Origin of the sequence: Sphingomonas sp. LR60, from assembly GCF_036855935.1 — a bacterium.
Classification (GTDB): domain Bacteria; phylum Pseudomonadota; class Alphaproteobacteria; order Sphingomonadales; family Sphingomonadaceae; genus Sphingomonas.
Map to the genome: position 1 here is coordinate 2,292,799 of NZ_JASPFK010000001.1, position 52,907 is coordinate 2,345,705.

General features: G+C 66.9%; 62 protein-coding genes, 2 tRNA genes and 4 pseudogenes (2 of these 68 only partly in view). 22 read left to right on the forward strand and 46 right to left on the reverse strand.

Features of this window, described 5'->3' with window-relative positions:
* The 3 genes in view from QP166_RS10620 to QP166_RS10630 are tightly spaced (at most 50 nt apart) and all read right to left on the reverse strand, a layout consistent with a single transcriptional unit that may run on beyond the window.
* On the reverse strand, positions 1-675 hold the 5' portion of the coding sequence (locus QP166_RS10620; protein ID WP_333915882.1) for an acyl-CoA dehydrogenase family protein. 471 nt of this gene lie to the left of the window's left edge; the window shows 675 of its 1,146 coding nt (coding positions 1-675); its start codon is at positions 673-675; the stop codon falls past the left edge of the window.
* Between the two features lie 11 nt (positions 676-686).
* Positions 687-1,160, reverse strand: a complete 474-nt coding sequence (locus QP166_RS10625) for a hypothetical protein (protein WP_333915883.1) — start codon at positions 1,158-1,160, stop codon at positions 687-689.
* 50 nt (positions 1,161-1,210) lie between these two features.
* Entirely contained in the window at positions 1,211-2,722 is a 1,512-nt protein-coding gene (locus QP166_RS10630; protein WP_333915884.1) for a CoA-acylating methylmalonate-semialdehyde dehydrogenase, read from the reverse strand.
* 82 nt (positions 2,723-2,804) lie between these two features.
* On the opposite strand from QP166_RS10630, the gene QP166_RS10635 reads away from it, so the two are divergent.
* From QP166_RS10635 to QP166_RS10650, 4 genes are all read left to right on the forward strand, one after another.
* Positions 2,805-3,704: a LysR family transcriptional regulator gene (locus QP166_RS10635; RefSeq protein ID WP_333915885.1), complete on the forward strand. Its 900-nt coding sequence runs from the start codon at positions 2,805-2,807 to the stop codon at positions 3,702-3,704.
* Positions 3,705-3,917: 213 nt separating this feature from the next.
* Positions 3,918-4,577, forward strand: a complete 660-nt coding sequence (locus QP166_RS10640) for a PEPxxWA-CTERM sorting domain-containing protein (RefSeq protein ID WP_333915886.1) — start codon at positions 3,918-3,920, stop codon at positions 4,575-4,577.
* Positions 4,574-5,167 (forward strand): L,D-transpeptidase family protein, encoded by a 594-nt coding sequence (locus QP166_RS10645; RefSeq protein ID WP_333915887.1) that lies wholly within the window; start codon positions 4,574-4,576, stop codon positions 5,165-5,167. Before QP166_RS10640 ends, QP166_RS10645 begins: the two co-directional genes overlap by 4 nt.
* Before the next feature lie 141 nt (positions 5,168-5,308).
* Positions 5,309-5,839: a CAP domain-containing protein gene (locus tag QP166_RS10650; RefSeq protein ID WP_333915888.1), complete on the forward strand. Its 531-nt coding sequence runs from the start codon at positions 5,309-5,311 to the stop codon at positions 5,837-5,839.
* Positions 5,840-6,267: 428 nt separating this feature from the next.
* Here the strand turns inward: QP166_RS10650 and QP166_RS10655 are convergent, their stop codons facing one another.
* Positions 6,268-6,519: a DUF2171 domain-containing protein gene (locus tag QP166_RS10655; protein ID WP_333915889.1), complete on the reverse strand. Its 252-nt coding sequence runs from the start codon at positions 6,517-6,519 to the stop codon at positions 6,268-6,270.
* A gap of 56 nt (positions 6,520-6,575) precedes the next feature.
* Between QP166_RS10655 and QP166_RS10660 the strand changes: the two genes are divergently transcribed.
* The gene (locus QP166_RS10660; RefSeq protein ID WP_333915890.1) at positions 6,576-6,788 is read left to right on the forward strand and encodes a hypothetical protein; all 213 of its coding nucleotides are present in this window, start codon (positions 6,576-6,578) and stop codon (positions 6,786-6,788) included.
* A gap of 53 nt (positions 6,789-6,841) precedes the next feature.
* Positions 6,842-7,900 carry a ribonucleotide-diphosphate reductase subunit beta gene (locus QP166_RS10665; RefSeq protein WP_333915891.1) on the forward strand — a complete coding sequence of 353 codons (1,059 nt, stop codon included), beginning with the start codon at positions 6,842-6,844 and terminating at the stop codon, positions 7,898-7,900.
* 242 nt (positions 7,901-8,142) lie between these two features.
* Here the strand turns inward: QP166_RS10665 and QP166_RS10670 are convergent.
* Positions 8,143-8,219, reverse strand: a tRNA-Arg gene (locus tag QP166_RS10670).
* 81 nt (positions 8,220-8,300) lie between these two features.
* On the opposite strand from QP166_RS10670, the gene QP166_RS10675 reads away from it, so the two are divergent.
* Positions 8,301-8,801 (forward strand): hypothetical protein, encoded by a 501-nt coding sequence (locus tag QP166_RS10675; protein ID WP_333915892.1) that lies wholly within the window; start codon positions 8,301-8,303, stop codon positions 8,799-8,801.
* Here QP166_RS10675 and QP166_RS10680 read toward each other — a convergent pair.
* From QP166_RS10680 to hemB, 5 genes are all read right to left on the reverse strand, one after another.
* On the reverse strand, positions 8,798-10,990 hold the full coding sequence (locus QP166_RS10680) for a fused MFS/spermidine synthase (protein ID WP_333915893.1): 2,193 nt from the start codon (positions 10,988-10,990) through the stop codon (positions 8,798-8,800). The genes QP166_RS10675 and QP166_RS10680 overlap by 4 nt on opposite strands.
* Positions 10,983-11,519 carry a GNAT family N-acetyltransferase gene (locus tag QP166_RS10685; protein ID WP_333915894.1) on the reverse strand — a complete coding sequence of 179 codons (537 nt, stop codon included), beginning with the start codon at positions 11,517-11,519 and terminating at the stop codon, positions 10,983-10,985. The genes QP166_RS10680 and QP166_RS10685 overlap by 8 nt, the downstream gene beginning before the upstream one ends.
* Before the next feature lie 63 nt (positions 11,520-11,582).
* Positions 11,583-11,765, reverse strand: a complete 183-nt coding sequence (locus tag QP166_RS10690; RefSeq protein WP_333915895.1) for a hypothetical protein — start codon at positions 11,763-11,765, stop codon at positions 11,583-11,585.
* Positions 11,766-12,123: 358 nt separating this feature from the next.
* Positions 12,124-12,645 (reverse strand): GNAT family N-acetyltransferase, encoded by a 522-nt coding sequence (locus QP166_RS10695; RefSeq protein ID WP_333915896.1) that lies wholly within the window; start codon positions 12,643-12,645, stop codon positions 12,124-12,126.
* Positions 12,642-13,634 (reverse strand): porphobilinogen synthase, encoded by a 993-nt coding sequence (gene hemB, locus QP166_RS10700; RefSeq protein WP_333915897.1) that lies wholly within the window; start codon positions 13,632-13,634, stop codon positions 12,642-12,644. The genes QP166_RS10695 and hemB overlap by 4 nt, the downstream gene beginning before the upstream one ends.
* A 77-nt stretch (positions 13,635-13,711) precedes the next feature.
* Here hemB and QP166_RS10705 point away from each other — a divergent pair.
* Positions 13,712-14,594, forward strand: a pseudogene (locus QP166_RS10705) (diacylglycerol/lipid kinase family protein).
* 97 nt (positions 14,595-14,691) lie between these two features.
* Here QP166_RS10705 and QP166_RS10710 read toward each other — a convergent pair.
* The 3 genes from QP166_RS10710 to xseA are packed head-to-tail and all read right to left on the reverse strand — an operon-like array spanning position 14,692 to position 17,141.
* A complete protein-coding gene (locus tag QP166_RS10710; protein ID WP_333915898.1) occupies positions 14,692-15,525 on the reverse strand; it encodes a M23 family metallopeptidase in 834 nt (277 codons plus the stop codon).
* On the reverse strand, positions 15,525-15,725 hold the full coding sequence (locus QP166_RS10715; RefSeq protein WP_333915899.1) for a DUF2093 domain-containing protein: 201 nt from the start codon (positions 15,723-15,725) through the stop codon (positions 15,525-15,527). Before QP166_RS10715 ends, QP166_RS10710 begins: the two co-directional genes overlap by 1 nt.
* A 12-nt stretch (positions 15,726-15,737) precedes the next feature.
* Entirely contained in the window at positions 15,738-17,141 is a 1,404-nt protein-coding gene (gene xseA, locus QP166_RS10720) for an exodeoxyribonuclease VII large subunit (RefSeq protein WP_333915900.1), read from the reverse strand.
* Between xseA and purD the strand changes: the two genes are divergently transcribed.
* The 3 genes from purD to QP166_RS10735 are packed head-to-tail and all read left to right on the forward strand — an operon-like array spanning position 17,140 to position 19,572.
* Positions 17,140-18,399 (forward strand): phosphoribosylamine--glycine ligase, encoded by a 1,260-nt coding sequence (purD, locus tag QP166_RS10725; RefSeq protein WP_333915901.1) that lies wholly within the window; start codon positions 17,140-17,142, stop codon positions 18,397-18,399. The two genes, xseA and purD, sit on opposite strands and share 2 nt — an antisense overlap.
* A 31-nt stretch (positions 18,400-18,430) precedes the next feature.
* Complete coding sequence (locus QP166_RS10730; protein WP_333915902.1) at positions 18,431-19,111, forward strand: hypothetical protein; 681 nt, start codon at positions 18,431-18,433, stop codon at positions 19,109-19,111.
* Positions 19,108-19,572, forward strand: coding sequence for a GreA/GreB family elongation factor (locus tag QP166_RS10735; protein WP_333915903.1), 465 nt, complete (start codon positions 19,108-19,110; stop codon positions 19,570-19,572). Before QP166_RS10730 ends, QP166_RS10735 begins: the two co-directional genes overlap by 4 nt.
* 330 nt (positions 19,573-19,902) lie before the next feature.
* On the opposite strand, the gene QP166_RS10740 is transcribed toward QP166_RS10735, so the two are convergent.
* Positions 19,903-21,198, reverse strand: a complete 1,296-nt coding sequence (locus tag QP166_RS10740) for a hemolysin family protein (RefSeq protein WP_333915904.1) — start codon at positions 21,196-21,198, stop codon at positions 19,903-19,905.
* Positions 21,199-21,341: 143 nt separating this feature from the next.
* Between QP166_RS10740 and QP166_RS10745 the strand changes: the two genes are divergently transcribed.
* Positions 21,342-22,025, forward strand: a complete 684-nt coding sequence (locus QP166_RS10745; protein WP_333915905.1) for an OmpA family protein — start codon at positions 21,342-21,344, stop codon at positions 22,023-22,025.
* Between the two features lie 9 nt (positions 22,026-22,034).
* Here QP166_RS10745 and QP166_RS10750 read toward each other — a convergent pair whose 3' ends face one another.
* Both QP166_RS10750 and QP166_RS10755 read right to left on the reverse strand, forming a co-directional pair.
* Positions 22,035-22,484, reverse strand: a complete 450-nt coding sequence (locus tag QP166_RS10750; protein ID WP_333915906.1) for a nucleoside deaminase — start codon at positions 22,482-22,484, stop codon at positions 22,035-22,037.
* 102 nt (positions 22,485-22,586) lie between these two features.
* Positions 22,587-22,814, reverse strand: a complete 228-nt coding sequence (locus QP166_RS10755; RefSeq protein WP_028966566.1) for a hypothetical protein — start codon at positions 22,812-22,814, stop codon at positions 22,587-22,589.
* A 142-nt stretch (positions 22,815-22,956) separates the two neighbouring features.
* On the opposite strand from QP166_RS10755, the gene rpmB reads away from it, so the two are divergent.
* Positions 22,957-23,253 carry a 50S ribosomal protein L28 gene (rpmB, locus tag QP166_RS10760; RefSeq protein ID WP_333915907.1) on the forward strand — a complete coding sequence of 99 codons (297 nt, stop codon included), beginning with the start codon at positions 22,957-22,959 and terminating at the stop codon, positions 23,251-23,253.
* A gap of 71 nt (positions 23,254-23,324) precedes the next feature.
* Here the strand turns inward: rpmB and QP166_RS10765 are convergent, their stop codons facing one another.
* Together QP166_RS10765 and QP166_RS10770 are read right to left on the reverse strand one after the other, a co-directional pair.
* Positions 23,325-23,495, reverse strand: coding sequence for a hypothetical protein (locus QP166_RS10765; protein ID WP_333915908.1), 171 nt, complete (start codon positions 23,493-23,495; stop codon positions 23,325-23,327).
* A gap of 42 nt (positions 23,496-23,537) precedes the next feature.
* Positions 23,538-24,305, reverse strand: a complete 768-nt coding sequence (locus tag QP166_RS10770; protein ID WP_333915909.1) for an esterase-like activity of phytase family protein — start codon at positions 24,303-24,305, stop codon at positions 23,538-23,540.
* Positions 24,306-24,434: 129 nt separating this feature from the next.
* On the opposite strand from QP166_RS10770, the gene QP166_RS10775 reads away from it, so the two are divergent.
* Entirely contained in the window at positions 24,435-24,800 is a 366-nt protein-coding gene (locus QP166_RS10775) for a glycine zipper 2TM domain-containing protein (RefSeq protein WP_333915910.1), read from the forward strand.
* Between the two features lie 416 nt (positions 24,801-25,216).
* Here QP166_RS10775 and phbB read toward each other — a convergent pair whose 3' ends face one another.
* The 5 genes and pseudogenes from phbB to QP166_RS10800 form a co-directional block, all read right to left on the reverse strand.
* A complete protein-coding gene (phbB, locus tag QP166_RS10780) occupies positions 25,217-25,939 on the reverse strand; it encodes an acetoacetyl-CoA reductase (RefSeq protein ID WP_333915911.1) in 723 nt (240 codons plus the stop codon).
* Positions 25,940-25,995: 56 nt separating this feature from the next.
* On the reverse strand, positions 25,996-27,057 hold the full coding sequence (hemH, locus tag QP166_RS10785) for a ferrochelatase (protein ID WP_443027209.1): 1,062 nt from the start codon (positions 27,055-27,057) through the stop codon (positions 25,996-25,998).
* A complete protein-coding gene (locus QP166_RS10790; protein ID WP_333915912.1) occupies positions 26,999-28,228 on the reverse strand; it encodes a molybdopterin cofactor-binding domain-containing protein in 1,230 nt (409 codons plus the stop codon). The genes hemH and QP166_RS10790 overlap by 59 nt, the downstream gene beginning before the upstream one ends.
* 785 nt (positions 28,229-29,013) lie before the next feature.
* Positions 29,014-29,223: pseudogene (locus tag QP166_RS10795) on the reverse strand (hypothetical protein); the annotation flags it as partial.
* Between the two features lie 45 nt (positions 29,224-29,268).
* Positions 29,269-30,948 (reverse strand): class I adenylate-forming enzyme family protein, encoded by a 1,680-nt coding sequence (locus tag QP166_RS10800; RefSeq protein WP_333915913.1) that lies wholly within the window; start codon positions 30,946-30,948, stop codon positions 29,269-29,271.
* Positions 30,949-31,013: 65 nt separating this feature from the next.
* Between QP166_RS10800 and lgt the strand changes: the two genes are divergently transcribed.
* The 5 genes and pseudogenes from lgt (at position 31,014) to QP166_RS10825 (ending at position 34,414) form a co-directional block, all read left to right on the forward strand.
* The gene (lgt, locus tag QP166_RS10805) at positions 31,014-31,901 is read left to right on the forward strand and encodes a prolipoprotein diacylglyceryl transferase (protein WP_333915914.1); all 888 of its coding nucleotides are present in this window, start codon (positions 31,014-31,016) and stop codon (positions 31,899-31,901) included.
* Complete coding sequence (locus QP166_RS10810; RefSeq protein WP_333915915.1) at positions 31,901-32,935, forward strand: class I SAM-dependent methyltransferase; 1,035 nt, start codon at positions 31,901-31,903, stop codon at positions 32,933-32,935. Before lgt ends, QP166_RS10810 begins: the two co-directional genes overlap by 1 nt.
* Positions 32,932-33,447 carry a GNAT family N-acetyltransferase gene (locus QP166_RS10815; RefSeq protein WP_333915916.1) on the forward strand — a complete coding sequence of 172 codons (516 nt, stop codon included), beginning with the start codon at positions 32,932-32,934 and terminating at the stop codon, positions 33,445-33,447. The genes QP166_RS10810 and QP166_RS10815 overlap by 4 nt, the downstream gene beginning before the upstream one ends.
* Positions 33,444-34,204, forward strand: a pseudogene (gene pgeF / locus QP166_RS10820) (peptidoglycan editing factor PgeF). The gene QP166_RS10815 and the pseudogene pgeF overlap by 4 nt, the downstream one beginning before the upstream one ends.
* A 60-nt stretch (positions 34,205-34,264) precedes the next feature.
* A complete protein-coding gene (locus QP166_RS10825) occupies positions 34,265-34,414 on the forward strand; it encodes a hypothetical protein (RefSeq protein ID WP_333915917.1) in 150 nt (49 codons plus the stop codon).
* 77 nt (positions 34,415-34,491) lie between these two features.
* On the opposite strand, the gene hslU is transcribed toward QP166_RS10825, so the two are convergent.
* The gene (gene hslU, locus QP166_RS10830) at positions 34,492-35,793 is read right to left on the reverse strand and encodes an ATP-dependent protease ATPase subunit HslU (protein ID WP_333915918.1); all 1,302 of its coding nucleotides are present in this window, start codon (positions 35,791-35,793) and stop codon (positions 34,492-34,494) included.
* A gap of 115 nt (positions 35,794-35,908) precedes the next feature.
* Positions 35,909-36,451, reverse strand: coding sequence for an ATP-dependent protease subunit HslV (gene hslV, locus QP166_RS10835; RefSeq protein ID WP_333915919.1), 543 nt, complete (start codon positions 36,449-36,451; stop codon positions 35,909-35,911).
* Between the two features lie 140 nt (positions 36,452-36,591).
* Between hslV and QP166_RS10840 the strand changes: the two genes are divergently transcribed.
* On the forward strand, positions 36,592-36,780 hold the full coding sequence (locus tag QP166_RS10840) for a hypothetical protein (RefSeq protein WP_333915920.1): 189 nt from the start codon (positions 36,592-36,594) through the stop codon (positions 36,778-36,780).
* A 48-nt stretch (positions 36,781-36,828) separates the two neighbouring features.
* On the opposite strand, the gene QP166_RS10845 is transcribed toward QP166_RS10840, so the two are convergent.
* The 5 genes from QP166_RS10845 to folE all read right to left on the reverse strand — a co-directional run bounded on the left by QP166_RS10845 (position 36,829) and on the right by folE (position 39,694).
* Positions 36,829-37,236: a holin family protein gene (locus QP166_RS10845; protein WP_333915921.1), complete on the reverse strand. Its 408-nt coding sequence runs from the start codon at positions 37,234-37,236 to the stop codon at positions 36,829-36,831.
* A 2-nt stretch (positions 37,237-37,238) separates the two neighbouring features.
* The gene (locus QP166_RS10850; RefSeq protein ID WP_333915922.1) at positions 37,239-37,787 is read right to left on the reverse strand and encodes a glycoside hydrolase family 108 protein; all 549 of its coding nucleotides are present in this window, start codon (positions 37,785-37,787) and stop codon (positions 37,239-37,241) included.
* Positions 37,788-37,990: 203 nt separating this feature from the next.
* Entirely contained in the window at positions 37,991-38,341 is a 351-nt protein-coding gene (locus QP166_RS10855; RefSeq protein ID WP_333915923.1) for a dihydroneopterin aldolase, read from the reverse strand.
* A complete protein-coding gene (locus QP166_RS10860) occupies positions 38,334-39,062 on the reverse strand; it encodes an SDR family oxidoreductase (RefSeq protein ID WP_333915924.1) in 729 nt (242 codons plus the stop codon). The genes QP166_RS10855 and QP166_RS10860 overlap by 8 nt, the downstream gene beginning before the upstream one ends.
* A 5-nt stretch (positions 39,063-39,067) precedes the next feature.
* Positions 39,068-39,694 carry a GTP cyclohydrolase I FolE gene (folE, locus tag QP166_RS10865; RefSeq protein ID WP_443027210.1) on the reverse strand — a complete coding sequence of 209 codons (627 nt, stop codon included), beginning with the start codon at positions 39,692-39,694 and terminating at the stop codon, positions 39,068-39,070.
* A gap of 102 nt (positions 39,695-39,796) precedes the next feature.
* Between folE and QP166_RS10870 the strand changes: the two genes are divergently transcribed.
* Positions 39,797-40,003, forward strand: coding sequence for a DUF2945 domain-containing protein (locus QP166_RS10870; protein WP_333915926.1), 207 nt, complete (start codon positions 39,797-39,799; stop codon positions 40,001-40,003).
* A gap of 46 nt (positions 40,004-40,049) precedes the next feature.
* Positions 40,050-40,310, forward strand: coding sequence for an SWIB/MDM2 domain-containing protein (locus QP166_RS10875; RefSeq protein ID WP_333915927.1), 261 nt, complete (start codon positions 40,050-40,052; stop codon positions 40,308-40,310).
* 152 nt (positions 40,311-40,462) lie between these two features.
* Here the strand turns inward: QP166_RS10875 and pncB are convergent, their stop codons facing one another.
* The 16 genes and pseudogenes from pncB to secY all read right to left on the reverse strand — a co-directional run.
* Complete coding sequence (gene pncB, locus QP166_RS10880; RefSeq protein WP_333915928.1) at positions 40,463-41,767, reverse strand: nicotinate phosphoribosyltransferase; 1,305 nt, start codon at positions 41,765-41,767, stop codon at positions 40,463-40,465.
* Between the two features lie 2 nt (positions 41,768-41,769).
* Positions 41,770-43,053 carry an Hsp70 family protein gene (locus QP166_RS10885; RefSeq protein ID WP_333915929.1) on the reverse strand — a complete coding sequence of 428 codons (1,284 nt, stop codon included), beginning with the start codon at positions 43,051-43,053 and terminating at the stop codon, positions 41,770-41,772.
* Positions 43,054-43,073: 20 nt separating this feature from the next.
* Positions 43,074-43,150 (reverse strand) — tRNA-Arg (locus QP166_RS10890).
* Positions 43,151-43,201: 51 nt separating this feature from the next.
* Entirely contained in the window at positions 43,202-43,549 is a 348-nt protein-coding gene (locus tag QP166_RS10895) for an ArsC family reductase (RefSeq protein ID WP_333915930.1), read from the reverse strand.
* 66 nt (positions 43,550-43,615) lie between these two features.
* Positions 43,616-44,116: pseudogene (locus QP166_RS10900) on the reverse strand (AAA family ATPase).
* Positions 44,117-44,686, reverse strand: a complete 570-nt coding sequence (locus QP166_RS10905) for an NMCC_0638 family (lipo)protein (protein WP_333915931.1) — start codon at positions 44,684-44,686, stop codon at positions 44,117-44,119.
* Between the two features lie 260 nt (positions 44,687-44,946).
* Entirely contained in the window at positions 44,947-46,500 is a 1,554-nt protein-coding gene (gene guaA, locus QP166_RS10910; RefSeq protein ID WP_333915932.1) for a glutamine-hydrolyzing GMP synthase, read from the reverse strand.
* 195 nt (positions 46,501-46,695) lie between these two features.
* Positions 46,696-47,475, reverse strand: a complete 780-nt coding sequence (gene map / locus QP166_RS10915) for a type I methionyl aminopeptidase (protein ID WP_333917322.1) — start codon at positions 47,473-47,475, stop codon at positions 46,696-46,698.
* A 5-nt stretch (positions 47,476-47,480) separates the two neighbouring features.
* A complete protein-coding gene (locus QP166_RS10920; protein ID WP_333915933.1) occupies positions 47,481-47,675 on the reverse strand; it encodes a ParD-like family protein in 195 nt (64 codons plus the stop codon).
* A gap of 250 nt (positions 47,676-47,925) precedes the next feature.
* A complete protein-coding gene (gene rplQ, locus QP166_RS10925; RefSeq protein WP_333915934.1) occupies positions 47,926-48,351 on the reverse strand; it encodes a 50S ribosomal protein L17 in 426 nt (141 codons plus the stop codon).
* A 263-nt stretch (positions 48,352-48,614) separates the two neighbouring features.
* Entirely contained in the window at positions 48,615-49,679 is a 1,065-nt protein-coding gene (locus QP166_RS10930; RefSeq protein WP_022687041.1) for a DNA-directed RNA polymerase subunit alpha, read from the reverse strand.
* Positions 49,680-49,772: 93 nt separating this feature from the next.
* Positions 49,773-50,162 carry a 30S ribosomal protein S11 gene (gene rpsK, locus QP166_RS10935; protein WP_333915935.1) on the reverse strand — a complete coding sequence of 130 codons (390 nt, stop codon included), beginning with the start codon at positions 50,160-50,162 and terminating at the stop codon, positions 49,773-49,775.
* Between the two features lie 82 nt (positions 50,163-50,244).
* The gene (rpsM, locus tag QP166_RS10940; RefSeq protein ID WP_022687043.1) at positions 50,245-50,613 is read right to left on the reverse strand and encodes a 30S ribosomal protein S13; all 369 of its coding nucleotides are present in this window, start codon (positions 50,611-50,613) and stop codon (positions 50,245-50,247) included.
* Positions 50,614-50,778: 165 nt separating this feature from the next.
* A complete protein-coding gene (locus tag QP166_RS10945; RefSeq protein ID WP_333915936.1) occupies positions 50,779-51,045 on the reverse strand; it encodes a hypothetical protein in 267 nt (88 codons plus the stop codon).
* Between the two features lie 243 nt (positions 51,046-51,288).
* Entirely contained in the window at positions 51,289-51,945 is a 657-nt protein-coding gene (locus tag QP166_RS10950; protein ID WP_333915937.1) for an adenylate kinase, read from the reverse strand.
* A 43-nt stretch (positions 51,946-51,988) separates the two neighbouring features.
* A protein-coding gene (secY, locus tag QP166_RS10955) for a preprotein translocase subunit SecY (protein ID WP_333915938.1) crosses the window boundary here: on the reverse strand, positions 51,989-52,907 show its 3' portion. It continues 428 nt past the right edge of the window; the window shows 919 of its 1,347 coding nt (coding positions 429-1,347); its start codon lies off the right edge, out of view; its stop codon occupies positions 51,989-51,991.

Below are 52,907 nucleotides of genomic sequence, written 5' to 3' on the forward strand. Positions count from 1 at the left end.
GACGCGATTTGCGACCGGCACGCGGACATTGTCGAACGTCACCGCGCGTGTCGGCTGCGCATGCCAGCCCAGCTTGCGCTCGTTCGCGCCGAACGAAACGCCGGGCATGTCCTTCTCGATGACCAGGCAGGAGATGCCTTTCGGACCTTCGGCACCGGTGCGCACCATCGTGACGTAAAGCTCGTTTTCTCCGGCACCGGAGATGAACTGTTTTGTCCCGTTGACGATATATTCGTCGCCGTCGCGGTACGCGCTGGTCTTTAGGGCTGCCGCATCCGATCCCGAGCCGGGCTCGGTCAGGCAATAGCTGGCGATGCGGTCCATCGTCACCAGATCGGGCAAATACCGGCCCTTCAACTCTGCCGAACCGTGGCGGTCGATGATCCAGCTCGCCATATTGTGGATGGAAATGAACGCACTGGTGGTCGGACAGCCATAGGCCATCGCCTCCATGATCAGCGCCGCCTCCAGCCGCCCCAGGTTGATCCCCCCGCTCTCCTCGCTGACGTAGATCGCGGCGAAGCCAAGCTCCGCCGCCGCCTTGATCGTATCACGCGGAAAGATATGCTTTTCGTCCCATTCCGCCGCGAACGGCGTGATGCGATCGGCGGTAAAGCGCTGGGCAAGCGCCTGAATTTCGCGCTGCTCGTCGGTCAGATCAAACTGGTCGGTCATGCTCAATATCCTCAGCAGCGGCGATAGCGTTGCGTGGCGGTCGGGCTGGTGCGCACCAGGGCAGTGCCGCCAGCGTCGAGTCGATAGACTTCCCGGGCGTAAACCCCTGGACCTTGGCCAGAAAAGCGCAGGTCGACCGCCAGCTCCTGCGGGCTGCGGCGGTCGATGCGCTGCACCCGTGCGCGCGATTCGTAGAAGCGGATCGTGTCGGCGTCGATGTTGATGCGACCGGTCGCGGCGGTGTTGGCCAGCTCGCAGTCATTGTCACCGGCACCCCAATATCCAAGGAATTCCGTGGGAAAGGCACGATCGCGGGCGGCGTTGGGCGTGCTCTTGGCGACAGGAACGCCGGTGCGCGCGATGGTAGCGGCGCCGTTCTGCGCCGCCGCCTGCTCGATCGCCGCCTGCGCCGCCGCTTCACGCTCGGGCACGTCGACACGGTTGTAGTCGGCGTCGTGGCTCGAGCAGCCCGCGAGCAACGTCATGAAAACAATCCCGTTCGCCCTAATCTTGCCCAGCCGTCGCATCGCGTGCATCACCCCATGGTCGGAATCACGAACGCATCCTGTACCCCCGCGGGTCCGCCGCCGGCTCCATCGGGCCAGCGCTGCGTGACGGTCTTGACCTTGGTCCAGAACTTCACGCCTTCGATGCCATGCTGGTTGGTGTCGCCGAACCCGCTGCGCTTCCAGCCGCCGAACGTGTGATAGGCGACCGGCACCGGGATCGGCACGTTGATCCCGACCATCCCGACGTTGACCCGCGCCGCAAACTCGCGCGCGGCATGGCCGTTGCGCGTGAAAATTGCGACGCCGTTGCCGTATTGATGCTCGCTGGGCAGCCGCACCGCCGTCTCGAAATCCGGCGCACGGACGATCTGGAGCACCGGGCCGAAGATTTCTTCCTTGTACGCCTGCATGTCGGGCGTGACGTGATCGAAGAGGCTGGGTCCGATGAAGAAGCCATGCTCATGCCCCTGCAGCTGGAAGTCTCGACCGTCGACGACCAGCTCCGCGCCCTCGTCGACCCCGGTCTGGATCCAGTTCGCGACCCGTTCGCGGTGGGCGGCAGTCACCACCGGACCGTAATGCGCCGCAGCGTCCGTCGACACGCCGACCCGCAAGCTCGCGATGGCGGGGAGCAATTTCTCGCGCAACGCCGTGGCGGTCTTCTCGCCGACCGGCACGACGACCGGCAACGCCATGCACCGCTCGCCCGCCGAGCCGAACGCCGCACCGGACAGATCCGCGACCACCTGGTCGAGATCGGCGTCGGGCATGACGATGCCGTGGTTCTTGGCACCGCCCATCGCCTGCACGCGCTTGCCCGCGGCGACACCGCGTCGGTAAACGTGATGCGCGATATCGCTCGATCCGACGAAGCTCACCGCGCCGATCGCGGGATGGTCGAGGATCGCGTCGACCATTTCCTTGTCGCCGTGGACGACCTGCAACACGCCGTCGGGCAGGCCGGCTTCATGCATCAGCTCGGCAAGCCGCACCGGCACGCTCGGATCACGCTCGCTCGGCTTGAGAATGAAGGCGTTGCCGCACGCGATCGCCACGCCGAACATCCACATCGGGATCATTGCCGGGAAGTTGAACGGGGTGATGCCCGCGCCGATCCCGATCGGTTGCCGCATTGAATAGACGTCGATCCCCGGCCCGGCGCCCTGCGTATATTCGCCCTTGAGCACATGCGGGATACCGCAGGCGAACTCGATCACTTCGAGCCCCTCTGGATATCGCCTTTCGAGATCGGCGATCACCTTGCCGTGCTCGGACGACAGCAAGCGCGCCAGCTCGTCCATATGCGCTTCGACCAGTTCCTTGAACCGGAACATGACCCGCGCACGACGCTGCGGGTTGGTGGCTGCCCATGCCGGCTGAGCGGCTTGCGCCGCCGCAACAGCACGATCGAGGTCTGCGGCGGTGCCGAACACGACCTGCGCTTGCACCTGTCCGGTATTGGGGTCGAAAATGTCGGCGGTTCGCGTGCGCGCGCTGCCACCGCCGCTGCCTGCGATATGATGATCGAGCTGGCGCATCGCATCTCTCTCCTATGTTGCGCATCGGTGTGCGCCGCGCATGGTTTGCCGGCAAGCGACAAATCTGCAACGTTCACCTGCAATGACGCAGCCCTTGCCTTGGAACGACCTGCAGGACTTTCTCGCGATTGCCCGCGCCGGCCAGATCGCGCGCGCTGCGGCGTTGATCGGCGTCGATGCCACCACGATCGGGCGCCGCCTGCGCCGGCTGGAGGCGCGGCTCGGCCGCACGCTCTTCGAGCAGACGCGCGAGGGACAGGTTCTGACCGAGGCCGGCGAAGCGCTGCTGGCGCAGGTCGAGGAAATGCAGAACGCCGCCGAGCGGATCGTCGAGACGCGCGGCTCCGCGCAGGCGCTGTCGGGCGTGCTGCGCGTCAGCGTCTCCGAGGGATTCGGGACGTGGCTGGTCGCCGAGCATCTTCATGAATTCGCTGCCTTGCATCCGGCATTGACGATCGACCTCGTCGCCAGTTCAGGGTTCCTCAGCCCGTCGCGGCGCGAAGCGGATGTCGCGGTACTGCTCGCGCGCCCCCGCCATGGACCGGTCGTGGCCGGCAAACTGGCCGACTATGCGCTGCACCTCTACGCCGCCCGCGCGTTGATCGATCAGCGCGGACCTGTGGTGCGCGAGTCGCTTGGTCAGCGTCACGCGGTGGTCGGCTATATCCCAGACCTACTGTACGCGCCCGAACTTCGCTTCGTCGACGATCTCGGTCCGCTGCCCGCACCGACGTTGCGCAGTTCCAGCATCAATGCGCAGGCCCGGCTGATCGCGACCGGCGCAGGGGTCGGCGTGCTGCCGCATTTCATCGGCGACGCGATGCCCGGTCTGGTGAGGGTTCTGCCCGAGGTGACGATTCAGCGGACCTTCTGGTTGGTCACACATCGCGATACGCGACAATTACGGCGCGTTCGGGCCTTTTCCACATGGCTGGGCGGGCTGGTGACAAAGCACCAGAAGCGTCTCGACCCGGCTCGTTAACTTTTGGCCCGACCATCAACTCATCAATTATTTATTAACGAAGCGTCCGACAGCTTACGACTGTCGCATTCGTCGGTGGCTTATCGGCAACAGCGCATGGCCGTTGTACCATATGTATCGGAGCGGGATGAGATTTAACTGGACTTGCGGACCGAGCACGGGTCAGAAGCGTTTCATCCCCATTGCACTATTTGACGGGATTCGGCGGAACCGATGAAGAACTGGCGCCCACTTATCACCTCGCTTTCCCGCGCCGCGATGGTTCGTGCGGCGATGGCGGCGGGCGTCGGCGCGTCGGCGATCGGGGGCTATGCAGCGCTCGGCGTCATCGGCGGGACGGTGCCTTTTGCCGAGGCGATGAACCTGTCGACCGCGCTGGCGGTATTGCCCGACCCGCTCTCGATCCTGACCGCACGCTCGCCTGGCGAACGCGGCCATGGTGCGATGTTCAATACAAAGCAGACGAAGCGCCCGCGCCAGCTGGCCAGCACGCCGCCACGCGGGCCGCGTGGTCCGAGCGAGCGGGTGTTGAGCAACGTGCGTGAGCGTGAGCCAGCCGGGATCGTTCCCGCCGGCGATTTGCCGATCGCGCCTGACAATTTCGTGCCCGATCTCGCCTCGACAACGCCCAACACCTTGGGTCCGCTCGGGCCGGGCGGCAGCAATCCGTTCGGTCCGACACCCGTCGTGCCGGGTGGTCCCGGCGGCGGCATCCCAGGCGTGCCCGGTCCGACCCCGACACCGACGCCAACCCCGATAAATCCTGGGCCCGTCGTTCCAGAACCTGCGACCTGGGCATTGATGACGTTGGGCTTCGCGGTTACGGGCTTTGCGGTGCGCCGTAGCAAGCGGACTCGCGCCCGCGCGGCATGATCGCTCGTCTGATTGGCGCGGCGATCGTATCGCTGGCGTCCGCGGCAGCGGCCGCGCCGCCAGCGACTGCCACGACCACCGCCACCACGATCGGTAGCTATGGCGCGCGCTTCCGCTATCCGGCGGGGCGTGAAGGCGCGTTGCCGATGACCGGTGACCAGCGCTTGCGGGTGCGAAGCCTGCTCGTGATCCGCAAGCCGATGCGGTTTGGCGATTACGTCTGGAACGACATCGGCGTGCCCGCGACCGGTCCGATCCGCGTACGGGTCGATCTATCACGCCAGACCATCTCGGTGTTCCGCAACGGGCATGAGATCGGCACCGCGGTGATCCTCTACGGCACCGATCACAAGCCGACCCCAACCGGCACGTTCCCGATCCTGATGCGCGCGCGACAGCATCAATCCTCGCTGTACGATGCGGAGATGCCGTACATGCTGCGGCTCACCAACGACGGGGTCGCGATCCACGCAAGCTCGGTACGCCGCGGCTCGGCGACCCACGGCTGCATCGGCGTGCCGCTGTCGTTCGCGCAATTGCTGTTCGATCAGGTGGCGCGCGGCGATCTGGTCACGATCGTCGGCGCGTAAGATTCTGAAGTTGGGCACGGTCGGCAAAGTTAACGATTGGCGCCGGTCAGACATGAAGACGCGCTAACCAGATTCCCTAACCGACGGTAAGGACCGCCCGCCGTAATTTCTCCTGGTCATCAGGAAGAGGTTACCCGGCCGATGCCGCGTTCCACCCCACGTCGCCGTCCATTGCTCGTGTCCCTCGCTGCGTTGCTGTGCGCACCGTTCGTCACTGGCGCGACGACCTATTCGAACACCTTCGACGCCCGCGTGCTGGCCACCCATAATGCGGAGCGCGCGGCGCTCGGCATCCCGCCGCTGCGCTGGAATCCGGAACTGGTCGAGTCGGCACATGCATGGGGGCGGTATCTGGCAACGACCGGTCGCTTCGAACATGCGCCCGAACGCCACATGGACCCGGAAGGCGAGAATCTGTGGGCGGGCACGCGCGGCTATTACTCGCCCGAAGCGATGATCGACGGCTGGGTGCGCGAAAAGCGCTACTTCAAGCCTGGCGCGTTCCCGAACAACAGCACCACCGGGCGTGTCGGTGACGTCGGCCATTATACGCAATTGATGTGGCGCGATACGGTCGAGGTCGGCTGCGCGCTGTCGCGCGGCCGGGATGAGGATGTGCTGGTCTGCCGCTACAAGAACGCAGGCAATTATCGCGGCGAGCGACCGTTCTAGATCGGGGACGCGCTCGCATCCACGTAGACGAGGCGCGAGGGTGTCCGGCGCCGCAGCGCACAGCTTTCCGTCCCTAAGCCGATCATGGTCGGTCAAGTCGCCCGCTTTCAGCGACCATATCGTTACATCGCCGATCTGGTATCGGCCCGAAGATCGACCACAATAGATTGCGGTCCACCGGGGCCTCATGTACGCTTGGCACACAGCGTGACTCGCTGCCGATAAGGCGCGATCGCGATGGCGATCAGCTCCGTTAACGGGCTGGTCGCGCGATAGCGGCGCGACTCGCGGGCCGCTGCGGGCGGCAGAGCGACGGGGTGTGGATGCGCGGCGAACGGCCTCTACGACACGCAACGACCCCGGCGCGCCCTTCGGCGGCCGGGGCCATCGTACACTGCCGGGCGATCGTCGCCGCCGCGGCGCGGTATTTACTCGTCTTCTTCGAACAGGTCCTGCACGTTCTGGCCGGTCGCCGACAGATGCACCGTGTCACCCTCGACCGAAGCGACAAGCCCGATCGGCAGGTAATGGTGCTTCGCGCCCTGCCCGTCCTGCGTGGACGGCGAGTCGTTCTTGGTCAGCTTGATACGATCACCGTCGACGTGATCGACCGTTCCGACATGCACACCGTCTGCGCCAAGCACTTCGGCATGTTCCTTGATCTGGCTGACATCGACCATCGCGCTTCTCCTTGGTTGGGTTCGGGCGGCAAACGCGCCGCATCGGCTTTGGTCGCATGATCGAAACGCTGCCGCTGCAATCCACGATCATGTTCGTGGTCGCCGCCGTCTTCCTGCTGGCCGGCGCGTGGCTGTTGATCCAGTTGCGCCACCCGCAGGGGCCGGCGCGCGTCTATGTCTATCGCATGGCCGGGATCATGGCCTTGGCGGGAGGCAGCGTGCTGGCGATATCGGCCTGGTCGATGTGGCAGTGGAGCCTCAACGCCTGATCCTGTTCGTTCGTGAATTTGTCTTTCGTGAATATCTCTAATCGGAGCAAACCATGCCGCTTCTTCAGGCATCCAAGCAGTACAAGCCCTTCGAATACCCGTGGGCATTCGAATATTGGAAGCGGCAGCAGCAGTTGCACTGGCTGCCGGAGGAAGTTCCGCTCGGCGAGGACTGCCGCGACTGGGCGCAGAAACTCACCGATCACGAGCGCAACCTGCTGACGCAGATCTTCCGCTTCTTTACGCAGGCCGACGTCGAGGTGCAGGACTGCTACCACGAGAAGTATGGCCGCGTCTTCAAGCCAACCGAAGTCAAGATGATGCTGACCGCGTTCAGCAACATGGAGACCGTGCACATCGCGGCCTATTCGCATCTGCTCGACACCATCGGGATGCCGGAGAGCGAATATGGCGCATTCCTCGAATATGCCGAGCTGAAGGAGAAGCATGATTACATGCAGAACTTCGGCGTCGACAGCGACGAGGACATCGCGCGGACGCTGGCGATGTTCGGCGGCTTCACCGAGGGCGTGCAGCTGTTCGCCAGCTTCGCGATGTTGATGAACTTCCCGCGCTTCAACAAGATGAAGGGCATGGGGCAGATCGTGACCTGGTCGGTGCGCGACGAGAGCCTGCATTGCGAGGGTATCATCAAGATGTTCCACACCTTCTGCGCGGAACGGCAGTGCCTGACCAAGGCAGTGAAGGACGATATCGCCGACGTTTGCCAGACGACGATCCGGCTGGAGGACAATTTCATCGACCTCGCCTTCGAGATGGGGCCGGTGAACGGGATGACCGCCAAGGACATCAAGAAGTATATCCGCTACATCGCCGACTGGCGGATGGGGCAATTGGGGCTGAAGCCGATCTACATGATCGACGAGCACCCGATCCCGTGGCTGATCCCGCTGCTGAACGGCGTCGAGCATGCGAACTTCTTCGAGGCGCGCGCGACCGAATATTCCAAGGCCGCGACGCGCGGGCAGTGGAACGACGTGTGGGACAGCTTCGACAAGCGCCAGAAGGCGAAGGTCGTCACCGCAGCGGCGAATGAAGATCCGACCGAGATGGGCGACATGTTCTCGCGCGCCGGGGTGGCCGCGGAGTAATCGCGAGAGCATCTGCGATCAGTGGAAGGGCCGTGACGTGGTGACACGTCGCGGCCCTTTCTTTGCGTGGTGAAAGCGTTTTCGCACACGCCCACAAGATCAGCGGCGCTGGGCACGCAGTCGTGACGCGCCTCGATTGACGTTAGAAGGCGCAGTGGGGAATGCACACAAACAACGCGCACGAAAAAGGGGCAGCTTTCGCTGCCCCTTTGTTTCCACTCCCTTTCCTCCTTCGAGGAAAGTGGTGCGCCCGGAACGATTCGAACGTCCGACCCTCAGATTCGTAGTCTGATGCTCTATCCAGCTGAGCTACGGGCGCCCTGTGGAGCGGCGCTGTTACGCGGCGAATCGGATGCGCGCAAGGGCATTGCGCCACTTTTTTACGCCTCTAGGCAAAAATATGCTCCGCGCTCTCGCCCCGCTCGCCTTGCTCGCACTCCTCGCCGGCTGTGCGAGCGATCCGACCGTATATCCGTCACTCGCCCCCCGCCCGGTCGAGAAGTTCGGCTTCGCGGAGCCGGCGTCTCCGCCACCCGCCCCCGCCAAGCAAGACCCTGCGCTGGATAGGGAATTGGCGGCGCTCACCGCGAAGGGCAGCACCGCCGCGCAGGATTTCGATCGGGCCGCGACGCGGGCGGAGACGCTCGCGCGGGCGGCGCGAGGGGCGAAGGTCGGGAGCGACGCGTGGATCGCGGCGCAGACGGCGATCGCGGATCTGGATGCGCTCCGGTCGAGCTACGGCGATACGGTCGGGGCGCTCGACGACCTCGCCAGCAAGCGAGCGGCGGCACTGCAACCGGCGTATCCGGCGCTGGAACAGGCACTTACCACCGCCCGCGCGACCGCGAAGGCGCAGACCGCACGGATCGACGCGCTCGCAGGTTCGCTGCCGGGCGCTTAGAAGGTCAGGAGCGGCAGGATGCTGGCATATTCGTCGGTCCAGGGCGCAAACCCCGGACGACGAGCCAGATTTTTCCAGTCACCCTCGTCGCCCGTCACCAGCGCGAGCGTCCACGGGTCCCGGGTCATAACCACCCAGGAAGACGGCGTCTCTTCCTCCTGAAGCAGCGAAGGGCGGTGGTCGAGGATCAGCGCCTGCCATCCGCCGGCGCGCGCGGCGGCGGCGACGACCGGGCGAAGATTGACGAAACGGTTCGAGATATGGACCGCCAAAACGCCGTGCCGTGACAAAACGCGGGAATATACGGCAAAAGCTTCGCGGGTCAGGAGATGCATGGGAACGGCATCTGACGAGAAAGCGTCGAGCGCCAGCACGTCAAGGCTCGCAGGGGACTCGCGCTCGAGCGATAATCGCGCGTCACCAAGCACCATCGTCGCCTCCGGTGCGCAATCCGCGACGAAGGTGAAGCGTCGGGTGCGCGTCAGTGCCACCATTGCCGGATCGATCTCGTAGAAGCGCCACCGCTGGCCCGGCTGCGCATAGCAGGCGAGCGTCCCGGTCCCGAGCCCGACCACCCCGATCCGCGCCTCCGGCCCGAACAGGGCCGGCGCGGCGCGCATCACACGACCGACGCCCGAGTCGGGGGTGTAATAGGTCGTCGGCATACGCGCACGCGCCGGCGTCCCGGTCAGTTGCACGCCGTGCAGGGTCGTTCCGTGGATCAAGGTGCGGCGGCGCGACTCGTCGGCGACGGTGTAGACGCCGAAATAGCTGCGCACCCGTGCGCCGGGCTCAAGCGAGAGCGACAGCGAACGGACGCCGCCGAACAGCAGCAGCCCGCTGGTCAGCACCAGCAGATACGGGATGCGGGCGCCGAGCGACACCAGCCCGCCGAGCGCCACCAACGTGAAGATCACACCCGGGTGCCGCACCTCGCGAAAGCCGGTCGGATCGCGCGACAGCACCAGCAGCGCGAGACAGAGCGCGCCGACGATCAGCGTCGCCCCCGCGACCGTCATGCCGCGGCGATGCCAGAACGCCCGCAAGGCGGGAGTCAGATAGGTCTGCGGCACCAAGGCGCCCGCGGCGACGATCAGTAGCGGATATTCCCACGTCCAATCGAACAGCGTCGGCGCGATCAGCCCGGCGAACACCCCGCCCAGCGCGCCGCCGAACGACATGGCGAGATAGAAGCCGGTCAGCCGCGCCGGCTCAGGCCGCAGGCGATAGAGCTGCGTGTGGAGCGCGACCGAGATCATGAACAGCAGGATCAACGCGGTGATCGCGCTGAACGTCGCGCGCTCCGCAAAGCCGCCCATCAACACACCGCCGAACAGCACGATCGTCACCGGCGCGCTGCTCGTCAGCAGATCGGCGATTCCGCGCCGCGCGGCGAAGGCGATCGAGAAGCTGAGCAGATACAGCGACAGCGGGATGACCCAGAGCAGCGGCATCGCGACCAGATCGGTACTGACGAACGTGCTGGTCGCCAGCATCATTCCCGACGGCACGAATCCGAGCGCGATCCAGCGTGCCACGCGGCGACGGCCGGGCGCGGGCTGCAACGCCTGTGCTCGCGCCGGCTCCCGCCCCGCGGGCAGCAATCGTGCGCAGGCGGCAACGAGCAGGATCAGCAGCAGATAGCCCGCGCTCCACAGCCAGCGCTGCCGCGAGACGCTGAGCAAGGGCTCGACGAGCAGCGGGAAGGCGAGCAGCCCGGCGAAGCTGCCGAAGTTCGAGGCGGCATAGAGCGCATAGGGATCAGTGTCGGGGCGGGCGCTGGCGAACCAGCGCTGCATCAGCGGCGCCTGCGCCGACACCGCGAAGAACAATGGCCCGATCGAGACGACGAACAGATACGGCACCCACAAGGCCGGCTCGGCCCCGGCAGGGAGCACGCGGTCGCTGAGCCCGATCGGCAGGAACGCGCAGGCGGCGAGCAGCACCAGCAGGTGGACGATGCCCTGCCGTCGCGGCGCGATCCGCCCGAGCAGGTGCGCATAGCCATAGCCGCCCAGCAGCAGCGCCTGGTAGACGAGCATCGCCGAGTTCCAGACGGCGGGCGCGCCGCCGAGCCGCGGCAAGGCGATCCGCGCGATCATCGGCTGGACGAGGAACAGCAGGAACGATCCGGTCAGGATCGTGACGACGAACAGCCACCGTCCGCGCGCCATAGCGGCGTCACCCATTAAGCGGGCGGTCGATGCGGTAGAGAATATGGCGGCGCAAGGGACTGTCCGGAGCAAGATCGGGATGGTCGAAGTCGCCACCCTCAACGCGCGTCATACCCAGCCGCTCCATCAATCCCCAACCTCGCCGGTTGGCGGGAACGGTGGTCGCGAAGACCGCGTCGGTTTGGCGTTCCCATTCCGCAGCAAGTACCGCGCGCGCCGCTTCGCTCGCCAGCCCCTGCCCCCATGCAGCGCGCGCCAGCCGCCAGCCGATCTCGGGCAGGCCAGCGATCGGGCTGCCTATCGGGCCGGGCTCGACGCCGCAGAAGCCGATGAATGCGCCATCCTTTTGTCGCTCCACTGCCCACAGGCAGCGCCCGAAGGTTCGTGCGGTCTCGTTCTCTTCGCGCATCATGGCCCGCGCACTGGCTCTGGTCGTCGGCGGTCCGAGGTAGCGCATCACCTCGGCGTCCTGCCCCATGGCGTGGAACGGCGCGACATCCTCCTCGCGCCACGCGCGCAGGATCAGGCGTTCGGTGACGATCATGGATGGTCGATCCGATGCTTCACGGTGTTTAGACCAAGATGACATAGAGCCGACCCGTGTTCGTCATTGCGAGCACGGCGAAGCAATCCAGAGCCGTACCAGGACGCCTTGGATTGCTTCGCTGCGCTCGCAATGACGGCTTCGGTTCGACATGATGCCATCGCGCCCCAGCAGCGTCGGATCGAGCAAGGGCGCCGGGTGGAGATAGTCCATGTCAGGCTCATGCTGCATCCACAGTCGGTTCATCAATGCCCGGTTGGCGGCGTTGCGGTGCTCGATAATGACCTGCCCTCGCTTGTTAGACCGGACCCTCCGAAAAGCTCAGGATAGCCTTGATCACGGATCCCGCTTCTAGAGTTTGATCCACCCAGCTTGAACAGTTTCTCATCGTCACCCCGGCGAAGGCCGGGGCCCAGTTGAGAAGGTCGACGTAATTAGGCGCAAGCTACATCATCAGTGTCCCCCAACTGGGCCCCGGCCTTCGCCGGGGTGACGCTTCAGCTTGAATGGATCATCCTCTAGCGCGATCGCCAAGAAGTAGCGGGGCCCCGGATCAAGTCCGGGCCGACGGAGGCAGATTATCGATCGAGGAGGGTGGTGGCGATCATGAACGCTCTATCCGGTACGTCACACTGTCGGCAAGTGCCGGGTCATCGGGGTATTTGGGGTGGAGGAAGTCCATGTCGGGCACATGTCGCATCCCGAGCCGGTCCATGACGCGCTGGCTGGCGACGTTGCGCCTGCCGGTGATGGCGTACACCGCACGCTCCGGCCGGTTCGCCCATGCCCAGTCGAGCCAGCCCGCCGCCGCCTCCGGCGCGTAGCCCGCCCCCCACCAGTCGCGGCCGATCATCCAGCCGATCTCCAACAGCCCTTCGATCGGCGTTTCCGGCGCGCCGGGCTTCAGCCCGACGTGCCCGATCACCTGCCCGTCCTCGTGCCGTTCGACCACGCCGAAGCCGAGCGGTGCGTAGCCGGCGTGACGCTCCAGCACCGCCAGGCACGCCGCCTCGTCCTTCGGGCCGCCCAGATCGGCGGTCACCAGCGGATCGCTCCACATTGCGAACAACGCCGCGTGATCTGCGGAGGTTGGCGTCCGCAGGGTCAGGCGGGCGGTCTGGATCACGCGCCGAGCAGCCGTGCCGCCACGGGCGCGTGATAGGTGAGCACGCCCGAACAGCCCGCGCGCTTGAACGCCAGCAGCGTCTCCAGCACCATCGCGTCGCGATCCGCGGCACCCGCCGCCACCGCGGCCTCGATCATCGCGTATTCGCCCGACACCTGATAGGCGAACACCGGCACCGCGAACGCCTGTTTCACCTTCGCGACGATGTCGAGATACGGGAGGCCGGGCTTGACCATCACGCTGTCGGCGCCCTCGGCGAGATCGAGCCCGACCTCGCGCAGTGCCTCCTCGGCGTTGGCCGGATCCATCTGATAGGTGGTCTTGTCGCCTTTCAGCAGCCCGCGGCTGCCGACCGCGTCGCGGAACGGGCCATAGAAGGCCGAGGCATATTTGGCGGCATAGGCCATGATCTGGACATTGACGAAGCCGTCCTGCTCCAGCGCGGCGCGGATCAGCCCGACGCGGCCGTCCATCATGTCGCTGGGGGCGATCACGTCCGAGCCGTTGCGCGCCTGATTGAGCGCCTGTTGAACCAGCGCGTCGACGGTGCTGTCGTTGGTGACATAGCCGCGCGGGTCGACCAGCCCGTCGTGGCCATGCGTCGTGTAGGGATCGAGCGCGACGTCGGTAAGCAGGCCGATCTCGGGGACCGCATCCTTGATCGCGCGCAATGCCTGACACATCAGGTTGTCGGGGTTGATCGCCTCCGCGCCATCGTCGCTACGCCGGCCTGATTGCGTATTGGGGAAGAGCGCGAGGCACGGGATGCCGAGCGCGGCGGCTTCCTTCGCGCGCGCGACGATCCGGTCGACCGACCAGCGCGACACGCCGGGCAAGGCGGCGATCGGCTCCTCGACGTCGCGTCCCTCGGTGATGAACAGCGGCCAGATCAGATCGGCGGGGGTGAGCACATTCTCGGCATGGAGCCGGCGGCTCCAGGCGGCGGCACGGGTGCGGCGCAAGCGCAACGCGGGATAGGCAGCGTGCATGGCCGCGCTTTCTCGCAATCCGCCATGCCATGCAAGCGTTACGGAGGCGAAACGCGCGCTGGTGCGTTGATCCGGTCATGACAGAGATCCGCTCCGCCGCTTTGATCGTCAACGCCAAGTCGCGTCGTGGCCGCAAGCTGTTCAAGCGTGCGTGCCGGCGGCTGCGCGACCTGCCGTTCGGGGTCACGCCCTATGCGGTCAAGGACCCCAAGCATCTCGACCGCACGGTGCGCAAGGCGCTGGAGAAGAAACCCGATCTGGTGATCCTCGGCGGCGGGGACGGGACGATCAGCGGGCTGGTCGACCTGCTGGTCGGGCATGACGTGATCCTGGGGGTGCTGCCGCTCGGCACTGCGAACAGCTTCGCACGGTCGCTGGGACTGCCGCTCGATATCGATGGCGCGATCGACGTCCTGCGCGATGGCGTGGCGAAGCGGATCGACCTGGGCATGATCGACGACGATTATTTCGCCAATTGCGCGGCGATGGGGCTGAGCCCGCAGATCGCCGAAACGGTGCCGCACAATCTCAAGAAGGTGGCGGGGCGGATTGGCTATCTCGGCTGGGCGGGGTATCAGCTCACGCGATTCCAGCCCTTCACGCTCTATGTCGACGACGGGTCGGGCGAGAAGAAGCTGCGCGTGGTCGAGGTGCAGAATCTCAAACGGGCCGTATCATGGCGGGACGTGGCTGGTCGACGAGGCCGGGATCGCCTCGGGCGAGATCGTCGTGCAGGCGGTGCGCGGGCATTACAAGCGCCGGCTGGTGCGCAACTGGGCGTACAGCTTCCTCGGCCGCAGCGAGCGGCATCACGATACGGTCAGCTTTTCGGGCAAGTCGATCAAGGTGCGGACCGATCCGCCGCTGCCGATCTCGATCGACGGCGAGGTGCTGGCGCATACCCCGGTCACCGCGCATGTCGCGGCAGGGGTGATCGAGGTGATGGTGCCGAAGCCGTAGCCCGTCATTCCCGCGTCGGCGGGAATCCAGACGCGCAGGTCTTCGCAAGGGGCGAGACGTCAGAGTTTCTGGGTTGCCGCCTTCGCGGGGATGACGGTTATGACGCCGGCATCGCCCCCGCGACCAGCAGCGGATCGATCCGCGCGCCGTTCCACGTCATCGCCCAATGCAGGTGCGGCCCGGTGGCGCGGCCGGTGCGGCCGACCAGCCCGATCGGTTGCCCCTGGCGCACGCGCTCACCGACGCGCACGTCGATGCGGGACAGGTGCAGGAACGCGCTGGTCACACCGTGCCCATGGTCGAGGATCAGCAACCGGCCTTCGAGCGTGAACGGCGGATCGGCGGCCAGTGTCACCACGCCGTCGGCGGGCGCGACCACCTCCGCACCTTCGGGCTTCGCGACGTCGACGCCGCCGTGGTAGCTTCCGGGCTCCCCGGCGTAGATGCGCTGCGCGCCGAACAGCCCCGAGATACGCCCGCGCGCCGGCCAGACGAAGCGCTGCCGCCAGCCGTCCGCGTCGCTGCCGGTCGCGCGCGCGGCGACGATCTGCGCCAGTTCGCCGGAGCGTTTGGCGGCGAACTCCGCGCTGGGCACCGGGATCTTGCGCAGGGTCGGCAGTCGCTCGATCCGCCAGTCGCCGGGCGCGATCGACAGTGTGGCGGTCTGCGTCGTGCCGTCCGCCAAAGTCGCTGTCAGCAGCGCCTGCGGCTTGGCATCGCGGTCGAAGGCGATCACGAAGCGGCCGTCCGCGGCGACGGCGACCGGCGCGTCGTCGAGCGTGAGGCGCGTCGTACCGGCCGGCGCGGTGCCGAGCGCCAGCGCACCCTGCCGCAATCCGTCGCTAAGGCCGAAACGGGACGGCGAGATCGCCTGTTGCGGCGCGGCGGCGGCAACGGCGAGCAACGGCACCAGAAACGCGATCCGGCGCATCACCGCGGCGCCAGCTCCTCCGTCGCGATCGCGCCACTCGCGAACGGCCGCTGCGTCGCGACGTCCCAATAGCGCAGGTCCTCCAGCGCGATCCGCGCGCCGCTGACCGCGCACAGCACGTGATCGCCCGCCGCCAGAATGCGGAAGCCGTTGGCCATATAGTGCAATTTGGCGGGACGGTCGGTGTGGGACATCAGCATCGGAACGGGCTCTCAGATCAGGCGGGGCTGCTCGGGTTTGTCAGGATAGGCGCGGCGTGGGCTGCGCTCAACCTTCACCTCCGGTTTCGCGCTCCCGTCGACCTGCACCGCCACCGCCCCGTCGCGGAAGCGCAGGTTGAGCGCGCCCGCCGCGCGCGCGGCCTCGGCAGTGGTGACCGTGCCGCCCGCCGCCGCCTCGACGCGGGCATAGCCGCGCTCCAAGATACGGTCGGGGTTGAGGCTGTCGATCAGCCGCCCGACGTCGGCCAGCCGCCGCCGCGCCGCCTCCAGCCGCCGCTCCAGCGTCGCGGGGCGGATCGCACCCGCGGCATGGGTCAGCTCGCCGCGCGCGCGTGCGACGCGTCGCTCCAACGCACGATCGCCGCGCATCCCGAGATCGTCGAGCCGCTGCCGCTGCGGCCCGAGCAGCCGGTCGCGCGTCGGCATCACCCGCACCAGCGCCGCCAGTTGCTCTCGCCCACGATCGACATAGCGACGCGCGCAGCGCTGCGTACGATTGGCCATCGCGTCGAGCGACAGCCGCAGTTCGGCGAGCACCGGCACCGCGATTTCCGCCGCCGCTGTGGGGGTCGGGGCGCGCAGGTCGGCGGCATGGTCGCACAGCGTCGTGTCGGTCTCGTGCCCGACCGACGAGATGATCGGGATCGAGCAACCCGCGACCGCGCGTACCACTGGTTCCTCGTTGAACGCCCACAGATCCTCGATCGACCCGCCGCCGCGCGCGACGATCACCAGATCGGGGCGCGGGATCGGACCATCCGCGGGCAGCGCGTCGAACCCGCGCACCGCCGCCGCCACCTCCTCGGCCGCCCCCGCGCCCTGCACCTTGACCGGCCAGACGATCACATGCGTCGGGCAACGATCCTCGAGGCGATGGAGGATGTCGCGGATCACAGCGCCGGTCGGCGAGGTGACGACGCCGATCACGCGCGGCATGAATGGCAGCGGCTTCTTTCGATCGGCGTCGAACAGCCCCTCGCCCGCCAGCTTGGCCTTGAGCTTTTCGAGCAGCGCCATCAGCGCGCCGGCGCCGGCCAGTTCCATCCGCTCGATGATGATCTGGTATTTGGAGCGGCCCGGATAGGTGGTCAGCCGCCCGGTCGCGATCACCTCGACTCCGTCCTCGGGACGGAACGCCAGCCCGCCCGCGCTGCCTTTCCACATCACGCCGTCGATGACCGCGCTTTCGTCCTTCAGGCAGAGGTAGAGGTGCCCCGAGGTGGCGCGCTTGTAGCCCGAGATCTCGCCGCGCAGCCGGACGTGGCCGAACTCGCCCTCGACCATCCGCTTCAATCGACCCGACAGTTCGCCGACGCTCAACGCCATCGCATTGTCGCCGGGCGTCGGCTCGGCTACCAGCCGCCCCGCCTGAGTATCGTAAAGGGGGTCGGCCATGAACATCCTGCTGGTGGGTTCGGGGGGACGCGAACATGCGCTCGCCTGGAAATTGGCGCAGTCTCCGACGCTCGATACGCTCTTCGCCGCGCCGGGCAACCCTGGCATCGCCCAACATGCGACGATCGCCGATCTGGACGTGACAGATCACCGCGCGGTGGTGGATTTCGTGCGCCGCCATCGGGTTGGCTTGGTCGTGATCGGGCCGGAGGCGCCGCTGGTCGATGGGCTGGCCGACAATATCCGCTCGATCGGCATACCTGTGTTCGGCCCCGGGCGCGAGGCGGCGAAGTTGGAGGGGTCGAAGGGCTTCACCAAGGATCTGTGCGCGCGGATGGGCATCCCGACCGCGCGCTATTTCCGCGTCACCTCGAAGGACGGCGCGCTCGCCTGCCTCGACGATTTCGGCGACGCTTGCGTCATCAAGGCCGACGGGCTGGCGGCGGGCAAGGGTGTGGTGGTCGCCACCACGCGCGCCGAGGCCGAGGCGGCGATCGCCGACCTCTATGCACACGGCCCGGTCGAGGCAGTGATCGAGGAGATGCTCGAAGGACCGGAGGCGAGCCTGTTCGTGCTGTCGGATGGCACCACCACCGCCGCCTTCGGCTCGGCACAGGATCACAAGCGCGTCGGCGATGGCGACACCGGCCCCAATACCGGCGGGATGGGCGCGTATAGTCCGGCGGCGGTGCTGACGGCGGAGCTGGAAGAGCGCGCGCTCGGCGAAATCGTCCGCCCGACGATCGACTGTCTTGCCGCCTCGGGCACGCCCTATGTCGGCGTTCTCTATGCCGGGCTGATGCTGACGACCGACGGCCCCAAGCTGATCGAATATAACGTCCGCTTCGGCGATCCCGAATGTCAGGTCCTGATGATGCGCTACACCGGCGACCTCGCCGCGTTGCTGCTCGCGGTCGCGGAGGGGCGGCTGGCCGACGTGCCGGCGCCGGTCTTCTCCGACGACGTCGCGCTGACGGTGGTGATGGCGGCGGAAAATTATCCCGGTACCCCGCGCACCGGCGGCGCGATCGCCGGGATCGACGCCGCGCAGGCGAACGGCGCGGTGGTATTCCAGGCGGGTACGGCATTGAAGGACGGGCAATTGGTGTCGGCGGGCGGGCGCGTGCTCGCGGTGACCGCCAGCGGTGCCGATGTACCTTCCGCACAGCGCGCGGCCTATGCGGCGGTCGAGAAAGTCGACTTCCCGACCGGCTTCTTCCGCCGCGACATCGGAGCCAAGGCGGTGATCGACGGTTGAGCGGGCAGCACTTTCGGCGCAGGACCGGCTCATGAACTCAGGCAGCTTCGATCTCGACCCCATTTCCCAGAACGGCGTGCTGGTCACGATCGCGCTTGCGCTGGTCGCGATCCTCGCCGTGCTTACGATCATCGCGATGGTGTGGGGCGCGCGGCTCAAGCGCCAGCGCCGCGCCGCCGAAGCGGAGGAGCAGCGCCGGATCGAGGAGCTGAAGGCGGACGGCGTCGAGGCGACGAACACCGCCGAGGGTGGTCCGACGGTCGTCACGGCGACGCCACCTGCGCCATCGCCGCCGCCGCCGGTCGCCACCGCGACGGCTGCTCCCCCGGTCGCTTCACCTCCAGCTGAGCGCGTTGCGGACGATCATCAGGCGACGCTGCCCGACGAGCCGATCGCCGCGGCCGCACCGCTGGATGCGACACCGGCCAGCGTCGCCGCCGACGCACCGCTCGCCCCCGCCGAAGAAGGTGGCGCGCAGTCGGTGACGATCCTGAAGGGGCTCGGCCCGAAGATCGCGATGCGGCTTTCCGAACTGGGGGTCACGCGGCTCGATCAGCTTGCATGGCTCGACGATGCCGAGGCCGAACAACTCGACGCGCAGCTCGGCGTCTTCCAGGGGCGGATGGAGCGCGACCGCTGGCGCGAACAGGCGCGTTTGCTCGCGCAGGGCGATCGCGCCGGTTACGAAGCGCAGTTCGGCAAGCTGGGATGAGCGTCGCCTTCCGTCGCGAGAGCGATGACGAACATCTCGAACCGAAATTCGAGCTGCCGATCCCGCCTGGTCCCAATCTGGTGACCCCACGTGGACGCGCGCTGATTGAGGCGCGGGTCGTCGAGCTGGAGGCGGCGCTGGCGGCGGCGCCCGATGCGGAGGCCGCAAAGCCGATCGCGCGCGATCTGCGCTATTGGAAGACGCGGCGTGCGACCGCGATCGACACTGCGCCGCGAAGCGACGGTGTGGTCGGGTTCGGGAGCCGGGTGCGGTTTGCGCTGGCGGGCAAGGAGCGCGCGGTGACGCTGGTCGGGGACGACGAGGCTGATCCGCCGGCGGGATTGCTGTCCTTCTCCGCGCCGCTGGCGCGCGCGCTGATGGGTGCGGAGGCAGGAGAACTGGTGGCGTTCAATGGGAGGGAGGATGCGATCGAGGTGTTGGAGGTCGGGGCGTCGGGGTAGCGGCGGCTGTTGCAAGCCCTCCGGCCGGAACTAAATACCTGTCGCCTGCCTCCCCGGCGCACGCCGGGGTCCAGCTGCGTGACCTCCGTGACCACGCACATCGCTTCTTTACGACAGCCTTCCCAACTGGGCCCCGGCCTTCGCCGGGGTGACGGTTAGAGGGAAGGAAGAAACTTCGCCTACATGGTCGCCCAGCATGACGGAGGAGTTCGTCATTGCGAGCGTAGCGAAGCAATCCAGAGCGTCCTGATCCAGCCTTGGATTGCTTCGCTGCGCTCGCAATGACGGCTGTCTAGCGACGTCGTGCCGGTCACGCTCGACGAACGACGCTCAAGCCTCGCTGACGAGCAACTTGTCGATCCGGCGGCCATCGAGATCGACCACCTCGAACCGCCAGCCCTGTTCCTCGAAGCTCTCGCCCTCCTCGGGCAGCTTGCGAAACGCGGCCAGTGCGAGGCCGGCGACGGTGGCGTAGTCGCGGTGCTCGGGCAGATCGATGCCGAGCCGTTCGGCAAGCGCATCGGCGGCCATCGTGCCGGCGACCAGCAGTGAGCCATCGTCGCGAATCACGACGTTGGGGCTTTCCTCCGGGTCGATGTCCGACAGGAACTCGCCCGCAATCGCCGCGAGCAGGTTCGCGGGGGTGACGATCCCCTCGAAATGCCCGTATTCGTCGTGGATCAACGCCATCGGCACCTCGGCACGGCGCAATGCGTCGAGCGCGTCCATCGCGTCGATCTGGTCGATCACCACCGGCGCCTTGCGGACCAGCTTTTCCAGATCGAGCGTCTCGTCGCGGAACAGCGCCGCGGCGACGTCGCGCGCCTGCACCACGCCGACCACCGAGTCGATCGATCCGCGCGCCACCGGCAAGCGGCTGTGCGGCGTTTCGCGCAGCTTCACGCGAATCGCGGCATCGTCGAGCGAGATGTCGAGCCAGTCGACCTCGGTGCGCGGGGTCATCACCTCACGCACGGGCCGATCCGCGAGGCGCACCACGCCAGAGATGATCGAGCGCTCATGCTCCTCGATCACGCCGGACTTGCTTGCCTCGGCGACGATCAGGTGCAGTTCCTCGGCGGTGACCTGCTCCTCATTCTCGCGGTTGAGCCCGAAGAGGCGAAACAGCAGCGCGCTGCTCGCGTCGAGCACCCAGACGATCGGCTTCGTCAGCCGTGCGAGCCACCACATCGGCTGGGCGACCAGCGCGGCTACCGCTTCGGGCTTGCGGAGCGCGAATTGCTTGGGAACGAGTTCGCCGACGATCAGCGAGGCATAAGTGGTGAGCGCGATCACCAGCGCGAAGCCGGCGCTGAGCGCGGTTTCGTGCCCCATCCCGAGCGCCTCGAAGCGTGCGGCGACCGGCGTGCCGAGGCTCGCGCCCGAATAAGCGCCGGTGCCGATACCGATCAGCGTGATGCCGATCTGCACCGTCGACAGGAACTTGCCGGGATCCGCCGCCAGCTCGATCGCGATGGCGGCACCGCGTCGTCCGCTGCGTGCCATCGCCTCCAGGCGCGCACGGCGCGCCGAAACGATCGCCAGTTCGCTCATGGCGAACACGCCATTGAGCGCAACGAGCGCGAGGATGATGAAGACGTCGACCCAGGGGAACGGCGGTAGCATGATGTACCCCCTCTTGGCGGCAAAGCGGCAATCCGACAATCGCCAAATTGTTGCTGCCGCGCTTCACCCGGCATTCAGTGCGCAGGCGGAACAATATATCCGGGCGTCGGGTTGACCGACATCAGGTAGCGAAAGGGAAGAAGATGAAGCTGTCGTCGAAGCTGGCTGCCGCGCTGGCGTGCGTGTCGCTGGTGGCCGTCTCGGCATGTACGACCGATCCGGACACCGGTGAGCGGCGTATCTCGAAGACCGCGATCGGCGGGATCGGTGGCGCGCTGGGCGGGTATCTGCTCGGCGATCTGGTCGGCGGACGGCGCGACCGGACCGAGAAGATCGTCGGCGCGGGTCTCGGCGGGATCGCGGGTGCGGGAATCGGCGCGTATATGGACAAGCAGGAGCGCGAATTGCGCGAGCGGACCCGCGGCACCGATGTCGAGGTGACGCGTCAGGGCGACGATCTGCTGCTCAACATCCCGTCGGGGATCAACTTCGCGTACAATTCGGCGAACGTGCAGCCGCAATTCCGCGCGACGCTCGACAAGGTCGCCAGCGTGCTCGCCGATTATCGCGAGACCTATGTCGATGTGTACGGCCACACCGATTCGACCGGCAGCGATTCGTACAATCAGGACCTGTCGGAGCGGCGGGCGCGGTCGGTCGCGGATTATCTGTCGAGCCACGGGGTGCAGTCCGCCCGGATCGCCACGCGCGGGTTCGGCGAGACGCAGCCGATCGCCTCGAACGAGACCGAGGCCGGGCGCGCCGAGAACCGCCGCGTCGAGATCAAGATCGTCCCGATCTCGCAGAACGATTTGCCGCCGCGCTGATCGCCACCGTCACCGCCGCGCGGCGAAGAAGTCGCGCAGCAGGGTGGCGGCCTCCCCCGCCCCGATGCCGGCGAACAGCTCGGGGCGGTGATGGCAGGTCGGCTGGGTGAAGAAGCGCGGTCCGTGCTCGACCGCGCCACCCTTCACGTCATCGGCGGCGTAATAGAGGCGCGCGATCCGGGCGTGCGCGATGGCGCCGGCGCACATCGCACAGGGTTCGAGCGTGACCCACAGATCGCAATCCTCGAGCCGGTCGCGGCCGAGCGCCTTAGCGGCGGCGCGGATCGCCAGCATCTCTGCGTGGGCGGTCGGGTCGCATAGCTGACGCGGGGCGTTGGCGGCGACCGCGATGATTTGCCCGGCAAGCGTTACGACCGCACCGACCGGAACTTCACCAGCGCCATCCGCTTCTCGGGCCGCGTCGAGCGCGACGCGCATCGGGTGAGGCAGCGGAAACATCGTCGCTGCCTACGCCTGCGCGCCGCGGCGGTGAAGGCTTCGATTTATCCCACCATCACCCCGGCTCGAGGCCGGGGTGGCGGCGTGACTCGGGAGTTCAGCTCAGCGCTGTTCGCCGGGCTTCTGAACCTCGACCTTCGGGACTTCGACCGTCTTGTTCTCGGTGCCGACGCGAACCTTCGCGACGTCGGCATCGAACTTCGGCGCCTGCCCGCCCTCGAGTCGCGGCAATTGCGCCGTCTGGGTCTGGTCGAACTTGACGAAGCCCAGCAACAGCGCCGCCAGGAACACCAAGGCGACGATTCCGATCAGCACCAGCAGCCCGCGCATCCTTCTTCTCCGATTCCCTGTTGATTCGCTGCCGCAACAACGCTGCCGCGCCGGGCTGGTTGCAGCGCTGCCGACTTGACCGATCATCGGGGCTGGGTTACTGGCGCCCACTTTCCGGGCAACCGAATTCAGGATTATTCACATGTCGCGCATTTGCGAGCTGACCGGCAAGGGCCGGCAGGTGGGCAACAACGTTTCCCACGCCAATAACAAGACCAAGCGCACGTTCCTGCCGAACCTGCAGAACGTCACGCTGCTGTCCGACTCGCTGGAGCGGTCGATCCGTCTGCGCGTCTCGACCAACGGCTTGCGCTCGGTCGAGCACAACGGTGGGCTGGACAACTGGCTGGTGAAGACCTCGGACGACAAGCTGTCGCTGAAGGCTCGCCGCCTGAAGCGCGACGTCGTTAAGAAGCGTTCGGCCGCCGCCGCGGCCTGACGCCACCGGCCCTGCCCGCATCGCTGCGGCCCGCCCTCCACCTGGACGGCGGGCCGTGATGCGTTGTGGCGTCAGCCGCGCCAGCGGAACTTGGCGAGGATCGTCCGCCGCCAGAACGCGCCATCATTGTCGGTGACGAGCCAGATCATCACCCGACCGCCTTCCTGTGACACGGCCAGCCCCTCGGCATTTTCGTTGCCGAGCGCCGTACCGAAGCGGGCAACGACCGATCCGCGAAGCAACGCGCCCGGCCGGATCGTGCTCGCGGCGATCTCGCACCAGCGTCATTTCGAACCGCAGCGGCAGGTAGAATCGTCGATTGAGGACGAGCACGTCGCCGTTCGGCAGCACGGCGGCATCGCTGGGGAGCTATGCGGCGGCGGGAGATAGCGCAGCCGCGACGTGGGCGTGTCGAAGAGCGCCGGGTCGCCGTCGAACAGCAAGGCGGCCCGCGCGCCGTCTTCCCGAACCCCGCCCTCGCGAAAGGCAACAAACCGCCCGTCGTTCAGCCCCACCAGCGATTCGGCGCCGCTGTTGATGCCCCAACGCCGCATCGGCACCGGATAACTGGCGGCATCGGCGGTGTTGAAGTCACCCGCGTAGCGCCAGATCATGTTGATGCGCTCGTACCCGATCCAGGCGCGACCGGTGCGCGGATCGACGGCAAGCGACTCGGTATCGCGCGATGCCCTGCGCCAGCCGGTCTCCGGCCCGTCGGCCAATTCGGCGGTGCCGAGCGTCTCCATCTTACCGCGCGCGATGCGCACCCGCACGACCAGACCGCCGTCGCTGAGCAGGATCGCCTGCCCGCGATACAAGGCCAGCGCCGAAAGGCCGCCGAACGCGGACTGGTTGGCGGTCAGCGACAGCGCGCCGATCGGCTCCAGCGCACCGATGCGGCGGGGCCAGCCGCCCTTCGGCACGAAGGGTGTCGCCGTGACGCGCAGGCCCGGCGCGAACAATGGCCGCCGGCCGTCGCCGCTGTAGGACGGCACCAGCAGCAGCACCATTGCAAGGGTGACCGGCCATCGCACCTCATGCGCGTAAACCACCGCCGCTCCGCGCAAAAGGATGAACGCCCGATAACGGACGCATTCAGCGTCGGCTCAATGCGAATCGGGCAAAACCATTTTCATCGACGGGGAAGCCCGCCGACCGGAACAGCAAACGGGAGACTGCTCATGTTCAAGAATCTCGCCCTTGCCGGTGCCGCGCTCGCGATGGGCGCCGCCGCCGTGGCCCCGACCTCTGCCGACGCCCAGCGTTATTATGGCGATCGCTACAGCCGCTACGACAATCGTGGCTATGACGATCAGCGCGGTTACGACCGTCGCGACTATCGCGGCAACGACCGTCGCTACAATTACAACCGCCGTTGCTCGAACGGCACGACCGGCACGGTGGTCGGTGCGATCGCCGGTGGTCTGCTCGGCCGGGTGATCGACTCGCGCGGCGACCGTACGCTGGGCACGGTGCTCGGCGGTGTCGGCGGTGCGGTCGCGGGCAACGCGATCGAGAAGTCGAACAACTCGCGGTATTGCCGCTGACGCTGGCCGGTCGGGAGCCACGCTCCCGACCATGGCGCATCGCGCCGCCAGCGACACGGCCGGAAGGTCGGCAACGCCGACCCGACCGGCGACGGCCTTGCCGTCGTCTACCCCTTCCCTCGCGTAGTGTATGAGGGCGCGGGCCCGGTGCCGAAAGGTGCCGGGCCCGCGTTATTTTGGGCTCGATCTCCCGCACCGTTCGCCCTGAGCTTGTCGAAGGGCGTGCCACGAAACACGTGCTTCGACAGGCTCAGCACGAACGGTGGTGGGCGGCGGGCGTTGAGAAGTCGTGCTTTGCGGCCATGCGCCGCGGGCGAAGCCCGCGTCGTCGGTCGGGTCGGCGCGAGGCCGACCCGCCGGCCGAGCCGGGCGCTGCGCTTGCGCGCACCGGCCCGCGGCACGCGGGCCTGCGCCCGTCAGTACATATGCTGGCCGCCGTTGATGCTCAGCGTCGAACCCGTGACGAACCCGGCTTCCTCCGAACACAGGAACGCCACGCCGCGCGCGATTTCCTGTGCCTGGCCGAGGCGGCCGACCGGAATCTTCGCGACGATCTTCTCCAGCACGTCGGCGGGAACCGCAGCGACCATGTCGGTGTCGATATAGCCCGGCGCGATCGCGTTGACGGTCACCCCGGCACGCGCGCCTTCCTGGGACAGCGCCTTGGTGAAGCCGTGGATGCCGCTCTTCGCCGCAGCGTAATTGACCTGGCCATATTGCCCGGCCTGCCCGTTGATCGAGCCGATGTTGACGATCCGCCCCCATTTGCGGTCACGCATCCCCGGGAACACCGCCTTGGCCATGTTGAAGCAACCGCCGAGGTTGGTATCCATGACCTCCTTCCACATCTGGTAGGTCATCTTCAGGATCGTCCCGTCGCGCGTGATGCCGGCATTGTTGACCAGCACGTCGACCGGCCCCAGCTCGGCGGCGACCTTCGCGCAGCCTTCCTGACAGGCCTCATGATCCGCCACGTCCCATTTGTACGTGGCGATGCCGGTGCGGTCGGTGAACTCGCGCGCACGCTCGTCATTGCCGGCGTAAATGGCCGCGACCGTCATTCCCGCGTCCTTGAGGGCGACGCTGATCGCCTCGCCGATGCCGCGCGTTCCCCCTGTGACGATCGCCACACGTGCCATAACATCCTCTCCCGTCACCCGCTCGAAATGAGGCGGTGTTCCAAATTAAAGCCAGCCTAGGCGGGGGTGATCCAGCCTTCAAGTTCACGCGCCAGTAACGTGCGCAGCATCGCGACGCCGTCCGGGCTGTCGTTGAGGCATGGCAGATAGGCGAAATGCGTGCCGCCGGCCGCCACGAAGCTCTCGCGGCCGCGGATCGCCAGCTCCTCCAGCGTCTCCAGGCAGTCGGCGGAGAAGCCGGGCGCGACGATCGCCACCTTGCGGATACCCTGCGCGGGCATCGCCTCCAGTGTGGTGTCGGTGGCGGGTTCCAGCCATTTGGCGCGGCCGAAGCGCGACTGGAACGCGACGGTCAGCGGGCGGCCGAGCGCCTCGCCGAGCAGCCGCGCGGTCTTTCGACAGTGGCAATGATACGGGTCGCCAAGCTCCAGCGTTCGCTGCGGCATGCCGTGGAAGCTGGCGACCACCGCATCGGGCGCGAAGTCTAGCGTCTCCAGCGCCGCGGCGATGTTCTGCGCGAGCGCGCCGATATAGGCGGGGTCGTCGTAATAGGGCGGCAGCGTGCGGAGCGCAGGCTGCCAGCGCATCTTGGCCAGCGCGAGGAATGCCTTATCGTTGGCGGTCGCGGTCGTGGCGGCACAATATTGCGGGTAGAGCGGGGCGAGCAGGATCCGCTCGCACCCCGCCTCCTTCATCGCGCGTAGCCGGTCGCCGATCGCAGGATTGCCATAGCGCATCGCCCAGTCGACCAGCACCTCAGCGCCGAACGCGTCCTTCAGCGCCAGCGCCTGGGCGCGCGTCACTGACGCCAGCGGCGAGCCGTTGTCGGTCCAGACCTGTTGATAGGCGTGCGCCGATTTCTTCGGGCGGGTGGTGAGGATCGCACCGCGCAGGATCGGCTGCCACAGCAATTGCGGGATCTCGACCACGCGCCGGTCCGACAGGAACTCGGCAAGATAACGGCGCACCGCGCGCGTATCCGCGGCATCGGGCGTGCCGAGGTTGACGAGCAGCACGCCGATGCGTGGGCGGGGGATGGCGGGGTGGTCGGGGGAAGCATCACGCGCTCCTGAACGGCAAGTGGCGCCACCGCGTTCCGCCGGCAGCGAACAGCGCATTGGCGATCGCGGGGGCGACCGCGGATACGCCCAGGTCTCCGACCCCGCCGGGGTCCGCAGTCGAGGTCATCAGCTCGACCGTGATCTCGGGGGCGTCGGCGAGCGTCGGGAGGGCGACGTCGCCGTAGCGGCGAATGCTCGCCAGCCCGTCCTGATAATGAGCAGCCGCGCCCTGCGTCGTCGCGGTGCCGAAGATCAGCCCGCCCTCGATCTGCTGGCGGACGATGTCGGGGTTGATCGCGCGTCCGCAATCGACCGCCGCGACCAGCCGGTCGACGCTCGGGCGGCCGGCTCCGTCGAACCCGGCCTCGGCGAGCACCGCGATCATGCTGCCGGCCATGCGGTGGCAGGCGATCCCCTGCCCGCTGCCCGGCACGCCGCCGCTCCACCCGCCGAGCGCCGCCACCGTCGTCAAGCAGCGCGCCAGCCGCGGCTCGCCGCCGAGCAGCCCGACGCGGTACGACATCGGCTCGGTTCCCGCGACCCGCGCCAGTTCGTCGAGAAAGCATTCGGTGAAGAAGGCGGTGTAACCGTCCGCGCCGCCGCGCAGATGACCGGTCGGCAGGTCGAGCGCGACCGGATGATGCCAGACCTCCGACGCACCCAGACGATAGGGCGGCACCGCGCCGCTCGTCGCATAGCCGTCCGCGCCCGCCGGAAAGATCGAGGCGAGCCGTCGCAGCGGATCGTCGGGCAGCAATCGTATCGCCATTTCACGCCCGGTCGCCGGCACCGCGATCCGTGCGCGCCACGCGAGGATCGCACCATTGGGCGCGAGCCGTGCCGCCATCCGCGCACGCGCGGGCGGACGTACCCGGTCGTGGAGCAACGCCTCGCCGCGCGACCACGCCAGCTGCACCGGGCGACGCAATTGCTTGGCGAGGATCGCGGCCTGCTCGACGACATCGACCTCCAGCGCCGCGCCGAACGAACCGCCGCTGAGCATCGGATGCAGGATCACCTGCGCCTCCGCCACGCCGATCGCGCGCGCCGCCGCCGCGCGCGCCAGCGAGGGCGCCTGAGTCGCGGCCCATAGCTCCAGCCGTTCATTCTGCCAGTGCGCGGTCGCGGCCGGCGGCTCGACCGCGGCGTGGAGTGCGGGGGCGACGCGATACTCGGCCTCGACCAGCCGCGCACCGGCGAAGACGCCGTCGACATCGCCAGTGCGCACGACGCGGTGGCCATCGGCCTCGAGCGCCGCGGCAAGCGCACGGTCGATCGCCGCGTCGTCGGGGGGATCGGTCCCTCGAAGCGCGGCGCGAGCGCGATAAGCGCACGGTTGGCGGCCCACCAATTGTTCGCGACAGCGGCGATCCAGCGATCGTTGCGGACGACGTGGAGCATTCCCGCGACCCGCTCGGCCGCGGCGACGTTCGCCGAGCGCAATCGTGCGTCGCGGTGCGGCGACTGCCGGATGCTCGCGAACACCATGTCGGGCAGCCGCACGTCCGCGACGAAATCGGCCGAACCGTCGACCTTCGCGGGCACGTCGAGCCGCGGCAGCGACTCGCCGGTCAGCCGGCCTTCGTCGCCGATCCGATACGGCAGGTCGGTGGGCAATTTGCCTGCCGCTGCCGCTGCCGCTGCCGCCTCCGCCAGTTCGCCGAAGCGCAGCCGTTGCTTGCCCTCCATGACGAAGCCGTCGGCGGTCGTGCAATCGCGCCAATCGACCTCCCACCGCTTTGCCGCCGCCTGGCACAGCAGCACGCGCGCCGCCGCGCCTGCGTCGCGCAACGGCGCCTCGAAGCGCCGCACCGAGGTCGAGCCGGCGGTGAGCATCAGGGCGTCACGCGTCCAGACTTCGTCGCGCAATCGTTCGGGCGCGCCCGCGAAGCCATCGCCGAACAGCCAGTCGGCGGCGAGCGGGTTGGCGTAGAGTGGCGAGACCGGCGCGGCCTCGACCCCGACCGTCCGCCAATCCGCGCCGAGTTCGTCCGCGACGATCTGCGGCAGGGTCGTGAACACGCCCTGCCCGTGTTCGCATTGCGGGACGGCGACGATGATCTTTCCGTCGCGCGCGATCTTCAGGAAGGCGTTGAAGACGTGTTCGTCGGGCGCGGCGGCGACATTGGGCAGATAGGTGCGCGGCCATGCCGCCCACGCCACGATCAGCCCCGCGCCGACGCCACCGGAAACGAGAAGCCTGCGCCGCGTGATCTCCGCCATGCGATGCCGCCTAGCGGGCGTGGTGAGGTTTGGCGAGTAGCCTCGTCAGTCTACCGCCAGCGCGGCATAGCTCTTGCGCAACGATCGTTTGTCGATCTTCTCGGTCCCCAGCCGCGGGAGCGGATCGGGGCTGAGCCAGAGCCGCTGCGGGACTTTGAACGCGGCGAGATGCTTGCCGAGGAACGCGATCAATTCGGCGCCGCTGGTCGCGTCCGGATCGGCGAGGTGGACGACCGCGCACGGCACTTCACCCAGCCGCTCGTCGGCGAGCCCGAACACCGCCGCCTCGGCGACCGCACCATGCGTGTAGAGGGCGGCTTCGACCTCCTGGCAGCTGATGTTCTCGCCGCCGCGGATGATGATGTCCTTCTTGCGGTCGACGATGAACAGATAGCCGTCGGTGTCGAGATAGCCGAGGTCGCCGGTGCGGAAGAAGCCGTCGGCGGTGTAGCATTCCGCGGTGTCGGCGGGGCGGCCCCAATAGCCCTCGAAACACGCCGCCGAGCGGATGCCGATCTCTCCGACCCCGCCGAGCCGCACCTGCTGCCCATTCTCGTCGAGGATCGCGAACTCGACCAGCGGTGCGGAGGGGCGCCCGGTCGAGGCCGGCTTGGCGAGATAGTTGCTGCGCCAATTGCCCGCGCCGACCGCATTGGATTCGGTCAGGCCATAGCCGATCAGCGGCGAGCCGGGCAGTTCGGCATCGAGCCGCCGGACATGCTCGACCGGGCGCGGCGCGCCGCCGGCGGCGAAGTCGGTGACGGTCGACAGGTCATAGGCGGCGCGGCGCGGATGGTTGAGCATCTCGAGGCTCATCAGCGGCACGCCGACGAAATAGGTGACCTTCTCGCGCTCGATCAGCCGCATCGCCTCCTCGGCATCCCAGCGCGACATCAGCACCAGCTTGCGCCCCATCGCGAAGCTTTGCAGGAAGGTCGGCACCATGGCGGTGACGTGGAACAGCGGCACGTTGAGCAATGTCGCGGGCTGCGCGGCCATCGGCTTGCCGTCCTGCGTCGAGATCGCGAGCATCATCATCGCCGAGGCGAGGAAGTTGAAGGTGCCCTGCACGACCTGGAAGTGGGTCGACAGCGCGCCGCGTGCGCGGCCGGTCGAGCCAGAGGTGAACAGGATCGTGGCATGAGCGTCCGGGCCGGCCGCCGGCAGCGCCGCCCCCTTGGCGCGGGCGAGCAGCGCATCGAGCGCCTGTTCGAGCGGCAGCGTATCGTCGAACGCCTGAACGGGAACCTCGCAGCCGGCGAGCCGCTGCACGCGCGGCGGATCGGCAAGGATCAGCGACGGAGTCGATTCCGCGACCGCTGCCGCCAGTTCCTCGGCCTGCCACCAGCCATTGAGCAGGGTGGCGACCCCGCCGGCCATCACGATTCCCATGTAGAGGACGATCCACGCCGCCGAATTGCGCGCGGCGAGCGCGACCCGGTCGCCGGGCGCGATGCCATAGCCTTCGACCAGCGCCTGTGCGACGCGGGTCGCGGCGTCATGCGCCTGCCCGAAGGTCAGCCGCTCGTCACCACAGACCAGAAAGGTCTTGTCGCGATGCTCGGCGCAGAAGTGCGCGAAATAGGCCGGAAGCGTCGGCGGCGCGGTGGTGATGCACGGCAGGGTGCGGCCAAATCGCGCAATCGATCCCAGTGCGAGCGGACCGCCCTCCCCCGTCAAGGCCGCCATCACGGCATCCATGCGCGCGTCAAGCTCGGTCCGCATCACTCTCTCCGCTTGGGTTTGTCTTATTCGCCCCTTATGGAGGCGCGATTCACGAGGGGAAAGCCTTGATCCTGCCCGCGCTCGCGGCTGCCGTAGCGGCAAGCCACATACATTTTGCCGATTTGGGACTGCATCCCGATGTCTTCTCGATCGGGGTGTTCACGCTGCGCTGGTACAGCCTGGCGTATATCGCCGGAATCGTCATCGGCTGGTGGTATCTGCTGAAGCTGCTCGACCAGCCGGGCGCGCCGATGGCGCGGCGTCATGCCGACGATCTGGTCTTCTATGCGACGCTGGGAATCATCCTCGGCGGCCGGATCGGCTATGTGCTGTTCTACGCACCCGAGATGCTGACAAGACCGCTGTCGATCCTGCGACTGTGGGACGGCGGGATGTCGTTCCATGGCGGGGTGATCGGCACGTCGCTGGGGCTGATCTGGTTCGCGCGCAAACATGGGCTCAACTGGCTGCGCGTGCATGATTATGTCGCCTGCTGCGTACCCTTCGGCCTGTTCTTCGGGCGGCTCGCCAATTTCGTGAACGGCGAATTGTGGGGCAAGCCCGCCGAGGTGCCGTGGGCGATCGTCTTCGAGCGGACGGTGCCGTTCGGCGTCCCCGAACCGGCGCGTCACCCGAGCCAGCTGTACGAGGCGGGGCTGGAGGGCATCCTGCTGTTCGCGTTGCTGTGGTTCTTCTTCTGGCGCACCGATGCGCGTTATCAGCCGGGCAAGCTGGTGGGCCTTTTCCTGACCGGTTACGGCCTCGCGCGCTTCACCGCCGAATTCTTCCGCGAGCCCGATGCGCAGCTGCGTCAGTTCGCGGAGGCGACCGGGCTGCACATGGGGCAGTGGCTGTGCGTGCCGATGATCCTCGCAGGGTTGTTCCTGATCCTGACCGCGCCTCGGCGCCGCACGCGTGTCGAGCCGATCGCCGGACGGGACGCGGTCGCCTGATGGATCAACCGACGACCGGGCCGCTGCTCGCCGACCGCCTGGCGCGTGCGATCGCGCTGGGCGGGCCAATCCCGGTCAGCCAGTTCATGGCCGCGGCCAACACGCATTATTATGCGACCCGCGATCCACTCGGCGCGGGCGGCGACTTCACGACCGCGCCCGAGATCAGCCAGATGTTCGGCGAACTGATCGGCGCGTGGGCCGCGGACCTGTGGGATCGCGCGGGGCGTCCGGCGGTGGCGTGGGTCGAGCTGGGTCCGGGGCGCGGGACGCTGAGCGCCGACGCGCTGCGCGTGATGGCGCACGCCGGCCTGACCCCGCCCGTGCATTTCGTCGAGACCAGCGCAACGATGCGCGTCGCGCAAGCCGAGCGGGTGGCGGGCGCGACCTGGCATGATTCGATCACGACGTTGCCCGAGGACGTGCCGCTGATCGTGATCGCTAACGAATTCTTCGACGCGCTGCCGATCCGCCAGCTCGTGAAGCGTGGCGAGACGTGGCACGAGCGGCTGGTGGCGTGTCAGGACACGTTGTTCCTGCCCATCGCTGGCACCAGCGTGCCGGACACGATCATCCCGCCCGCGCTCGCGTCCGCTGCATCGGGCGCGATCGTCGAGACCTCGCCCGCCAGCGTCGCGATCATGGCCGATCTATCGGCGCGGATCGTCGCACAGGGCGGCGTAGCGCTTGCAATCGATTACGGCTATGACGGTCCGGCAGTCGGCGACACGTTGCAGGCGGTGCGCGGCCATGCCTATGCCAATCCGTTCGAGGCGCCGGGCGAGCAGGACCTGACCGCGCATGTCGATATGGCGACGCTGCGGCTGGTGGCGAGTGCGTCGGGTGCGGCGACATACGGGATGATCGGGCAAGGCGCGTTCCTGCGCGCTTTGGGGATCGACCAGCGCGCCGCCGCGCTGGGGGAAAAGGTAGCCGGCGATCGCCGCCGGCTGGTGGACGACATGGGGGAGCTGTTCAAGGTGATCGCAGTGACACATCAAGACTGGCCACGCCCTGCGGGGTTCGGGGCATGACGCGCCGCGCCACGATGCGCCGCGCCACCGCCAAGGATGCCGCCGATCTGGCCGGCGTCGCGCGGGCGACCTTCACCGAGACGTTCGGGATGCTGTATTCGGCGGCCGACCTCGCCACGTTCCTCGAACAGCATACGCCTGAGGATTGGGCGCGTGAGATCGCCGACCCGGCCTATTCGGTCGCGGTGGTCGAGGAAGGGCATATCGTCGTCGGCTATGTGAAGCTCGGTCCGCCGCGCCTGCCGTTCACGCCCAAGGAAGGCGCGATCGAGCTGCGGCAATTCTACCTGCTCCAGCCGTGGCAAGGTGGGGGCATGGGGCCGAAGATGATGGAATGGGCGCTTGAGGAAGCGCGCGCGCGTGGGATGCGCGAGATGTACCTCTCGGTGTTCGTGGATAACGAGCGCGCCCGACGCTTCTACGCCAAGTACGACTTCAAGGACGTCGGCCGCTATGCCTTCATGGTCGGCGATCACGAGGACACCGATATCGTGATGCGGCGCGCGCTGTGACCTTGCCGGTGCCGTTCCGCGCCGCCGTTCTGAACGGCGTCGCGCACGGCTTCTTCGGGCGGCAAGGGGCGGATCGACGGGCATGCACGCCGGGCTCAACGTCGGGCTCGGGTCGGCGGACGAGGAGGCGGTGGTGCACGCCAATCGTTCGGCAGCGGTCGCGGCAGTCGCGCCGGGTGCGTGCCTGTTGACGCCCTATCAGATCCATTCGGCGACCTGCGTCACGGTCGACGCGCCGTTCGTCGAGCGACCGCAGGCGGACGCGCTGGTCACCGATCGCGCCGGCCTGGCGATCGGGGTGGTGACCGCGGACTGTGCGCCGGTACTGCTCGCCGATGCCGCAGCGGGGGTCGTCGGAGCAGCGCATGCCGGATGGAAGGGCGCGCTGGCCGGCGTCACCGATGCGACGGTCGCGGCGATGATCGCGCGCGGTGCGCAGGCGGAGCGGATCGTCGCGGCGGTGGGACCGTGCATCGCGCGCGCCAGCTATGAGGTCGACGATATGTTTCGCCGCCGCTTCGAGGAGGCGGATGCGGCCAACGAGCGGTTCTTCGTCGACGCACGCGCGGGGCATCATCGCTTCGACCTGGAAGGCTATGTGGTTCATCGGCTGGCGGCGGCGGGGGTGACGCGCGTCGCGGCGCTGGGGCTGGATACCTACGCCGACGAGGCGCGGTTCTTTTCCTACCGGCGCGCCACGCATCGCGGCGAGCCGAGCTATGGCCGCCAAATCGCGATCATCGCGCCGGCTGGGTAGAACAGACGCGGGATCGTTCCGCCGTGCCGCCGGTTGGTGGGCCGACACGGGAGAACGACCATGGCCGACGAAACCGTCCGCGAGGAATTAAGCGAGGGGCCGACCTTCGATCGAAAGGCAAAGCGTCCGATCAAGGGCGGGCTGATCTACCTCGGTTTCCTGCTCGTCGCGCTGATCCTGATCCTCTTCTACGCCGGCAACCTGATCTGACGTTTGTGTTCTGGTGGATGATCCACTGAAGCCCAAGCACTCCCCGGCCTTCGCCGGGGAGCAGGTAAAGAAAGCCGTTACAACACGAAGCGGCTGAGATCGGAGTTGCGCGCGACGCTCGACAATTGCCCTTCGACATAGGCAGCGTCGACCGTCACCGCCGCGCCCTGGCGATCCTCGGCGTTGAAGCTGACCTCTTCGAGCAGCTTCTCCATGACCGTCTGGAGTCGACGCGCGCCGATATTCTCGATCTCACCGTTCACTTCTGCCGCGATCCGCGCGATCGCGCGAATGCCATCGTCGGTGAAGCTGACGTCGACACCCTCGGTCGCGATCAATGCCTTGTACTGCGCGGGCAACGACGCCTTGGTGTCGGAGAGGATCGCGACGAAGTCGTCCTCGGTCAGCCCCTTCAGCTCGACGCGGATCGGCAGGCGGCCCTGAAGCTCGGGCAACAGATCGCTCGGCTTGGCGACATGGAACGCGCCCGATGCGATGAACAGGATGTGGTCGGTCTTCATCGGACCGTATTTGGTCGCGACAGTCGTCCCCTCGATCAGCGGCAATAGATCGCGCTGAACCCCCTCACGGCTGACCGACCCGCCGCGCACGTCGCTGACCGCAATCTTGTCGATCTCGTCGAGGAAGACGATGCCGTTCTCCTCGGCATCCTGAAGCGCGATGCGGCTGACTTCATCCTGATCGAGCCGCTTGTCGGCTTCTTCCTCGACCAGTTTCTCCCAGGCGGCGGGGACCAGCAATTTGCGGCGCTGCTTCGGGCCGCCGCCGAATGCCTTGCCCATCATTTCGCTGATGTTGATCATCCCCACCGATCCCTGCCCGCCCGGCAGTTCGAACGGCATCTGCGGAATCTGTTGCAGCTCCAGTTCGACTTCCTTGTCGGCGAGGTGCCCGTCGCGGAAACGTTGGCGGAAGCTTTCGCGCGTGGCCTGGCTTGCGTCCTTGCCGACCAGCGCGTCGAGCAGCCGGTCCATCGCCGACGCCTCGGCCTTGTCCTTCACCGCGACACGGCGGCGTTCCTTTTCCAGCCGCACGGCTTCCTCGACCAGGTCGCGCGCGATCTGTTCGACGTCGCGGCCGACATAGCCGACCTCGGTGAACTTGGTCGCTTCGACCTTGACGAACGGTGCGTCGGCGAGCTTGGCGAGCCGACGGCTGATCTCGGTCTTGCCGCAGCCGGTCGGCCCGATCATCAGGATGTTCTTGGGCGTGACCTCGTCGCGCAGGTCGGCCGAGAGCTGCTGGCGCCGCCAACGGTTACGCAACGCCACCGCGACCGCGCGCTTGGCGTCCTGCTGCCCGATGATATGCGCGTCGAGCGCGGCGACGATCGCCTTGGGGGTGAGATTATCGTTCATGGTTTTCTCTCAAGCCCCTCCCCTTCAGAGGAGGGGTTGGTGTGGGGTGGTTGCGGAACGGGCGCGAGCCTCAGCCCCCACCCCAATCCCTCCCCCGAGGGGAGGGGTGCCGAATTTACGTCGTGCTGTCCAGCGTCTCGATCGTGACGCGGTCGTTGGTGTAGACGCAGACCTCGGCGGCGATCTTCATCGCCTTGCGGCACAGCACCTCGGCGTCATTCTCGTACTCGACCAGCGCGCGCGCCGCGGCGAGCGCGAAATTGCCGCCCGAGCCGATCGCGGCGACCCCCGCCTCCGGCTCCAGCACGTCGCCATTGCCGGTGAGGATCAGCGTCACTTCCTTGTCGGCGACGATCATCATCGCCTCCAGGTTGCGGAGAAACTTGTCGGTGCGCCAATCCTTCGCAAGCTCGACCGCGGCGCGCATCAGGTGATAGCCGTGTCGCTCCAGCTTGGCCTCAAGCCGCTCGAACAACGTGAAGGCGTCGGCAGTCGCGCCCGCGAAGCCGGCGATGACCTTGCCGTCGCCGAGCGTGCGGACCTTGCGTGCATTGGGCTTCATCACGGTCTGGCCCATCGAGACCTGACCGTCGCCGATGACGACGACCTTGCCGCCGCGCCGTACCGAAAGGATGGTGGTGCCATGCCAGACCGGCATGGAATGTGGATCGTTCCCGTTCATAGGCCCCGAATTTGGGGCGCGCAGGTGTCCCAGGCAAGGGCAATGAAAGTTTGCGCCCCAGCGATGGTATCGCCACGTCGAAGCGACCATATGACGCGCGGAGAGTGAGTGCGTCGATGATAACCGACAGAGACCGATTGTATTTTCAGATGCGCGCCGAAGCCGAACTACGGCTGGCAGCAGAGGCGGAGGACCCGGTGGTGTGCCAGGCGCATTACGCGATGGCGACCCAATATCTGGAAGCTGCGCACGGCGCGAACATGCGCCTGCCGCCCGATCCGCAAAGGCTGGCGCGGTCGGGTTGATCCGTCATCGCGAGCGCAGTGCTCCGCTACGCTCGCAATGACGAAAAGCTATTTCGCCTTGGCCTTGCCCCACTCACGCGCGACGGTGTAGCCGAGATAGCCGGTCGCGAAGAGCGTGTAGAGCGGCTCCGGCAGGCCCGAGAGATAGGCGTTCATCGCCTGCGCGATCGCCATCGCCGCCTGCGGACGGACCGCTGCGATCAGCCCCATCGGGATGCTCCATAGCAGCAGCGCGTACATGACGTACAGGAAGCCCGGCCGCGCGCGGCTGGTCCATGGATCGGTCGCCTGCGCTTCGGCGAGGATCGCGGCCATCTGCGTCTTGACGCGCTCCAGCTCCTGCGTGCCTTCCATCCGCAGCAGCTCGCGCTGCGCCGCCTCTCGCGCGCGGGGATCGGGAATCAGTTTGTCGAGCAGCCCGGCGACCGGCCCGATGATCGTGTCGACGACCGCCATCCTCAGCGCTCCCCGTTGCCGACGCGGTTGGCGAGCCAGCCGTAGAGGAATGCCTCGTTGGCGGGGCGGCGCTCGGCGAGCGAGAGGTAGCGTTCGCCCTGCAGCGCCTCGACCGCGCGGATCAACACCGTTTCTGCGGTCGGGCTGCGGGTGGCGAGGAAACTGGCGAGCGCATCGAGCGTCTGCGCGCCGATCCGGCCATCGCAGGCAAGGTCGGGATAGTCGCGCCCGCCGCGGTTGAGCGCGGTGAGCGCGCGTTGCAGGAACGTGGCGGCGACGGCGGGCCCCATGTTGACCGGGGTGTCGAACAATTCGGCGGCGACCCGCGGGGCGCGGGTGGCGACACGGTCGAAGCCGGGCGCACGCCAATACAGCTCGCGATAGATCGCCACCGCCGCAGGCCGCGCGAAATGGCGCATGTCGCCGGTGTAGCCGTTGGCGCGCGCGACCGCCTCGGTGATGCCGAACCGGGTGGCGCCGCCTCGGTCGGCGGGGTTGTTCACATACCCGCCCTCGCGGTCGATCACCGCGTCGATAAGGTCGTCGATCATGCGTGACGTTCTCCTTGGTTGGATGGAGAACGTATCAGGAACGATGCTGTGTAGGACAGATCGCCTCCCCGTCATTCCCGCGCAGGCGAGAATCCAGAACCTCTGACGCCCGCGCTTCGATCGACAGACCTGCGCGTCTGGATTCCCGCCTTCGCGGGAATGACGGGGAGGAATGACGAGGGGGAATGACGAGGCGAGGGCGGTTACCGCCCCCGCACGATCTCACAGCCGACGCGCGCGTCGGGGTAGACGTCGGGCTTCATCGAGCGAACGCGAACCTCGCGCACGCGCGGGTCGGCGAGGCAGAAAGCGGCGATGCGCTCGACCAACGTCTCCTGCAACGCAAACCCCTCGCCCGCCGCCAGCGCCTGAATGCCGTCGCGGATCGTGTCATAGTCCAGCACCTCGCCGATCGTGTCCGCGTCGGGCGTCTGCGGGTAATCGACTGTCAGGCGCACCGAGACCAGCACGCGCTGCGGTGCCGCCTCGTGCGGGTGGATGCCGAGCCGCATCTGCACCGCGAGGTCGTCGAGGATGATCGCATAATCAGCCATGATCGGTCCCGAACATCACGTCACGCGCGCTCTTCACGAAACGCTGACCGCAGTCGACGAAGATGGTCTGTCCGGTGACGCTACGCGCCTCCAGCAGCCACACCACCGCCTCGGCGACCGCTTCCGCGCCGACCGGCCGCTGCAACAGATTGGCGCGCGCGACCGCGTCGAATTCGGCAGCGGTCTGGTCGCCGCTCGGCAGCGTCAGCCCCGGCGACACCGCATTGACGCGGATGCGCGGCGCATAAGCCTGCGCCATCAGCACCGTCGCCTGCGCCAGCGCGGCCTTGGTCAGCGTATAGCTGTAGAAATCGGGGTTGGGGTTGGCGAGCTTCTGGTCGAGCAGGTTGACGACCGCGCCCTCGCGCCCCTGCTCCGCCAGTGCGGCGGCGAGCAGCGATGGCGCGACGACGTTGACCGCATGGAGGCGCGCAGCGAGCGCCGCATCGGGCGCGGCGGGTGCGTCGAACGCGAAGAGCGACGCGCTGTTGACGAGCCCGTCGATCGCGCCGCGCTCGGACGCTCGGGCGAACAGCGCGCGGACGTCGGCAAGGTCGGCCAGATCGCCCTGCACCGCCACGCCGCCCAGTTCGGCGGCGAGCGCCTCGGCCTCGCGCTGTGACGTGCCGTAGTGGATCACGGGCTCATGCCCCGCCGCCGCGACCGCGCGCGCGATCGCCGCACCGAGCCGCTTCGCGCCGCCGGTCACCAGCACCCGCATCGCGGTCAGCCGAGTCCCATCAGCGACAGCACTTCCTTGCGGCTGCGGTCATCGTCGCGGAACACGCCCATCATGCGGCTGGTCACCATATTGACCCCCGAGGTGCGGACTCTTCGCGCAGTCATGCAGGCGTGGCTCGCCTCGATCACCACCGCGACGCCCAGCGGCTTCAAACCGTTCCAGATGCAATCGGCGACCTCGGCGGTCAGCCGTTCCTGCACCTGCAACCGCCGCGCATAACCGTGCAGCACGCGCGCCAGCTTCGAGATGCCGACGACATGGTTGCGCGGCAGGTAGGCGATGTGCGCCTTGCCGATGATCGGTGCCATATGGTGTTCGCAATGCGACTGGAACGGAATGTCTTTCAGCAGCACGATCTCGTCATAGCCGCCGACCTCCTCGAACACCCGCGACAGATGGACGCCCGGATCCTCGCCATAGCCGGCGCAATATTCCTTCCACGCGCGCGCCACGCGTTTCGGCGTGTCGACCAGCCCTTCGCGCGTGGGATCGTCACCGGCCCAGCGCAGCAGCGTGCGCACCGCCTCCGCCACGTCGGCGGGCACCGCGATCTTGCCGTCTTCCGCCACCAGATCGCCGTCGTCGAGCGTCGCCTGACCCTTGTCGTTCATCATGTCCTCGTTCGTATCGGCGCCGGCTGTAGCACGAATTGATCCACCGCAACCTGTCACACCTTCCGTGGGTTGCATCCTCCGCAACGGAGGAGACGGACGATGGCGGACAATCTGAAGAAGGGCGACGACGTGACCTGGAAGTCGCACGGCGGCACCGCGCACGGCACGGTCGAGAAGAAGCTGACGTCCGAAACCTCGATCAAGGGCCACAAGGTCAAGGCGTCGAAGGATGACCCGCAATATCTCGTGGAGAGTGACAACGGCGGAAAGGCGGCGCACAAGCCCGCTGCGCTGAAAAAGGCGTGACGCTGCGCAAGGCTCTCAGCGGGTCGGCGCGAATGGAAGGATAATAATGGCTACCACCCCCAAGACCGGCGGCATCCATGCGCCCGTTCAGCCCTCGGCTGAGCTGGGTGCGGTCGTCGGCAACGAGAAGCTGCCGCGCAGCCAGGTCATCAGCAAGGTGTGGGACTATATCAAGTCGAACAACCTGCAGAACCCGGAGAACAAGCGCGAAATCCTCGCCGACGACAATCTGAAGAAGGTGTTCGGCAAGGACAAGGTGACGATGTTCGAGATGAACAAGTACATCTCGCAGCACGTCAAGGCCTGAGGCTTTCGACCGACGCGCCGCTGATCATGATCGGCGGCGCGTTTTCTTGAAGCGGCCGCTGCAGTTCCGTGTTCCTGCGGGCGCAGGAACCCAGCGCCGCAAATTGCATCGCTTGAAATCTTTGGCATCCTGCGTTCGCAGGAGCAGGGTGCCTACACCGCCACTGGTGCCGCCGCGCGCGCCTCGTCGCCGAACACGCGGAGATAGCGGGCAATTTCCTCGGGCGTCCCCGTCGCCTTTGCGGGATTGTCGGACAGTTTGACCGCCGGCCGCCCGTCGGCACTCACCACCTTGCAGACCAGCGAGATCGGCTCCAGCCCGGTCGCGCCATCGGGATCGCAGCCGCGGAAGTCGTTGGTAAGGTTCGTCCCCCAGCCGAAGCTCGCCCGCACCCGGCCATGGAAATGGCGAAAGGTTTCCTCGATCGAATCGGTGTCCATCCCGTCGGAGAAGATCAGCAATTTTTCACGCGGATCGCGGCCGTGCGCCTGCCACCAGGCGATGATCCGCTCGCCCGCCTCGATCGGCGGGGCGCTGTCGGGCCGGAAGCCGGTCCAGTCCGCCACCCAATCGGGCGCATCACGCAGGAAGGCGGCGGTGCCGAACGCGTCAGGCAGCGCGATCAGCAGGTTGCCGCCATAGGCTCGCCGCCATTCGTCGAGCACCTGATACGGCGCCAGCGCGAGCGCGGCATCGTCGGGCGCGAGTGCGGCGGCGACCATCGGCAGCTCGTGCGCATTGGTGCCGATCGCCTCCAGATCGTGATCCATCGCCAGCAGCACGTTCGACGTGCCGATGAAGCGCGCGCCCAGCCCTTCCTTGAGCGCCTCGACGCACCACCGCTGCCACAGGAAACCGTGGCGGCGGCGCGTGCCGAAATCCGACAGCGCGAGGTCGGGCAGCGCCTGTAACCGCTCGACCTTCTCCCACAATTTCGCCTTGGCGCGCGCATAGAGGACGTCGAGCGTGAAGCGCCCCTTGCCGCGCAGCGCGGCCCGCGCGCGCAGCTCGTTGACGATCGCGAGCGCCGGGATCTCCCACATCGTCGTGCACATCCACGGGCCGTCGAAATGCAGCTCGAACTGCCCATCGACGGTGCGCAGCTCGTAGTCGGGAAGGCGGAAGTCGGCGAGCCAGCCGAGGAAATCGGGCCCGAACATCCGCGCTTCGCCATAGAAGCTGTTGCCGGCGAGCCAGATCAGCTCCTTCTTGGTGAAGCGCAACGACCGCGCGTGGTCGAGCTGCGCACGCAATTCGCCCTCGTCGATCACCTCGGCCAGCCGGACGCCGTGCGTACGGTTGATGAGCGCGAAGGTGGCGTGGGTATCGCGATGCCGCCGCCAGATCAGCTGAAGCATCAGCAGCTTGTAGAAATCTGTGTCGAGCAGGCTGCGCACGATCGGGTCGAGCCGCCAGCCATGATCCCAGGTACGCGTCGCGATGTCGGTGTAGACCATCGTCACGCCTCCCACGGGGTGATGTCGGGCTCGGCGCCGATCAGCGCGAGCCCGTGCGCGATCGAGGTCAGCTCGCCACCGGTCGCGATCCGCTCTGCGCCGAAGCGGCGATCGAAGATCGCGCGGATCGCGGGGATCAGCGACGAACCGCCGGTCAGGAACACGCGGTCGATCGCCCCCGCCTCGACCCCACCGCGCGTCAATGCGGCATCGAGCGCCACCTCGATCCGCACGAGATCGTCGGCGATCCAGCGCTCGAAATCCGCACGCGCCACATCGGCGGCGATGCGGATCCCGCCGCCCTCGAACGCGAATTCGGCATGGTCGGCGCTCGACAGAGCGCGCTTCAACTTGCCGACCGCGTCATAGAGCGGGAAGCCCTGCTCTTCCTCGACCAACGCGATCATCCGTCCGATCGCATCGGGATCGAGCGCGTCGCGTTGCAGCTTGCGCAATTCCTCCAGCGTGCGGCGGTTCCGCATCATCGCCAGCCGCGACCAGTCCGCGACGTCGTTGAAGAAGCCACCGGGAATATCGAGAGTCTTGCCGAACGATCGATATTGCCCACCCTTCCCCAGCAGCGGCAGCACCAGGTGCGAGACGATCCGCTGATCGAAGCGGTCGCCCGCGATCCCCACGCCGGTCGAGGCAAGCGGGACGCAGCGGCGCTCGGCCCCGGGGGCGGCGACGCGGACCAGCGAGAAGTCGGTCGTACCGCCGCCGAAATCGGCCACGAGGATCGTGGCCGGCTCGGTCAGCCGCGCGGCGAAGCTGTGCGCTGCGCCGAGCGGTTCGTAGACGTAATGCACCTCGGCCCCGAACTCGCGGAGCATCAGGTCATAACGTTGCCGCGCCAGCGCTTCGTCGGGGCGCGCGCCGGCATATTCGACCGGCCGCCCGACGATCACCCGCGCCGGGCGATCGTCGAGCTGCCCGCCGGCATGGCGTACCAGCTTCTGAAGCAACAGCCGGCCGAGATCCTCGAAGCGCATCTGGCGGTTGAAGATCGTCGTCCGCTCGAACAGCGGGCTGGCGGCAACGGTCTTGAACGATTGGACGAAGCGGCTGTCGAGCGGTGCCTCGAGATATTCGGCGATCGCCCATGGCCCCGCCTCACTGGCGACGCCGTTCCAGCCCTGCTCGTCCTCCCAGAAGCACAGGGCCGAGCGGAACACCGCGTCGGTCGCTTCCTTGCCGGTGAACTCGACCAGCCGGGCCTCGCCCTCGTCCGCGAGGGCGACGACGGTGTTGGTGGTGCCGAAATCGAGGCCGAGCGCGCGCGCCACGTCTTGCTCCGTCGCAGGTGTGGTGCCCCCGGCGAGATTCGAACTCACGGCCTGCGGTTTAGGAAACCGTCGCTCTATCCTGCTGAGCTACGGGGGCACGGGCGGTTTTCCTAGGTTTCCGCACGCGCCCGGTCAACGGCGAAGCGGGTCAGGCGAACAGCGCGGCATAGCCGTCCGGCTTGAACCCGACCTCGATACGCTCGCCGTCGACCAGCACCGGGCGCTTGATCGTGGAAGGATGCGCGATCATCAGCGCGCGCGCCTTCGCGGCGTCGATATCGGCCTTGTCGACGTCGGGCAGCTTGCGGAAGGTGGTGCCGGCGCGATTGAGCAGCGGCTCCCAGCCGAGCTGCGCGATCCAGGCGTCGAGTGCCTTTGGGTCGACGCCGGCCTTCTTATAGTCGTGGAAGGTATGCGCGATGTCATGCTCCGCGAGCCACGTGCGCGCCTTCTTGACCGTGTCGCAATTGGGGATGCCGTAGAGGGTGATCGTCATCGGTGGTCCTGTGTGCTTTTGAGCAATGGCCATGGTGGATGGAAGAGATGACCTGTCGCCCTTGCATCAAGCTACCGAATGGGTTTCGTCGGCGCCCAAAGGCTCAAGCCGCTTCTTGAGCAAGTCGAAGGTTGCCGGAGCAATATAGAGGCTGCGATGCGAACTCTTGTTTCGGTTGGCGATACGTGCACGGGCCTCATCATCCGCGCAGCTTACGGCCCACAAGCACGAAAGCGCCCCTACCTCATTTACTATAGCTCGCACCCTATCTCTTTCGGCGCGCGACCAGAAGCCGTAGTCAAGGACTACATTGATCCCCAACGAGAGGCATCAAAGCCATATCGGCTGCATAACTTCCAGGATTGCCGTTGCCTTTTCCTCGAAGATATCTGCGAGAGGGTCTTCTCCGAACTGGCGTGCCATCCATTCGTCCGGTGTGAAGCGCACCGCGCGGTGTTGACGCTCGAGCCTTTTGGCAAGCGTCGTTTTGCCGGCGCCTAGGAAGCCGAAAACCAGATGAGCCGTCGGTATGCGATCGCGAGGCAACGCAATGCTCGTGTTCGGCATCTACCGCCCCTGCGGTGCCACCAACTGCCGGACCATGCGGATCTCGGTCGCGAGACCGGGCTTCTTGGGCGTGCTGCGGATCAGGTAGATCGCCTCGGCCGCACCACCCGCGCCCTGCTTCTGCACACCGCTCGCCTGCGAACGGATGTCGCCGACCTCGAACGTCTGCGTTGGCAAGGTGACGAAACCGCCGCCGCTGCGTGCCTGCGCGGTTGCGAGCAGTTGCTGCCACTGGCGCTCGTCGATGACACCATCGGTGTTGCTGATCCGCACCGCACAGGAATGGATTGGCGGCGACTCGATCGTCACGACGATCCGGCTGCTCCCCGCCGACATCACCCAGCCGCGGCCGGGATCGTCTTTCAGATAGGTACGCAGTTCCTCGGCGGTCAGCGCGCGCGTGCCGGGCATCCTGGCCATCGCAGTCGCAATCCGCGCGTCGTCAGGGAAGACCCGGCCGCAGATCATGTCGAACATCGCCATCTGCCCTTGCCCGCGATATTGCGGCTTGTCGGGCAGCTGTTGTGGCGGCGCGGCCTGCAGCGCGACGAACAGGAGTGCGGCAATCATCGGTCACTCCATTGTGGTCGCGGCGACTGTGGCACGATTGGAAGGCGGCGGCCACTATGACGTCATTGCGAGCGCAGCGACGCAATCCAGTGCCGGATCAGGACGCCCTGGATTGCTTCGCTACGCTCGCAATGACGGGGCGAACTGTTGCCAGATGATCCGGCCGCGATCACGTCCCGCGCGACCGCAAGCCCGCGACAGCGCCACTCGGCAGCGAAGGACGACGCGACGACCATGCCCCGCATGGCCGTGTGCTGTCATCATTCCCATTCGATCGTACCAGGCGGCTTCGAGGTGTAGTCGTAGGTGACGCGGTTGATGCCCTTTACCTCGTTGATGATCCGCGTCGCGACGCGCGGCAGGAAGTCGCCGGGGAATTGAAACGCCTCGGCGGTCATCCCGTCGACCGAGGTCACCGCACGCAGCGCCAGCACGCTGTCATAGGTCCGTCCGTCGCCCATCACCCCGACCGACCGCACCGGCAGCAGCACGGCGAATGCCTGCCAGATCGTATCGTAGAGCCCGGCGTTGCGGATTTCCTCGAGATAGATCGCGTCCGCCTTGCGCAGGATGTCGCAGCGCTCGCGCGTCACCTCGCCGGGAATGCGGATCGCCAGCCCCGGTCCGGGGAACGGATGGCGGCTGACGAACACCTCGGGCAGGCCCAGTTCTCGACCGAGCGCGCGGACCTCGTCCTTGAACAATTCGCGCAGCGGCTCGACGAGCTTCATGTTCATCCGCGCGGGCAGGCCGCCGACATTGTGGTGGCTCTTGATCGTCACCGACGGACCGCCGGTGAAGCTGACGCTCTCGATCACGTCGGGGTAGAGCGTGCCCTGCGCGAGGAAGTCCGCGCCGCCGATCTTCTTGGCCTCGGCCTCGAAGACGTCGATGAAGGTCTTGCCGATGAACTTGCGCTTCGCCTCCGGGTCGGTGACGCCCGCAAGCCCGTCCATGAACAGGTCCTGCGCCTGCACATGCACCAGCGGGATGTTGTAGGCGCCGCGGAACAGGCCGACGACCTGCTCGGCCTCGCCCTCGCGCAGGATGCCGCCATCGACGAACACGCAGGTCAGTTGCTCGCCGATCGCCTCGTGGATCAGCACCGCGGCGACCGCCGAATCGACCCCGCCCGACAGGCCGCAGATCACGCGCTTGTCGCCGACCTGCTCACGGATTTCGGCGATCTTGACGCTGCGGAACTCGGCCATCGTCCAGTCACCCGCCAGCCCGCAGACGTGGCGTGCGAAATTGGCGATCAACTTGCCGCCGTCCGGCGTGTGGACGACCTCCGGGTGGAACTGCATCCCGAAATATTGCCGCGTCTCGTCGGCGGTGATCGCGAACGGCGCGCCCGGCGACGAAGCCACCGGAGCGAAGCCGGGGGCGAGCGCCGCGACATGATCGCCGTGGCTCATCCACACCTGGTGCTTCTCACCTGCCTGCCACAGCCCGTCGAACAGCGCGCAGGTCTGGTCGACCTCGACGAACGCCAGCCCGAACTCGCCCGACATGCCCTTCTCGACGCGGCCGCCGAGCTGGGTGTTCATCACCTGCTGGCCGTAACAGATGCCGAGCACCGGAACCCCGGCGTCGAAGATTTCCTGTGGCGCGCGCGGGCTGTTCTCATCGGTCACCGATGCGGGACCACCCGACAGGATCACACCCTTCGGCTTCAACCGCGCGAATGCTTCAGCGGCGGACTGGAAGGGCGCGACCTCGCTATAGACCCCCGCCTCGCGCACGCGACGCGCGATCAGCTGGGTCACCTGGCTGCCGAAATCGACGATGAGGATGTTGTCGGGATGCTCCATGGCGGGCCTGTAGCGGGATGGCGCGCGGGGGAAAGAGGGGTGAGGCGGGCAGTCCTCTCCGCAATGCCCGTTCGCGCTGAGGAAGCATTGAGCGCGTCAAAATGCTGTCTCGAAGCACTTTGGTCGTGGATACCCTTCGAGACTTGGCTTCGACAAGCTCAGCCATTCCTCAGGGCGAACGGATGTGGTTGAGATCTAGCTGCGCACGCCCTTCGGTACCGCCTCTCCTTTGCGCAGCGTCAGCACCTCGACGCCGGTCGCGGTCACCGCCACCGTATGCTCGAACTGCGCGGAGAGCTTGCCGTCGCCGGTCACGACCGTCCAGCCGTCGTCGCGGGTCGCGACCTTGCGGGTGCCCTGATTGACCATCGGTTCGACGGTGAAGGTCATGCCCTCGCGCAAAACCGTGCCGGTGCCGGGCCGGCCGTAATTGAGCACCTCGGGCGCCTCGTGCATCTCGCGCCCGATGCCATGGCCGCAGAAGTCGCGGACCACCGAATAGCCGTGTTGCTTGGCATGGCGATCGATCGCTGCGCCGACATCGCCGAGCCGCGCGCCGGCGCGGACCTGCGCGATCCCCTTCCACATCGCTTCCTGTGCGACGCGGACCAGCCGGCGTGCGGCGGGTGCGACCTCGCCGACCAGATAGGTCTTGCTCGAATCGGCGATGAAGCCGTTCTTTTCCAGCGTGATGTCGAGATTGACGATGTCGCCGTCACCCACAACATCCGCGTCGTTCGGCACGCCGTGACAGACGACCTGATTGATCGAGCTGTTGAGCACGAACGCGAAATCATACTGCCCCTTGCTGGCGGTGCGCGCGTGCAGTTCGTCGACGATGTAGCGCTCGACCAGATCGTTGATCGCGAGCGTCGATTGCCCGGCGAGCGTCTCGCGGTCGAGCATCTCGAACACCTTGGCGAGCAGCCGGCCGGACTCGCGCATCAGCGCCAACTCGTCGGGGCTCTTGAGGATCGCGGTCATGCGGCGGTCGCGATCGGGACGGCGGCACGCTCGCGGGCGACGATCTCGTTGAACGACAGCATCGGGTTCGCCTCGGCGAGCATCCCGATCTTCATCCAGAACTCGGCCTGCGCATTGATCGAGCGGCACATCACCGCACTCGCGCGACGCGCTTCCTCGTGCAGCAGGTCGTCGATCTTCACAATGCCCACACAGGTTCTCCACCGGGTTATCAACATACGAAGCGTGTATGGTGTGGATGGTACCGTGTCACTAGCCCCTCTTCGTCATTCCCGCGAAGGCGGGAATCCAGACGCGCGGCCCTCACGCTTCTTTCGAGACAGCATGGGTTCTGGATTCCCGCCTTCGCGGTAACGACGGTTGGGCAATCGTATCCCGCGAAACACGAAAAAGGCCGCCCCGTTACCGGAGCGGCCTGTTCGTTTCAGCGCAGTCGCCCGATCAGGCGGCGGCGTCGAAATCCTCGTCGTCGTTCATGACCGGGCCTGAGTCCTGACCCTTGGCCGAGACGTCGCGATCGACGAACTCGATGATCGCCATCGGCGAGGCGTCCGACGCGCGGATGCCGGCCTTGATGATGCGGGTGTAGCCGCCGTTGCGGTCGGCGTAGCGCGTGGCGAGTACGTCGAACAGCTTGACGAGCTGCGCGTCGTCGAGCAGCCGGGCGTGCGCCAGACGGCGGTTCGAGAGACCACCCTTCTTGCCGAGCGTCACCAGCTTCTCGATGTACGGGCGCAGTTCCTTCGCCTTGGCGACGGTGGTGGTGATCTGCTCATGCTTGATGAGCGCAGCCGACATGTTGCGGAACAGCGCGATGCGATGTGCCGAGGTACGCTGCAGCTTACGACCGCCTACACGATGGCGCATGATAGTCTTCCTTCTCGTTCGTCAGGGGGCCGTCTGACGGAAACCCCGGGACAGGTGAGGACGGTCAGGCTCACCGGAAAAAACCGTCGTCCCTGCGGAGGCAGGGACCCATATCTGGTCCGGCGTTCTGGACGCCGGTTGCTTTGGCAGGATGAGGCCGGGTGGCGACGCGGCGAAGCCGCGTCGTCGGTCGGGAGCCGTTCGGCTCCCGCCGGCCGAGGTGATCGCCGCGACGGGGATTAGCTCGCGCTAATCCCCTGCGATCACCCCATGATCTCCTGCTCGAGCTTCTTTGCCACTTCCTCGATGTTCTCGGGCGGCCAGCCGGGAATTTCCATCCCAAGCCGCAGCCCCATCGACGACAGCACTTCCTTGATCTCGTTGAGCGACTTGCGGCCGAAGTTCGGCGTGCGCAGCATCTCGGCCTCGGTCTTGCCGACCAGATCGCCGATATAGATGATGTTGTCGTTCTTGAGGCAGTTCGCCGAACGGACCGACAGTTCCAGCTCGTCGACCTTCTTGAGCAGGTAACGGTTGATCTGCGCGGTGTCGCTGGGCGCTTCGCCACCCGTCGCCGCCGGCGCCGCAACGCCGATCGGTGCCGAGCGCGTGACCGACGAATCGTCGAAGTGGACGAACAGCGCGAGCTGGTCCTGAAGGATACGACCAGCATAGCCGACCGCGTCTTCCGGGGTCACGGTGCCGTCGGTCTCGATCGTCAGCGTCAGCTTGTCGTAATCCAGGTCCTGCCCGACGCGAGTCGGGTCGACCTTGTACGACACCTGGCGTACCGGCGAGTAGAGCGCGTCGACGGGGATCAGCCCGATCGGCGCATCCGCCGGACGGTTGTTCACCGCCGCGACATAGCCCTTACCGACGTCGGCGGTCAGTTCCATGTTGAACGTCGCGCCCTCGTCGAGATGGCAGATCACCAGCTCGGGGTTCATCACCTCGATGTCGCCCGACACCGCGATATCACCCGCCTTCACCTCGGCCGGACCGGTGGCGGAAAGCTGGAGCCGCTTCGGGCCTTCGCCCTGCATGCGGATCGCGATCTGCTTCACGTTCAGGACGATGTCGGTCACGTCTTCACGGACCCCCGCCAGCGAGCTGAACTCGTGCAACACGTTCTCAATCTTGATCGAAGTCACCGCCGCACCTTGCAGTGACGACAACAGCACGCGCCGCAGCGCGTTGCCGAGCGTCAGGCCGAAACCACGCTCCAGCGGTTCGGCGATGAACGTCGCCTTGCGCTTGCCGTCACCGCTCTTCTTTTCGAGCTGGTTGGGCTTCTTCAGTTCTTGCCAGTTCTTTGCGTTGACAGACAAGCTCTCGTCCCTGGGGTTGGGCCGAGCGCGGGGGACGCGCACGGCCGGGTAATGAACGTGGCCGCTCGTCAGCAGCCACGCGAAGCGTGATCGTCAGACGCGACGGCGCTTGGACGGACGAACGCCGTTGTGCGGGATCGAGGTCACGTCGCGGATCGACGTGATCTGGAAACCGACCGCCTGCAGCGCGCGCAGTGCCGATTCGCGACCTGAACCCGGCCCCTTGACCTCGACCTCGATCGTGCGGACGCCATGCTCGGCGGCCTTCTTGCCCGCGTCCTCGGCAGCGACCTGCGCGGCGTACGGGGTCGACTTACGGCTGCCCTTGAAGCCCATCATGCCGGCCGACGACCAGCTGATCGCATTGCCCTGCGCATCGGTGATGGTGATCATGGTGTTGTTGAAGCTGGCGTTCACGTGCGCGACGCCTGCGGTGATGTTCTTGCGCTCGCGCCGACGGATGCGCTGCGGTGCCTGTGCCATATGGTATTCCTGACCTTATCTTACAACGCGGCCGGGAGGCGCGAACCTGCAACCGGCCAACGGAGAGGAAGAGCGCTAGCGCTTACTTCTTCTTACCGGCAATCGGCTTGGCCTTGCCCTTGCGGGTGCGCGCATTGGTGTGCGTGCGCTGGCCGCGGACCGGCAGGCCCTTACGGTGGCGCAGGCCGCGATAGCAGGCCAGGTCCATAAGGCGCTTGATGTTCATCGCGGTCTCGCGACGAAGATCACCCTCGACCGTGTGGTCGGCGTCGATCGCCTCGCGGATCTGCAGCACTTCCTGATCGCTCAGGTCCTGCACGCGACGATCGGCGGCGATGTTCAGCTTCGTGGTGATTTCCAGCGCCTTGGCCGGACCGATGCCGTGGATGTAGGTCAGCGCGATCAGAACGCGCTTGTTGGTCGGGATATTGACACCCGCGATACGTGCCATGAAATTTTTCTCCTGTGCTCCACGGGATGCGGCATGGCTGCCACGCACCCCATCTCGTCGCATTGCGTTTCCGCCCTGCCGCTTCCCCGAGCCGTCGCCGCGAACGCGGCAAGACGGCAGGCACGAACGTGCCGCCGGGATTCGGTAGATTGGAAGGAAGAGCGGTTAGGCGGGCGGTAACGTCGTGTCAAGCGATGGGTTCCGCCGCTCGCCTTCGACTCGCCGCAGCCCGACCCAGCGGCGGAGCGCGACGACGAACCACGCCAGTTCGACCAGCCCGAACGGCCACGCGCCTTGCAGAAAGCCATAGGCCGATCCGAGCAGGCAACCGATCGCGAACAGCAAGGTCCAGAACGCCGCCCGCGCTTCCATCGCGTAACAGACCAGCGTGAAGCTGACGGCGAAAAGTCCGAAGGCGGTAAGCGCGTCCATCCGCGGCCTTGTGGCCGAAGTGCCGGGTGAGGGCCACCCGACTCGCTGGAAAAAGAAAAGGCCGGCGGAGGACAGGGAACCTCCGCCGGCCATCGCCGCCCTTCGGGAGTTCAGGCGACGATCAGTGCCGTCGCCTCGGGGAGAGCGCTGCGACGGGGCAGCGTGTTTCCGCGCTGCCAACCCGATCGTCTCTACAGCCCCTCACCCCACGATCGCCTTACGCGACCATGACATTTCCGTCACTTATTGCGCCGGCACCTTGCCGAGGATCGACTCGATCTGTGCCGAGACGGCATCCATCGCGCCCATGCCGTCGACGCGCGACACCAGCCCGCGCGATTCGTAGATCGGGATGATCGGCGCGGTCTTGGCGCGATATTCGGCCATCCGCGTCCGCACCGTCTCCTCATTGTCATCGGGACGGCGCTTGAACTCGTGCGCGCCGCAGATGTCGCAGGTGCCCTCGACCTTCGGCTGCTTGAAACGATCGTGATAGCCGGTGCCGCAATTGCCGCAGGTGAAACGTCCGACGATACGCTCGACCAGCGCATCCTCGTCGACCTCCAGCTCGATGACGGCATCGAGCTTCTGGCCGCGCTCGTCGAGCAGCAGGTCGAGCGCGTCGGCCTGCGCGGCGGTACGCGGATAACCGTCGAAGATCGCACCATTCGCGGTGCCGGCATCGAGTCGCTCGCCGATCAGCGCCGAGACGATCGCATCGCTGACCAGCTCGCCGGCCTCCATCACCGCCTTGGCCTGCAGCCCGACCGGCGTGCCGGCCTTGACGGCGGCGCGCAGCATGTCGCCAGTCGACAACTGCACCACCCCATGATGCTCGACCAATCGTTGCGCCTGGGTTCCCTTGCCCGCCCCCGGCGGCCCCAGCAGAATGATGTTCACCGATCTCTCCCCTTTGCGCCCGTCCCTGTCGAGCGTCTTTGCCTTAGCGGCGGCGTGCGCCCTTCAGCTTCGCCTTCTTGATCAGGTCGCCGTATTGATGCGCCAACAGATGCGACTGGATCTGCGTCACCGTGTCCATCGTCACGTTGACGACGATCAACAGGCTGGTCCCGCCCAGATAGAAGGGGATCGACAGCGCCGACACCAGATACTCGGGCACCACGCAGATGAAGGTCAGGTAGGCCGCGCCGATCACCGTGATGCGGGTCAGCACGTAGTCGAAGTAGTTCTCGGTGTTCTTGCCGGGACGGATGCCCGGAATGAACCCGCCGTAGCGCTTCAGATTCTCGGCCGTCTCCTCCGGGTTGAAGACCACCGCGGTGTAGAAGAACGAGAAGAAGATGATGCCGGCGGCATAGAGCGCCATGTACACCGGCGAGCCGTGCTGGAGATACTGGTTCAGCCCGATCAGGATGTCGCCGAAGCGGCTCTCGCCCGCGACGCGGTTCCCCGCGAACTGCGTGATCGTCAGCGGCAGCAGCAGCAGCGACGAGGCGAAGATCGGAGGGATCACGCCCGCAGTGTTGATCTTGAGCGGCAAATGGCTGCGATCGGCCTGCATCCCGCGCTGCGTCTGCCGCTTGGGATATTGGATCAGGATGCGACGCTGCGCGCGCTCCATGAAGCAGATCAGCAGGATTAGCCCGACGACGACGACGATGATCGCGATGATCGACACCGCGCTGGTCGAGCCGGAGCGGCCGCCTTCCAGCAGGTTGAGCAGCGTCGTCGGCAGATGCGCGACGATGCCGGCCATGATGATGAGCGACACGCCGTTGCCGATGCCGCGGCTGGTAATCTGCTCACCCAGCCACATCAGGAACATCGTGCCGCCGATCAGCGAGATCACCGCGCCGACGCGGAACAGCATCCCCGGCTCGATCACCGCACCACCGGCCTCC

Coding starts and splice junctions, on each gene's coding strand:
- QP166_RS10660 (WP_333915890.1), top strand. CDS start 6,576: ATGATCGAAACGCTGCCGCTGCAATCCACGATCATGTTCGTGGTCGCC.
- QP166_RS10635 (WP_333915885.1), top strand. CDS start 2,805: ATGACGCAGCCCTTGCCTTGGAACGACCTGCAGGACTTTCTCGCGATT.
- QP166_RS10870 (WP_333915926.1), top strand. CDS start 39,797: ATGGCGGACAATCTGAAGAAGGGCGACGACGTGACCTGGAAGTCGCAC.
- QP166_RS10810 (WP_333915915.1), top strand. CDS start 31,901: ATGGATCAACCGACGACCGGGCCGCTGCTCGCCGACCGCCTGGCGCGT.
- QP166_RS10710 (WP_333915898.1), bottom strand. CDS start 15,525: ATGCGCCGGATCGCGTTTCTGGTGCCGTTGCTCGCCGTTGCCGCCGCC.
- phbB (WP_333915911.1), bottom strand. CDS start 25,939: ATGGCACGTGTGGCGATCGTCACAGGGGGAACGCGCGGCATCGGCGAG.
- QP166_RS10945 (WP_333915936.1), bottom strand. CDS start 51,045: ATGGACGCGCTTACCGCCTTCGGACTTTTCGCCGTCAGCTTCACGCTG.
- QP166_RS10815 (WP_333915916.1), top strand. CDS start 32,932: ATGACGCGCCGCGCCACGATGCGCCGCGCCACCGCCAAGGATGCCGCC.
- QP166_RS10740 (WP_333915904.1), bottom strand. CDS start 21,198: ATGCTACCGCCGTTCCCCTGGGTCGACGTCTTCATCATCCTCGCGCTC.
- QP166_RS10630 (WP_333915884.1), bottom strand. CDS start 2,722: ATGCGCCAGCTCGATCATCATATCGCAGGCAGCGGCGGTGGCAGCGCG.
- purD (WP_333915901.1), top strand. CDS start 17,140: ATGAACATCCTGCTGGTGGGTTCGGGGGGACGCGAACATGCGCTCGCC.
- QP166_RS10650 (WP_333915888.1), top strand. CDS start 5,309: ATGCCGCGTTCCACCCCACGTCGCCGTCCATTGCTCGTGTCCCTCGCT.
- hemH (WP_443027209.1), bottom strand. CDS start 27,057: ATGCGCTGTTCGCTGCCGGCGGAACGCGGTGGCGCCACTTGCCGTTCA.
- hemB (WP_333915897.1), bottom strand. CDS start 13,634: ATGCACGCTGCCTATCCCGCGTTGCGCTTGCGCCGCACCCGTGCCGCC.
- QP166_RS10860 (WP_333915924.1), bottom strand. CDS start 39,062: ATGCGGGTGCTGGTGACCGGCGGCGCGAAGCGGCTCGGTGCGGCGATC.
- rpsK (WP_333915935.1), bottom strand. CDS start 50,162: ATGGCACAGGCACCGCAGCGCATCCGTCGGCGCGAGCGCAAGAACATC.
- rpsM (WP_022687043.1), bottom strand. CDS start 50,613: ATGGCACGTATCGCGGGTGTCAATATCCCGACCAACAAGCGCGTTCTG.
- QP166_RS10680 (WP_333915893.1), bottom strand. CDS start 10,990: ATGGGTGACGCCGCTATGGCGCGCGGACGGTGGCTGTTCGTCGTCACG.
- QP166_RS10895 (WP_333915930.1), bottom strand. CDS start 43,549: ATGACGATCACCCTCTACGGCATCCCCAATTGCGACACGGTCAAGAAG.
- pncB (WP_333915928.1), bottom strand. CDS start 41,767: ATGGTCTACACCGACATCGCGACGCGTACCTGGGATCATGGCTGGCGG.
- rplQ (WP_333915934.1), bottom strand. CDS start 48,351: ATGCGCCATCGTGTAGGCGGTCGTAAGCTGCAGCGTACCTCGGCACAT.
- QP166_RS10715 (WP_333915899.1), bottom strand. CDS start 15,725: ATGCTGATGTCCCACACCGACCGTCCCGCCAAATTGCACTATATGGCC.
- QP166_RS10825 (WP_333915917.1), top strand. CDS start 34,265: ATGGCCGACGAAACCGTCCGCGAGGAATTAAGCGAGGGGCCGACCTTC.
- QP166_RS10625 (WP_333915883.1), bottom strand. CDS start 1,160: ATGACGTTGCTCGCGGGCTGCTCGAGCCACGACGCCGACTACAACCGT.
- folE (WP_443027210.1), bottom strand. CDS start 39,694: ATGAACGACAAGGGTCAGGCGACGCTCGACGACGGCGATCTGGTGGCG.
- QP166_RS10730 (WP_333915902.1), top strand. CDS start 18,431: ATGAACTCAGGCAGCTTCGATCTCGACCCCATTTCCCAGAACGGCGTG.
- QP166_RS10745 (WP_333915905.1), top strand. CDS start 21,342: ATGAAGCTGTCGTCGAAGCTGGCTGCCGCGCTGGCGTGCGTGTCGCTG.
- guaA (WP_333915932.1), bottom strand. CDS start 46,500: ATGGAGCATCCCGACAACATCCTCATCGTCGATTTCGGCAGCCAGGTG.
- QP166_RS10845 (WP_333915921.1), bottom strand. CDS start 37,236: ATGGCGGTCGTCGACACGATCATCGGGCCGGTCGCCGGGCTGCTCGAC.
- QP166_RS10750 (WP_333915906.1), bottom strand. CDS start 22,484: ATGTTTCCGCTGCCTCACCCGATGCGCGTCGCGCTCGACGCGGCCCGA.
- hslV (WP_333915919.1), bottom strand. CDS start 36,451: ATGCCGGTCTGGCATGGCACCACCATCCTTTCGGTACGGCGCGGCGGC.
- QP166_RS10690 (WP_333915895.1), bottom strand. CDS start 11,765: ATGAACCGACTGTGGATGCAGCATGAGCCTGACATGGACTATCTCCAC.
- QP166_RS10905 (WP_333915931.1), bottom strand. CDS start 44,686: ATGATTGCCGCACTCCTGTTCGTCGCGCTGCAGGCCGCGCCGCCACAA.
- QP166_RS10645 (WP_333915887.1), top strand. CDS start 4,574: ATGATCGCTCGTCTGATTGGCGCGGCGATCGTATCGCTGGCGTCCGCG.
- xseA (WP_333915900.1), bottom strand. CDS start 17,141: ATGGCCGACCCCCTTTACGATACTCAGGCGGGGCGGCTGGTAGCCGAG.
- QP166_RS10840 (WP_333915920.1), top strand. CDS start 36,592: ATGATAACCGACAGAGACCGATTGTATTTTCAGATGCGCGCCGAAGCC.
- hslU (WP_333915918.1), bottom strand. CDS start 35,793: ATGAACGATAATCTCACCCCCAAGGCGATCGTCGCCGCGCTCGACGCG.
- QP166_RS10640 (WP_333915886.1), top strand. CDS start 3,918: ATGAAGAACTGGCGCCCACTTATCACCTCGCTTTCCCGCGCCGCGATG.
- QP166_RS10665 (WP_333915891.1), top strand. CDS start 6,842: ATGCCGCTTCTTCAGGCATCCAAGCAGTACAAGCCCTTCGAATACCCG.
- QP166_RS10855 (WP_333915923.1), bottom strand. CDS start 38,341: ATGGCTGATTATGCGATCATCCTCGACGACCTCGCGGTGCAGATGCGG.
- QP166_RS10755 (WP_028966566.1), bottom strand. CDS start 22,814: ATGCGCGGGCTGCTGGTGCTGATCGGAATCGTCGCCTTGGTGTTCCTG.
- QP166_RS10875 (WP_333915927.1), top strand. CDS start 40,050: ATGGCTACCACCCCCAAGACCGGCGGCATCCATGCGCCCGTTCAGCCC.
- QP166_RS10735 (WP_333915903.1), top strand. CDS start 19,108: ATGAGCGTCGCCTTCCGTCGCGAGAGCGATGACGAACATCTCGAACCG.
- rpmB (WP_333915907.1), top strand. CDS start 22,957: ATGTCGCGCATTTGCGAGCTGACCGGCAAGGGCCGGCAGGTGGGCAAC.
- QP166_RS10800 (WP_333915913.1), bottom strand. CDS start 30,948: ATGCGGACCGAGCTTGACGCGCGCATGGATGCCGTGATGGCGGCCTTG.
- QP166_RS10775 (WP_333915910.1), top strand. CDS start 24,435: ATGTTCAAGAATCTCGCCCTTGCCGGTGCCGCGCTCGCGATGGGCGCC.
- QP166_RS10685 (WP_333915894.1), bottom strand. CDS start 11,519: ATGATCGTCACCGAACGCCTGATCCTGCGCGCGTGGCGCGAGGAGGAT.
- QP166_RS10675 (WP_333915892.1), top strand. CDS start 8,301: ATGCTCCGCGCTCTCGCCCCGCTCGCCTTGCTCGCACTCCTCGCCGGC.
- QP166_RS10850 (WP_333915922.1), bottom strand. CDS start 37,787: ATGATCGACGACCTTATCGACGCGGTGATCGACCGCGAGGGCGGGTAT.
- QP166_RS10655 (WP_333915889.1), bottom strand. CDS start 6,519: ATGGTCGATGTCAGCCAGATCAAGGAACATGCCGAAGTGCTTGGCGCA.